Raw genomic sequence first — 54,018 nt, 5'->3', positions numbered from 1 at the left:
CGTCGATGATGGCCAGGGTCAGGGGGATGCGCAGCGACACCTCCGACCCCTCTCCGGGCCGGCTGGCGATGTCGATGGAGCCGCGCAGGCCCTCGATGGTGCGTTTGACCACATCCATGCCGACGCCGCGGCCCGACAGGTTGGTGACCGCCGCCGCCGTCGAGAAGCCGGGATGGAAGATCATCTGCAGCAGGTCATGGTCGCTGATCGCCGCGCCGGGCTCGATCAGCCCCTGGCTCTCGGCCTTGGCGCGGACGCGGTCGCGGTCGATGCCCCGGCCGTCGTCGCGGATGGTGATGACCACTTCGCCGCCCGACTGATGGGCCGACAGACGGATGCGGCCCGTCGCGGGCTTGCCGGCGGCGGCCCGGTCCTCGGCCGTCTCAAGACCGTGGTCGGCGGCGTTGCGGATCAGGTGGACCAGGGGGTCGGCCAGACGTTCGATGACGGTCTTGTCGATCTCGGTCGTCTCGCCGTCGGTCGACAGTTCGATGGCCTTGCCCGTCTCGCGCGCCAGGTCGTGGACCAGGCGGCGGAAACGGCCGAACAGGGTCGAGACGGGCACCATCCGCAGCACCATCATGGTGTCGCGCAGTTCGCCGGACAGGCGCTCGATTTCTTCCGACACCGCGCGCAGGGCCACGTCGGTTCCGCCGTTGGAGATCTGGCTGAGGCGCGACTGGGCGATGACCAGTTCGCCGACCCGGTCCATCAGCTCGTCCAGGCGGTCGGCCGGGACGCGCACGCTCTCGGCGGCCTTGGCGGCCTTGGCGCCGCCTGCTTCAGCCGGTTCGGCGGCGGGCGCAGCAGGGGCGACGGCGGCGGGCTTGGCCGCCGAAACCGGAGCCTGAGCCGGCTCGGCGGCGGCCTGGACCTGGGCGTCTTGGGGGGCGGCTTGGGGGGCGGCTTGGGGGGCGGCTTGGGGAGCCTCTTGCGGGGCGGCGGCTTCGGCGTCCACCGCTTCGATGCTCAGGGTCATCTCGTCCATGACGAAGATGAAGACGTCCTCGATCGCCGAGCGGCCGTGCTCGGTCGTCAGGGTGACGGTCCAGCCCAGATGGAGGTCGGTCGGCTCCATCCGGCTGAGCGGCGGCACCCGCGAGGTATCGACCACCACATGGGCCTCGCCCAGGTCGCGCAGCTCGTTCAGCAGGGCCAGGGGGTTGGCGCCGTTGCGGAAGGCGTCGGCGGGCAGTTCGAACTTCACGCGCCAGGTCGTCGCGCCGGCCTTCGGTGTTTCCGGCGCGGCGGCGCCGTCAGCCTCGCGCACTGCGCGCTCCAGATCGGCCAGCAGGGCGTCGCCTGCGGCGCCGTGATCGCCCGACGGATCCTCCAGCAGCTGTCGCATGTGGTCGCGGGCGGCCAGAACCGCAGAGACCAGATCCGTGGTCGCCGCCACCTCGCCCTTGCGGACCCGGTCGAAGGCGGTTTCGCAATGGTGGGTGAAGCCGGCCAGGGCGTCGAAGCCGAACATGGCCCCCGACCCCTTCAGCGTGTGCAGGCCGCGGAACACGGCGTCGACCAGATCCCGGTCTTCGGGACGATCCAGCAGGTCCAGCAGGCCCTGTTCGATCAGTTCCAGGTTCTCGCGCGCCTCAACCTGGAAGATGGCGATGGCTTCGTTCATCGGCCCAGCACCTTCTTAGCGATCCGCACCAGCTGATCGGGATCGAACGGCTTGGTCAGCCAGCCCGTGGCGCCTGCGGCCTTGGCCCGCGCCTTCATGCCCTCGTCGGACTCGGTGGTCAGGAAGACGATCGGCACGCCCATCTGTTCGGGCATGCGGCGCATCTCTTCGATCATGGTCAGGCCGTCCATGACCGGCATGTTCAGATCGGTGATGATCAGGTCGAAGGCGCTGGCCTTGGCCTTGGCGATGCCCTCGGCGCCGTCGCCGGCCTCGGCGACCGAATAGCCGGCGCCGGTCAGGGCGATCTTCAAGGCCATGCGGATGCTGGGCGAGTCGTCAACGGTCAGGATGGAAGCCGTCATTGAACCGATCCTTCATGAAACCAGAACCGCAGGTCGTCCTCGGACGCCTCGGTCAGAAAACCCGCCGCTTCCAGCACCGGGCGAAACGCCTCGCCCGGATGCGCCAGGCTCAAGGTCTTGCCGACGGCTTGGGCCTGCCGACGCGCCGCCTCGATCAGCTGGACGCCGCACAGATCGACGGCCTGATCCTCGACCAGGTCCAGGGTGACGGCGTCGTCCTCTTCGAAGGCGTCCAGAATGGACTGGCGCAGACCCGCGACATTGCGAACCACCAGGGCCGCATCCACCAACACTCGTCTCATCCATCCCCCGCACGGCTATGGCGCTACAACTGGAAGCATCATTGACGTGGATGGTTAAATGCCGCTCAAGCTTGCCATACGCAGATGTACCTAGACTTGCGCGGGCAATATTTCACCGGCCCGATTTACTCCGACTTCATCTCCGTGCGGCATACTGAGGAGCTGAATCGTGTTGAGTGTTTAGGAGTTCAATGTTGAACAGGTTCGCTCCTCAAGCCGAGACGGCTTACGAAGGCGATGCTTTTCACGCCCAACTCGCAGAAGCTTGTCCAGCGAATGTATGGCTGCTTAACCCCTCCGGTCGAATAGTCTACGTCAACAGCGCGGCGCGGCGACTTCGAACTTCCGCTCCGAACGACCCCGCCCAGGATTGGCGCGACATATGGCCGTCCGCCTGCCGCGCCTCGGTGGATCTTGCGGTCAGGGAGGCGCGGGCCGGTCGCGCCTTCTCCTTCCGCGCCCGGCTTTCCAGGTCCGAAGGCGCTGAGGACGGCGCGGGCCTCTATCTGAACACCCTGGTCAGCGCGGTCCGCGACGATCAAGGCCGGATCGTGCGGCTGTTGGCCAAGTCGGAGGACGTGACGGCCGAGACGGAATCGAGCGCCTTTCTGAATACGGTCATCGATGTCCTGCCCCTGGCCCTGACGGTCAAGGACGCCCGGACCGGACGCTTCATCCTGGCCAACAGGGCCGCAGAGACCCTGTTCGACCGGGTGGGGGGCCTGGCGGGGCTGAAGCCCGCCGAGGTCCTGCCTTCGAGCCTGGCCGAATGGACGGCCGCCGCCATGACCAGAGGCCGAGAGACCGCCGTGCATGAGGATCACGGCCGCGGCGGCGTCCGCTATCTGGAGGCGACCAAGGTCGCCACCTATGACGACGACGGTCTGCGCCATCTGATCGGCCTGGCGGAAGACGTGACCCAGAGACAGCGAGACGCAGACGCCCTGCGATCCGCCCTGGAGCAGGCCGAACGCGCCAATCACGCCCGCAGCGCCTTCATATCGAACATCACCCACGAGATCCGCACCCCGCTGAACGGGGTGATCGCCGGCGCCGACCTTCTGGACAGTCGCGCCGACACCGTCGACATCCGCGAGATCGCCGCCATGATTCGGGCCTCGGCGACGTCGCTTCAGCACCGTTTCGAGGATCTGATGGCCGTGTCGCGCATGGGCGCTGCGCCCAGCGCGCCCAAGGCCGAGCCGTTCGAGCCGACCGCCTTCGCCGAACAGCTTGTCGCGCCCCACCGCGCGGCGGCGGAGGCCAAGGGTCTGGCCCTGCATCTCGAGATTTCGCCCGACCTCCCGGCCCGGCTGTTGGGCGACGCGGAGGCCCTGGGGCGCATCCTGACGCCCCTGTTGCAGAATGGACTGAAGTTCACCGACCGGGGCGAGATCCGCCTGAGGATCGAAGGCCGCGAGAACGGCGTGATCCGTTTCGCCTGTCTGGATACGGGCGTCGGCTTCGCGCCTGAAAAGAAGGACGCCCTGTTCACCCCCTTCCATCAGAGCGACGACGCCCTGACGCGGCGCTTCGGCGGCATGGGGCTGGGTCTGGCTCTGGCGCGCGAGCAGGCAAGGGCTATGGGCGGCGAGGTGGACGGCGAACCGCGCGAGGGCGGGGGCTCGGTCTTCTGGCTGGACATCCCCCTCGCCGCCGTCTGCGACGACCCGGGGGCTGCGGCGGCGCAAGGGCGAATGAACGTCCTGGTCGTCGACGATCACCCCACCAACCGGCGGATCGTCGAGATGATGCTGGACGGCGTCGCCGACGTGGTCATGGCGGAGGACGGGGTGGAGGCGGTGGAGGCCGTGGAGCGCGAACGGTTCGACCTGATCCTGATGGACATCCAGATGCCTCGGATGGACGGAATCACGGCGGTCGCTCGCATTCGCGACCGGGAACAGGCTGCGGGTCGGCCGCCGGCGCCCATCATCATGCTGACGGCCAACACCCAGGCGGAGCATGTGGCCGCCTGTCGGGAGGCCGGGGCGAACCGTCACCTGGGCAAGCCCTTCACCTCCGCCGGGCTGTTCGGCGAAATCCAGGCCGTCATGGGTCACTGACGGAAACGCGCGTCATCGCGGGCGGAACCTTGGCCTTTCGCCGCGCGCTTGAGGCGGATGGTCTCTACGATCGAGAAGCTGAACCTGGAGGCGATCGAACAGTCGCCGGTCCTGCGGATCGCCGGGGCCAGCCTGACCGTCGGCGGTCTGGTCGGCGCAGGCGTGATCCTGATCGGCGCCTTCTGCGTCAACTGGCTGATCACCCGCGCCCTGCGGCGCGTGCGCGAACGGGCCGAACGCAGCCGTCAGGCCCTGTATCTGCTGGAGCGGCTGTCCGGCTATGCGGTCATCATACTGGGCGTCATGGCGGCCCTGTCGACGGCGGGGCTGAACCTGTCGTCCCTGGCGGTCTTCGCCGGCGCCCTGGGCATAGGCGTGGGTCTGGGCCTGCAAGGGGTGGTCAAGGAGTTCGTCTCGGGCCTGTTCCTGATCTTCGACCGGATGGTCTCTGTCGGCGACTATATCGAGATCGAGGACATCGGCATTCGCGGCGCCATCATGGAGATCGGGCCGCGCGCGACGCGGGTCAGGACCAATGACAACGTCAATGTCCTGGTGCCCAATTCGCGGCTGATCGAACAGCCGGTCACCAACTGGACGCTGAAGGGCGACACCCGGCGGATCCATGTCCCCTTCGCCGTCGCCTATGGATCGGATCGGGGCAGGGTGCGCGAGGCGGTGCTGGCCTGCGCCCGGTCCAGCCCCTTCACCCTGCCCGAGACCGAGGCGCGCAAGAGCCAGGTCTGGCTGGTGGGGTTCGGCGACAAGGGGCTGGAGTTCGAGCTGCTGGTCTGGCCGACGCGCGAGGCGGTCAAGCGACCGGCGGCCATGCACGCCGCCTATACTTGGCTGATCGCCGACGCCCTGGACGGCGCCGGCATCGAAGTCCCCTTTCCCCAGACCGACCTGCGGATTCGCAGCGCCTTCGGCCTGGAGGGCGACGAGGCCCTGGGCCGGTTCGGCTACGGCGATCGTGCGTGGTCGGCGACGAACCGCCCCGCCCCGCCGCCCGGTCCGGCCCAGGGTCAGACCTCCGGCGCCAACAATGACGCCGCCGAGGACCTGATGCTGGCCGAAGACGAGGACGGGCCGCTGGAGCGCGCGCCCGACCTCCCACCGGGGCGAACGGGGGGCTGAAGGCTTTTCCGTCCCGACACCCGGCGCTCACCCCGAGGGCGACGGACGCTGATTGGCGTCAGTGTGCGGCCTTCGCCTTAAGTCGATAGGCGTGAAGCAGGGGCTCGGTATAGCCGTTCGGCTGCTCCACCCCTTGGAACACCAGGGCGCGGGCCGCCTGATAGGCCAGGTTTGTATCGGGGCTGGCGTCCGGATCGGGCGCCATGGGACGATACAGCGGGTCGCCGGCGTTCTGGGCGTCCACCTTGGCGGCCATTCTCAGAAGGGCCGCGTCCACCTGTTCGGCCGTGCAGACGCCGTGCAACAGCCAGTTGGCGATATGCTGGGAGCTGATCCGCAGGGTGGCGCGGTCCTCCATCAGGCCGATGTCGTGGATGTCGGGCACCTTGGAGCAGCCGACCCCCTGGTCGATCCAGCGGACGACATAGCCGAGAATGCCCTGGGCGTTATTGTCCAGCTCGGCCTTCACCTCGTCCTCGGACCAGTTGACGCCGTTCGCCAGGGGCGGGGTCAGCAGATCGTCCAGCCCCGGCGTCGGCCGCGTCGCCACCTCGGCCTGGACGGCGAAGACGTCGACCGCGTGATAGTGGAGCGCATGCAGGGTGGCGGCGGTCGGCGACGGGGTCCAGGCGGTGTTGGCGCCGGTCCGCGGATGGGCGATCTTCTGCTCCAGCATGTCGGCCATCCGGTCGGGCGCGGCCCACATGCCCTTGCCGATCTGGGCCTTGCCCGACAGGCCGCATTTCAGGCCAATGGCGACGTTGCGCGCCTCATAGGCGGCGATCCAGGCGCTGGACTTGACGTCGCCCTTTCGCACCACCGGGCCGGCCCGCATGGCGGTGTGGATCTCGTCTCCGGTGCGGTCGAGGAAGCCGGTGTTGATGAAGACGATCCGGTCCCTCACCGCATGGATGCAGGCGGCCAGATTGGCCGAGGTGCGACGCTCCTCGTCCATGACCCCGACCTTGATCGTGTGGCGCGGCAGGGCCAGCAGATCCTCGACCGCGTCGAACAGACGGTTGGTGAAGCCGCACTCGTCCGGCCCGTGCATCTTGGGCTTGACGATATAGACCGAGCCGGTCGCGCTGTTGGACAGCCCGCCCAGCCCCTTGATGTCGTAGAGCGCGATCAGGGTGGTTACGACGGCGTCCAAAATCCCTTCCGGCGCCTCGGACCCGTCCGGCAGCCGGACGGCGGGGGTGGTCATCAGATGGCCGACGTTGCGCACGAACAGCAGCGAACGCCCCTTCAGCGTCAGGGTCGAACCGTCCGGCGCGATGAAGGCCCGGTCCGGGTTCAGGCGGCGGGTCAGGGTCTTGCCGCCCTTGTCGAAGGTCTCGACCAGGTCGCCCTTCATCAGACCCAGCCAGTTGCGATAGGCGCAGACCTTGTCCGCCGCATCGACGGCGGCCACCGAATCCTCCAGGTCGCAGATGGTGGTCAGGGCCGATTCCAGCACCACATCGGCGATTCCGGCCGGATCGGTGCGCCCGACCGGATGGGCGCGGTCGAAGATCACCTCGATATGCAGCCCGTTGTGGCGGAACAGGCGCGAGCCTTCCGTCCGTCCCACGAACTGGGCTGCATCCTTCAGCACGACGGCGTCCGCCTCGGTCAGATCGGACCATGAGCCTTGGGCCAGAGGGACGGCCTCGTCCAGGAACGTCTTGGCGCGGGCCACGACCCGGGCGCCGCGTTCAGGGTCGTAGCCGCCGCCTTTCGGCAGGTCGCCCAGGGCGTCCGTCCCGTAAAGGGCGTCATACAGACTGCCCCAGCGGGCGTTGGCCGCGTTCAGCAGGAAACGGGCGTTTAGAATCGGGACCACCAGCTGCGGCCCCGCCATCCGGGCGATCTCGGCGTCCACCCCGGTCGTGCCGATGGTGAAGGGCTCAGGCTCTTCAACCAGATAGCCGATCTCGCGCAGGAAGGTCTGGGAGGCGGCGACGTCATAGGGCCGGCCTCGACGCCCGTCGTGCCAGTCGTCGATCCGGGCCTGAAGGGCGTCGCGATGGGCCAGAAGGGCGCGGTTTTCCGGGGCGAACCGGGCGAAGACGGCCGCCGTTCCCGACCAGAAGCCCGCCGGGTCCAGACCCAGGCCCGGCAAGACCTCCTGTTCGATCAGGCCCGCGAGTTCGGCCGCGACCTGCAATCCAGCGCGATCTTCATAAACGGTCATGGGGAACCCTTTCCGGCGGCGGCCAGGCTGTAACAATGCGTGATCACGTAAGCCGACCACGCCGGGCTTCGCAAGGGTCACGTCGCGTCAGCCCCTTCGCTTTTCGTCTAGGGGCGCGCGGGGGCTCGGTGGCCCCTTGCCGAGGGCGCGTCGGGCGTCATGATCGGCGGTCATGAGCCTGTTTCGCCCCCTTCGCCTCTACGGCGTCCTCCTCGCCAGCCTGGGGGTGGTGATCGCCGTCGCCCTCTTCACCCCTGTGGCCGACGACGCCTTGACCCGGACGGCCTATGGCTGGATCGCCGGGGTCGCGGTCTTCATCGCCGCCACCCTGGCGCGGATGGCACGGGCCCAGGACGCCGATGCGATCCGCCGGCGCGCCGCCGCCCTGGATCAGACCGGCGCGGCCGTCCTGCCGCTCAGCCTTCTGGCGGCGGCGGCCAGCGTCGTCGTGGTGGTCGGCGAGGCCCGGAGCCACGGCTCTCCCCTGACGGGCGGCCTGCTGGCCCTCGGGACGGTCGCCCTGTCCTGGACCTTCATCCATCTGATGTTCGCCCTGCACTACGCCCACGCCTTCTATCAGCGGGACCACGAGGGCGGGGACCGCGGCGGCCTGATGTTTCCCGGCGAGACCCAGCCCGACTATTGGGATTTTCTGCATTTCGCCCTGATCATCGGCGTAGCCTGCCAGACGGCTGATGTGCAGATCAGCGACCGGGGGGTCCGTCGGCTGTCCAGCGTCCACAGCCTGACCGCCTTCGTCTTCAACACCGTGATCGTGGCCCTGGCGGTCAATCTGGCGGTGGGCGCCCTGGGTGCGGGGTGATGGGGCGGGGTGACGGGCGCGGACTGAGCCCGCCGGTCACAAAGGCTTAACCGCGTCCGTGAACGGGACTGCAAGCCAAGGCGGCTAGAAGGGGGATCACGGACGACATCGCGTCCGGATCGCCGAAGGCGTCGCGCCCATGCTGTTTCTTCTGAACGACGTCGTGTTCGACCTGGACGAGGCCTGCCCGGTCACGCCCGCCGACGCGCGCCGGTTCGAGAAGCTGGGCTTCGACTATGTGCTGGAGCTGGGTTGCGAACTGTTCGCCGAGGATCCGCTGCTGCACCGCAACGATCCCGCACGGGCGCGCCGTCTGGCCTGGCTGATCGCCGAGCGCAGCCCGGACGTCAACGCCGCCCTGTTCGCCGCGCCCGAGGCCGGGTGCAATCCCGATCTGGTCGAGCCGCGCTTCTGCACCCTGCCCGACGCCGTCATGGGACAGCTGCGCGACAAGGGCCGTCGCCTCGACGCGATCGCCGCCGATCGCGCCGTCTGGAACCGTCTCGCCGCCTGAAGCGGCGGCCTTCAAACCCGCGTCAGAGCGCCGTGAACAGGATGTGCACGACGGCGGCCACGGCGAAGATGAAGCCGAAGCCCATCGCCAGCCCTATGGCCGGGTGCATCTTGTGCGGGCGCTCGTAGGACGAGCGATCGAGGCCGGAAACGCGGTCTTCTGGATGGATCACAGCCATCGTCTTTTCCTTTCCCTATGAACCCGGATCGCTCCGGGAGAGGAACGCCCGGCTCTGACGGCCTGATCGCTTCCTCAAAGCCGAGCATGACTCCAATAGCCCCTGATGGCGAGGGGTTATTTGATGTGGCGCAAAGGCGCAGCGCTCCGGCGAGTGACTTTCTGCGCCGGGCGCGCTAGTCGCGCGCCATGTCCTCACTGACCCTGCCTGAAGAAGCCGCGCGCCGGCGCACCTTCGCCATCATCGCCCACCCGGACGCCGGCAAGACGACCTTGACCGAGCATATCCTGCTGGCCGGGGGCGCCATTCGCGCGGCCGGCGCCGTGCGGGCGCGGGGCGAGAACCGGCGGACCCGGTCCGACTGGATGAAGATCGAGAAGGAGCGCGGCATTTCCGTCAGCGCCTCGGTCATGACGTTCGAGCACGACGGCAAGATGTTCAACCTGCTCGATACGCCCGGGCACGAGGACTTCTCGGAAGACACCTATCGCACCCTGACCGCCGCCGACTGCGCCATCATGGTGCTGGACGCCGCCAAGGGGATCGAGCCGCAGACGCTGAAACTGTTCGAGGTCTGTCGTCTTCGGGACATTCCGATCATCACCTTCATCAACAAGCTGGACCGCGAGGCCCAGGATCCGATGGCCCTGCTGGACGACATCGCCTCGCGGCTGCAACTGGACCCGGCGCCCATCTGGTGGCCGGCCGAGAGCGGCAATCGTCTGCGCGGCATGGTCGAGGTCGGGACCGGCCGGTTCCAGCCCTATGCCCGCAAGGCCGCCGGCGCCGCCGAGGACCCCGACCATCCCCCCGCCCTGCCCCTGGACCAGGCGGCCCAGTATTTCGAGGCGGGCGAGCAGGCGGCCCTGAGCGAGGCGGTGGAGCTGGTCGAAGGCGGCTATCCGGCCTTTGACCGCCAGGCCTTCCTGGAGGGCCATCTGACGCCGGTCCTGTGGGGCTCGGCCCTGCGCCATTTCGGCATAGACGAACTGCTGAAGGCCATCGGCGACTGGGCGCCGGCGCCCAAGGTGATGAAGGCCCGGAAGGAAGCCCCGCCTGAGACCCGCAACGCCCCGGCGCCCGTAGAGACGACGGTGGAGCCCGGCGCCGAAGAAGTCACCGGCTTCGTCTTCAAGGTCCAGGCCAATATGGACCCCAACCATCGCGACCGGATCGCCATGTTCCGCATGGCCTCGGGCGCCTTCAAGCGCGGCATGAAGCTGAAGGTCCAGAACACCGGCAAGTCCCTGTCGGTCAATGCGCCCATCATGTTCTTCGCCTCGGACCGCGAACTGGCCGAGGACGCCTTCGCCGGCGACGTGATCGGCATTCCCAACCACGGCGTGCTGCGGGTCGGCGACAGCCTGTCGGAAAGCGGGGTGGTGCGCTTCGCCGGCCTGCCGAACTTCGCGCCTGAAATCCTGCAACGGGTCCGGGTCAAGGATCCGCTGAAGGCCAAACACCTGAAGAAGGCGCTGGAGGGTCTGGCCGAGGAAGGCGTGACCCAGCTGTTCCGCCCGGAGATCGGGGCGGACTTCATCGTCGGCGCCGTGGGCCAGCTGCAGTTCGAGGTCATGGCCGACCGGCTGGGCGAGGAATACGGCCTGGACGTCGTCTTCGAACCCAGCCCCTATGCCGAGGCCCGCTGGATCGCCCCGACCTCCGACGCGTCCGACGCCGATCTGGAGGACTTCATGGGCAAATACCGCCCCCAGATGGCCCGCGACATCGACCAGGCCCCCGTCTTCCTGGCCAAGTCCAGCTGGGAGACCGGCTATGTCGGCGAACGCTTCCCCAAGGTGGCCTTCACCAAGACGAAGGAGCGGGGTTAGTTGAACGAAACATCGTCAGAGGCGGCTTCAGCAGCCCTCTCCGAAATGGAGCCTGCCCTTCGGACTTTGGCTCGCGAATGGGCCTTTTCGCCTCGACGACCCCGCCCCTCTGCCGAAGCGCTCAAGCGTTGGGATCTTGTGATCGAAGCTTGGGCTGAATCAGATTTGCCCCTGCTATGCCGCACGCCCAATTGGGGGCGCGGCGCTGAGGATGTCCATGATTCAGGTCGGCTCCTTACATGCGCCGATAACACTCCGGCGCACTGGGCCTTCGCCATGGCGCTGAAAGGCCAAACCCCCACGCTTGAGGAAATCTCAACGCTGTTCGACCGCGGGGAAATGCCTTTGGCTTTCGCGATCAAGGCCGCAGAGAAGCCTCGCCTGAAGTACGCGCGTGGAGGGCTTTCTTCCAAACTGAGGCTCAACAAGGACGGCTGGAAGGTCTGCCACGTTTCGCAAGCAGGTCTTCGCCTTCCCGGCCATCCGACCACTCACCCGTTGCCGATTATTAAGGCCCACTTCAAACGGTTCATGTCGCCCAGAAACATGTTTCTGGTGCCGCTCGCCCTTGGCGGTCTAGGAGAGACGCCGCAGATGATCGACGCGATCAGGGACGCCGACCAAACGCCGATCTACCTGTGAGGGCTCAGCCCCGCGCCATGGCGTCTTCGATGATCTTGGTCGCCTTGTCCGGGCCGAGGCCATAGGCGACGGCGGTGCGGAACTTGCCGTCCGGTCCCATCAGATAGACGGTCAGGGAGTGGTTCATCGTATAGCCCTCCCCCTCGCCGACCTTTTCGTAATAGGCGCGGTAGGCCTTGGCCGCCTGGGCCACCTGGTCCGGCGTTCCGGTCAGGCCGATGGTCCCCTTGGGGAAGCCGTCTGAGGACAGATAGTCCTTCAGCTGCTGAGGCGTGTCGCGTTCGGGGTCGATGCTGACGAAGACGATCTGGAGATCGTCGGCCTTGTCGCCCAGCCGCTGCTGCACCGCGGCCAGCTCGGCCAGGGTGGTGGGGCAGAACTCGGGGCAGTAGGTGAAGCCGAAGAAGACCAGGCTCCATTTGCCGTTCAGCAGGGTCTGATCCACCGGACGCCCGTCCTGGTTCACCAGTTGGAAGTCGCCGCCGACCAGGGGCTGGCCGGTCGCGCCGATCTCGCCCCGGGTCGCGCTGGGCCGATTGCCGACCACCACCACGGTGACGATGGCCAGGGCGGCGGCGATGGCGAGACAGGCGCCGGCGAACAGCAGGATGGAACGACGCGGCATGACGACCTCTGACGAAAACCTCGGCCCCGGTCTATAGAAGGCCGGTGACCTCGACAGAAGACCACATCGCGCCGCACGGGCGGCCGTCCCTTTCAGAGGGGGCGGCCGTGGACAGCGCCCTGTCGCAGCCCGGCCCCGCCGACGGCGCCCGTAGGGGACGCGGCTTTTCCCTGCGGACTTTGATCGTCCTGCGCTGGCTGACCATACTGGGGCAGAGCGCGGCGATCCTGACGGCGTCTCAGGGGCTGCATTTCCCCCTGCCGCTGTGGCCCTGTCTGATCGTCATCGCCGTCAGCGCTGCGGTGAACGTGGGCGCCATGGCGCGGGTGCGGCGGCTGGAGGCCAGCCTGCCGGACGGACGCACCACGGCCCTGCACCTGGGGTTCGACATTTTTCAGCTCAGCCTTCTGCTGGGCCTGACCGGCGGGCTGGAGAACCCCTTCTGTCTGCTGCTGGTGGCGCCGGTGACGATCGCCGCCGCCGCCCTGCCCGCGCGCCAGGCCGTGGCGCTGGGCCTTCTGGCCCTGATCGCCGTGGGGGTGCTGTTCTTCTGGTCTGAGCCCCTGCCCTGGCGTCCGGGAGAGAATTTTCACCTGCCCCTGCTCTATCGGCTGGGCATGGCCATGGCCCTGGTGACCGGTGTGGTCTTCACCGCCGGCTACGCCTGGCGGGTGGCGGCCGACGCCGAGAAGCTGGAGCTGGCCCTGGCCACGACCCAGGACGTGCTGCAGCGCGAACAGAGACTGGCGGCCCTGGGCGGTCTGGCGGCGGCCGCGGCCCATGAGTTGGGCACGCCGCTGGCCACCATCCAGGTCGTAGCCAAGGAACTTCAGCGCGCCTCGGCGCCCGACAGCGACGCCGCCGAGGACGCGGCCCTGATCCTGCAACAGGCCGAACGGTGCCGGGGCATATTGGCCCAGCTGTCGCGCCGGCCGGAGGGGGACGACGCCCTGTACGCCGACGTGGCTCTGAAGGCCCTGCTGGAGGAGGTGGTCGAGCCGCACCGGGGCTTCGACCTGGCCTTTGAGGTCCTGGTCAAGACCCCGCCCGGCCAGCCGGCCCCGCGCGTGCGCCGCCTGCCCGAGGTGGTGCACGGCCTGTCGACCCTGGTCGAGAACGCCGCCGACTTCGCCGCCTCCACCGTGCGGGTCCAGGCCCAGGTCGACGCCGGCTGGATCGAGATCGCCATTCTGGACGACGGGCCGGGCTTTCCCAGCGACATCCTGCCCCGGCTGGGCGAGCCCTATGTGACCAGCCGGCCCCACGGCAAGGCGCGTCAGGCCCTGGCGGCCCAGATCGCCGCTGCGGCCTCCGGCGCCGGGCGCGGCGGGCCGGAGACCACGGTCGCCCCCAGCCAGGGCGGCATGGGCCTGGGCTTCTTCATCGCCCGCACCCTGCTGGAGCGGACCGGCGGGGTGGTCAGCGTGGGCCAGGGCCTGCCGCGGCCGGACGCCGCCCCCGACGGCCGCGCCCCCCTGCGCGGCGCCCGTGTGGCGGTGAGATGGGCCCGTCCGGCGCTGGAGGTGGCGGCCTGAGCGCGTCCAAACCCCGTCCCCGCCCGTATTGGGTCGAAGCGTCGCAGGCGGCCGCTCGCCCTTGACCGAACGACTTCCGGCCCCGACTTGATTCAGCAGGAGAACAGAATGCCCGAGCTTGAGACCCGCATCGCCGCCCTGCCCGACAAGTCCCTGCTGCTGCTGGACGACGACCAGGCCCTGCGCACCCGGATGGGGCGGGCGCTGGAGGCGCGCGGCTTCGAGGTGACCACCGCCGCCTCGGTCGCCGAGGCCCAGCAGCTGCTGCGTGAAAAGGCCCCGGCCTTCGCCGTCCTGGACATGCGGCTGGAGGACGGCAACGGGTTGAAGATCGTCGAGGCGGTGCGCGAACGGCGCGAGGACGCCCGGATCGTAATGCTGACCGGCTACGGCGCCATCGCCACCGCCGTGGCGGCGGTCAAGGCCGGGGCGGTCGACTATCTGTCAAAACCGGCCGACGCCGACGACGTGGTCAAGGCCCTGCTGGCCACGGCCGACGAGGCGCCCGAGCCGCCGGACAATCCGATGAGCGCCGACCGGGTGCGCTGGGAGCATATCCAGCGGGTCTATGAGCTGTGCGACCACAATGTCTCGGAAACCGCCCGCCGCCTGGGCATGCACCGCCGCACCCTGCAACGAATCCTGGCCAAGCGCGCGCCGCGGTAAGGGGCGAGGCGAGGCCGTGGGCTGAGAGCGGTCGTGCTCGCTTCCTTGTCGATCGTTGGCGAACCTCCGGGCCGCCATCTGTGGCTGATGTCGCGCACGCCCCAACCTTCGCCTCAGGTCCGCGACGCCCTGATGAACCGCGCCCGCGACCTGGGCTACGACCTGACCCTGCTGCGACCGACACAACAGCCACAGCCCTGAACGGCGCATGCGCTGGGCTCGACAAGTCTTCGATTGTCTTGAGGAGAAATGGTGGACGCGACAGGGATTGAACCTGTGACCCCTACGATGTCAACGTAGTGCTCTCCCGCTGAGCTACGCGTCCGCCGTGGCGGCTCTCGATCGGTTCGAGAGCGGGAAGGGCGGTCGTATAGCGGCACGACCGGCCCGCATCAAGCGGCTTTGACCGCCGCAACGAGATTTCTGGAAAACCGTAGCGATTTCAACGCTCAGGCCGCCACCATCCGTTCGACCTCATTGACCAGGTCGCGCAGATGGACGGGTTTGGACAGGACCTTGGCCTGGGGCGAGGCCTGGGCGGCGGTCAGGGCGACGGCGGCGAAGCCGGTGATGAACATGATGCGCAGGCCGGGCTGGCGGGCGGCGGCGACGCGGGCCACCTCGATCCCGTCGGCGCCGGGCATGACGATGTCGGTCAGCAGCAGGTCGTAGGGGCCGTGCTCCAGGGCGTCGATGGCGTCGTCGCCGTTTTCGCAGTCGATGACCTGATGGCCCGCCCGCTCCAGGGCGCGGGTCAGGAACCCGCGCAGCGAACTGTCGTCTTCGGCCAGGAGGATGCGCGCCATTCGAAAAGGCCCCTTGAATTCAGAGGAGCGACGCTAGGCTCACAACGGTAAACCGGCGATGAAATTCGCCGGTCGCACGACTTCCTTCCACAGCGAAACGCGCTATGCGGTGGACATGACCCCGGCCGGCGCCAATTTCGCGATCACGACGCCGCCTGCGGACGCGCCCCAGACGGCCCTGGTCTTCGCCTCACCCCATTCCGGCGACCTCTATCCGGCGGACATGGCGCCCGCCCCCGGCCTGGCGGACGCCAGTCTGAAGAGCGCGGAGGACGCCCGGGTCAACGCCCTGGTGCAGGCCGGGCCGGCGTGCGGCGCGCCCCTGATCGAGGGCCGGATCGGTCGCGCCTATGTGGATCTGAACCGCGACCCCGCCGAACTGGACCCCGAACTGATCGAAGGGGCTGACGGTGCGGTCGGGGCCAAGACCCGAGCCGGATACGGCGTCATCCCCCGCCGCAGCGGCGACGGCCTGCCGCTTTATGACCGGCGCCTGTCGAGGGCCGAGGCGGAGGCCCGGATCGCGGCGGTCCACCGGCCCTATCATCAGGCGCTGGAGGGCCTGATGCGTCAGACCCAGGCCCGCCAGGGGCACGCCCTGCTGATCGACTGGCATTCGATGCCGGCGCGGGCCGCAGGCGTGGAGGTGGTGCTGGGCGACCGACACGGCGCCGCCTGCGATCCGCGGCTGACGCGGCGGCTGCGCGACCTGTTCCAGGGGCTGGGCTGGCGGGTGGGCCTGAACCACCCCTACGCCGGGGGCTGGTCCACCCAGGTCTGGGGCCGGCCGCAGGAGGGGTTTCACGCCGTCCAGATCGAACTGAACCGCCGTCTGTATCTGGACGAGGGCCGCCAGGCGCCCAACGCCGCCTATGAGAAGACGCGCAAGGCCCTGACCCGCGTGATCGCCGACCTGTGCTCTGAGCCCTGGGGCGTTTAGGCCGGCGCGACTTATCGGCGACCAGCCAAAAAAAAGCCGCGCCCGGAGGCGCGGCATGAAAGTCTATAGGGAGGAAACGCCCAGGAAGGGCAAGACGCCCGGAGGCGTCAGAGGAGAACTTAGGTTGCAACGCACAAACGGTCAAGGGCTCTGCGCGTCCTGACGGTCACAGGATGTTACGCAATTACGGCGGTTACGGTCCTAATTCGCCTCATAGGCGCCACACCGCGCGGGAAGCCCGTTGTGCGCCTGCACAATGATCAGCCTTCTCCCAGCAGACGGCGGGCGTTGCGAATGGCGCGCGCGGCCGGCGACGCCTCCTGGCGATAGATCAGAAGGCCGAAGGCCGAAGCCACGCCCAGGGCCAGCCACATCGGGCCGAACAGCCAGGCCGCCGCCGCCAGGGCGAAATAATAGCCCCTAACCCCCTGGCTGAAGGCGCTGAGCGCGGGGTTCAGCAACTCCCCCGCCGCCTGGCCATAGGCCTTGCGGTCCGTTTCGGACTGGATCTCGGGCGCCGCCCCGATCAGGGCCAGGGCGTAGTTCATCTGACGCAGGGCCCAGATGAAGTCCAAAAAGCCGCGCGCCAGGCACATCAGCACCAGGGCCAGCTTGGCCTCCAGAATGCGGATCGGCACGTTTTCGGCCCCCACGGCGGCGAAGCCTTCCAGCTTGCTCTCCCCGCCGAACAGAATCCCCCCCACCGCCGCGATCAGCAGCAGATTGGTCGAGGCGAAAAACGAGGCCGAATTGATCGAATGGCCCATCAGCTGGCTGTCCACCAGCCGGATCTCGCGGTGGGTCATGGCCGCCATCCACCGATTGCGGACATGGACCATGTCCTCGTTCAGGGCGCCGCCGTGCCGGGCGATGAATCTCAGGATCGGCCCATAGCCCAGCCAGCAGACGAAAAAGAGGGTCAGGGCGGTCCAGTCGATCCAGGTCATGGCGCCTAGTGAACCCGCTCCGACGCCGGGCGCAAGGGTCTGAACGCACGTCGCCCTTGCCCAGGCGGCCCGCCCGTCCTATCACCCCTCGCTTTCAAGATTTTCGCAGTCGCAGCAAAGACCCGCCATGAACCTCGACGCCATTCCGGTCGGCCCGAACGCTCCCTGGGACATCAATGTCATCATCGAGATCCCGCAAGGCGGTCTGCCGGTGAAGTATGAGATGGACAAGGAGTCCGGCGCCCTGTTCGTCGACCGCTTCCTGCACACGGCCATGTACTATCCCGGCAACTACGGCTTCGTTCCCCATACCCTGTCGGACGACGGCGACCCCTGCGACGTGATCGTGCTGAACCCGACGCCGGTGGTGCCGGGCTGCGTCATCCGCTCGCGCCCGATCGGCGTGCTGAAGATGGTGGACGAGGCCGGCGGCGACGAGAAGATCCTGGCCGTGCCGGTCGACAAGCTGAACCCCTATTACACCGAGATCGCCAGCTATCGTCAGCTGCCGGCCATCCTGATCGAACAGATCGAACACTTCTTCACCCGCTACAAGGACCTGGAGAAGGGCAAGTCGGTCACGGTCAAGGGCTGGGGCGACGCCGGCGAGGCCGCCGAACTGATCTCGGCCGGCATGAAGGCCCACCAGGACAAGCTGGCCGCCAAGAAGGCCGGCAAGGCCGCCTGAACCGGCGACGACGTCTGGCGCATTGAGACGTCCTCCGGTCCGGGGGACGTCTTTTTGCTATCCGCCGACCCGGCGGCCGTCGGCGTCGATCACCACCTCGCCGTCCGCCTTGGTGAAGGGTTTCAGCCCCTCCGTCGGCAGCAGGTCCAGCACCGCCTCGGACGGCCGGCACAGTTTCACGCCGCGGGGCGAGACCACGATCGGCCGGTTCATCAGGATCGGATGGGCCTCGATCGCCTCCAGCAGCTGATCGTCCGACAGGCCGGGGTCGCCCAGGCCCAGTTCGGCATAGGGGGTGCCCTTCTCGCGCAGGATGTCGCGCACCGATCCGCCTGTGCGTTCGACCATCTGCGCCACCAGGGCCCGGCTGGGCGGGGTCTTCAGGTATTCGACCACATGGGGCTCGATCCCGACGTGGCGGATCAGGGCCAGGGTGTTGCGGGACGTCCCGCAGGCGGGATTGTGATAGATGACGATGTCCATAGGGGCCTCAGTCGCAGCAGGGGGCCAGTTCGGCCAGCAGGGGTTGGCAAAGTTCGGCGCGTCCCTGGCAGCAGTCCTTCAGCAGGAACAGCACCAGGTCGCCCAGCCGATCCAGATCGGCGCGATAGACGATCGAGCGGCTGCGTCTCTGGGCGCGGATCAGCCCCGCCCGCGACAGCACGCCCAGATGGGCCGACATCGTATTGGCCGGCACCGCCAGCCGATCCGCCACCGCGCCGGCCGCCAGGCCCTCCGGCTCGCTGCGAACCAGCAGGCGAAAGGCCTCCAGCCGCGTGGGCTGGGCCAGGGCCGCGAGGGCGAGAATGGCGGGTTCGAATTCCATTATTCCAAGATACTAGAAATATGACGCGGCGCAAGCTACAGGTTCGCTGCGGACGCCGGTCCGCGCTAGGATCCGCCCCATGATCGTCGCCCTTCTGATCTTCGCCGTCACCATCGTCCTGGTGCTGTGGCAGCCGAAGGGCCTGCAGATCGGCTGGAGCGCCCTGGGCGGGGCGGCGGCGGCCCTGCTGCTGGGGGTGGTGGCCCTGAACGACATCCCCGTGGTCTGGGGCATTGTCTGGAATGCGACGGCGGCCTTCGTCGCCATCATCGTCATCAGCCTGCTGCTGGACGAGGCCGGCTTCTTCGAATGGGCCGCCCTTCATATCGGTCGCTGGGGCGCAGGGCGCGGGCGGCGGTTGTTCGTGTTCGTGGTCCTGCTGGGCGCGGCCGTCTCGGCCCTGTTCGCCAATGACGGGGCGGCCCTGATCCTGACGCCCATCGTCATCGCCATGCTGCTGGCGCTCGGCTACGGCCCGAAGGCGACCCTGGCCTTCGTCATGGCGGCGGGCTTCATCGCCGACACGGCCAGCCTGCCGCTGGTCGTCTCCAACCTGGTCAATATCGTCTCGGCCGACTTCTTCGACATCGGCTTTGATCGCTATGCGGCGGTCATGGTTCCGGTGAACCTGGCCTCGGTCGCCGCCACCCTGGCCGTCCTGTTCGCCGTCTTCGGACGCGACATCCCCAGGGCCTATGAGGTGGACCGCCTGCCCCGGCCGGAGACCGCGATCAAGGACCGGGCGACCTTCATCGCCGGCTGGCTGGTGCTGGGTCTGCTGCTGCTGGGCTTCTTCGTTCTGGAGCCCCGAGGCCTTCCCGTCTCGGCCATCGCCGCGGTCGGCGCCGTCGTGCTGCTGATCGTCGCCGGGCGCGGCTCGAAGATCAGCACGACCAAGGTCCTGCGCGAGGCGCCGTGGCAGGTCGTGATCTTCTCGCTGGGCATGTATCTGGTGGTCTATGGACTGGGCAACGCCGGGCTGACGCGCCATCTGGCCCAATTGATGGACGGCTTCGCCGAAGGCGGCGTCTGGGGCGCGACCTTCGGAACCGGCGTCCTGACCGCCGCCCTGTCGGCCGTCGCCAACAACCTGCCCACGGTCCTGATCGCCGCCCTGTCCATCGACGCCTCGGCCGCGACCGGTCCGGTGCGCGAGGCCATGATCTACGCCAATGTCATCGGCAGCGACCTGGGCCCCAAGATGACCCCCATCGGCTCCCTGGCCACCCTGCTGTGGCTGCACGTCCTGGCCCGAAAGGGCGTCCGCATCGGCTGGGTCTATTACATCAAGATCGGCCTGATCCTGACCCTCCCCGTCCTCGCCGTCACCCTGGCCGCCCTGGCGTTGAGGCTGACGGTGTAGCGAAACAGCGCCGCGACGCCCTGCCCTCTCCCGCAACGGTTCTCGGCCTCCTATGTGAGCGCCATGACTGACCTTTCTCCCCGCGAAATCGTCTCCGAACTGGATCGCTACATCGTCGGCCAGGACGACGCCAAGCGCGCCGTGGCCGTGGCCCTGCGTAATCGCTGGCGTCGCAAGCGCGTGCCCGAGGATCTGCGCGACGAGGTGACGCCCAAGAATATTCTGATGATCGGCCCGACCGGCGTGGGCAAGACCGAGATCGCCCGGCGGCTGGCGCGGCTGGCGGGGTCGCCCTTTCTGAAGGTCGAGGCGACCAAGTTCACCGAGGTCGGCTATGTCGGCCGCGACGTCGATCAGATCATGCGCGACCTGGTCGAGAGCGCCCTGGTCATGGTGCGCGACCGTCGCCGCGGCGAGGTGCGGGCGCGGGCGGAAGGGGCGGCCGAGGACCGGATTCTGGACGCCCTGGTCGGCCCCGGCGCGGGGCCGACGACGCGCGACAGCTTCAGGAAGAAGCTGCGGGCCGGCGAGCTGGACGACAAGGAGATCGAGATCGCCCTGGCCGACACGGGGTCGCCGATCCAGGGGCTGGACATCCCCGGCGGCGGGGCCGTGGGCCTGCTGAACCTGTCGGAGATGCTGGGCAAGATGGGCGGCGGCCGGACCAAGACGGTCAAGCTGACGGTCCGCGACGCCGTCGCCCCCCTGATCGCCGAGGAGGGCGACAAGCTCTTGGATCAGGACAGCCTGACCAAGGAGGCCCTGATCCTGGCCGAGAACGAGGGCATCGTCTTCCTGGACGAGATCGACAAGGTGGCGGCGCGTCAGGGGGCCTCCGGCGCCGACGTGTCGCGCGAGGGGGTGCAGCGCGACCTCCTGCCCCTGATCGAGGGGACCACCGTCTCGACCAAATACGGGCCGGTGAAGACCGACCATGTGCTGTTCATCGCCTCGGGCGCCTTCCATGTGGCCAAGCCGTCGGACCTGCTGCCCGAACTTCAGGGGCGGCTGCCGATCCGGGTCGAGCTGAAGGCTCTGACGCGCGACGACTTCAAGCGGATCCTGACCGAGCCCGAGGCCAATCTGATCCGTCAGAACCAGGCCCTGCTGGCGACCGAGGACGTGACCCTGACCTTCACCGAGGACGCGATCGAGGCCCTGGCCGATGCGGCGGTGGCGGCCAATTCGGCGGTGGAGAACATCGGCGCCCGGCGGCTTCAGACCGTGCTGGAGCGAGTGCTGGAGGAGACCAGTTTCAAGGCCTCTGACCTGGCGGGCCAGACGGTGACTTTCGACGGGGCGGCGGTGCGCGACAAGCTGAGTCTGCTGACCAAGGACGTCGATCTGAGCCGCTTCATTCTGTAGCGGTCGCGTCCCGTTCGCGGCGGCTGCGGCGGCGCGTCAGCCGGTCGGCCATGGCCTCGGCGTGGCGCTGGGTGAAGGCCAGGGCGGCCGGATTGCCCCGGCGCGCCCCCACCGTATCGGCGACCTTGGCGCCCCGGTCCCCGATCGGCTGAGGCTTTCCGGTCGTGGTGTCCATGGCCGTCTGGTGCTCGATCTCGGCGTTCAGCTCCGCCCCCATCAGGATCACCTGCACCGACAGCCAGGTCCACAGCAGAAAGCCCATAATGGCCGCCAGGGGGCCGTAGGAGTCGGTGCGGACGAAGTTGGTCAGATACCAGCTGAAGAGGAAGGAGACGGTCAGGCTGAGCAAGGCGGCGAAGAGGGCGCCCGGCGTCAACCAGCGCCAGCGCGCCTTCTGCCGACACGGGCCGAACCGATAGATCAGAGTCAGGGCCGTGACATAGCCGACCAGCAGCAGGGGCCAGCGCAACAGGGCCAAGAGCCCCCATTCCTCCTGAAGGCCGAACAGCCGGATCACCACCGGCGCCCCGACCACCAGGGCCGAGGTCAGGAGCAGGGCCACGACGCCCCCGACGGTGAAGCCCATACAGAGGAGGTTGTAGCGGACGATGTTGCGCCGCTCGACCTCGTGATAGGCGACGTTCAGCCCGTAGAACAGCACCTTGACCGCCCCGTTGGCGGTCCACAGCGACAGGGCCAGGGTCCAGATCAGGGTGAAGGTCAGCTGGCCGTTGGAGTTGGCGGCCAGCCGCTCCATCTCTCCGCCCAGGAACTGGGCGATGCTGTCGGGCATGACGGCGTAGAGGAACCGCAACCGGCTCCAGGCGTCGGCCGGATCGGCGAACAGGCCGTAAAGGGTGACGAAACTCCCCAGCAGCGGAAACAGGGACAAGAGGGTGAAGAAGGTCACGCCCCCCGCGACGAAGCCGACCCGGTCGCCGAAATAGGAGCCGCCGGTCCGCCACAGTATGTCGATCCAGCCCTTGTGCGGAATCTGTTCCGGCCGTCTGGCCAGCCGGCCACGGCCCGGCTCCCTGGCCTCATAGTCTTCGGGCGTCGGCGGCTTGGGCGGCAGGGGCTCGGGGCGTTTCGGGCGCAGCTCCACCCCCACCTTATGCCCCTGGGTATAGAGCAGATGGGCCGCGCCCGCCCCGGCGGTCAGGCCGCCCAGGGCGGCGGCGACGAACCTCCACCAGGGACGGCGACGGGGTTGCGGCGAAGATTTGAACCTGAACATCAGCAGGCGAACGGGAAAGCCGCCCCCGCGTTCCCAGGCCACGGCGCCCGGTCGCGCTTGAAATCCCCTGTGCGAAGGGCCAATCAGCCGTCATGACCCTCGAGCCCCTCTCCCCCAAGCCCGCCGACGGCGCCGCGACCCTGTTGACCGTGTGGAAGGCCGCCCAGGCCCGACTGAAGGACGGCCGCATCGACAGCCCGGCCATCGACGCCCGCCTGCTGCTGGAGGCCGCCGCCGGCGCCAGCCGCACCGACATACTGACCGACCCCTATCGGATCGTCACCCCCGAACAGCAGGCCGCCTATACGGCCATGATCGACCGCCGCCTGCGCCGCGAGCCGGTCTCGCGCATCGTCGGCAAGAAGGGCTTCTGGAAGATCATGCTGAACGTCACCCCCGACGTCCTCAGCCCCCGGCCCGACACCGAGACCCTGTTGGACGTCGCCCTCCTGGCCTTCGCCCGGCACGAGGCCTTCACCGCCGTCGACCTGGGCACGGGCTCGGGCGCCATTCTGCTGGCCCTGCTGGCCGAGCGGACGGCGGCCAAGGGGGTGGGCACCGACATCTCAACCGAGGCCCTGGCGGTCGCCAAGGAGAACGCCGCCAATCTGGATCTGAACGAGCGCGCCACCTTCCTGCGCACGGAATGGGCGGCCGGTTTCGGCGACGCGAGCTTTGACCTGGTGCTGTCCAACCCGCCCTATATTCCGACCGACCATATCCCCGGCCTGGACCCGGAGGTGCGCGATCACGACCCTCACCTGGCCCTGGACGGCGGCCCCGATGGCTTGCAGGCCTATCGCGACCTAGCCCCCGAGATCCGGCGCATCCTGAAGCCCGGCGGCGTCTTCGCGGTCGAGATCGGCTGGGACCAGGGCCCGCAGGTCAAGGCCCTGTTCGAGGCGGAGGGCTTCGAGGACGTCAAGATCGTCAAGGATCTGGGCGACCGCGACCGCGTCGTCACCAACGGTCCGGACCCCCGCACCAACCCCATTCCCCAGGAATAGGGTCGGGCCTCAACAGGTTCAGAAGGGCAGAAGATTGCGCTGGCGGCTGTAGCTCATGGTGCCGACATTGGCGCCCAGGCGCAGGCCCACGCCGGTGCGGATCGGGGCCAGGGTGATGCCGTCGGCCCGCTGATAGTTTACGCCCAGGCCCGCGATCAGATAGGCCGAGCCTTCGACGCCCGGATAGCGGCGATAGATCATGTCCGGGTGGTACAGGCCATAGACCAGGGTAAAGACGCGGCTGGCGTTGCCGCCCCAGTCCCAACCCACAGACGCCCCCTGCCAGAACACTTCCTGAGACGCCGACAGATCCTTCATGTGCAGGGCGCCGCGGCCGTAGCGGGCGCCGACGACCACGGCGCCGGAGCCTTCCTCACCCGCGATATAGGCGGTGGGGCGATCGCCCTGATCCGCAAAGACCCGCTCGATCGCCCCGCCCACCACCTCGGCGGCGATGCCCAGCTCCTTGGACCCGGCCGCGACCAGTTCGTCGAAGGTGTAGGCGGGCGCCGTATTGTCGGAGCTGATCGGATAGTTGGGATTGGCCGGCGCCGAGGCGCAGGCGCCCAGAGACGAGGCCCCTGCGGCGGTGGCGAGGCCGGACAGGATCATTTGGCGGCGATGCATGGGGGGCTCCGAGAACGGCGAAAAGACGGTCGGCGGGTCCGCCGAGGTTCGCGGCACCGTCCCCGACCTTTACGGCAGACTTGCGGCTTCAAGGTTAACGCGGGCTTACGTCTGGCCCCCGTCCGCCTCCGGCAGATCCTTCAGAAAGGCCAGCAGCAGGGCGTTCACCGCCTCGGCCTTTTCCTGCTGAATCCAGTGACCGGCACCGGGCACGACCACCGACCGGCTCAGGTTCGGAACCCAGTCCTTCAGCCCCGCCTCGGCCGATCCGGCGTAGTGGCGCACCGGGTCGTTCTCGCCGACGATGAACAGGGCCGGCTGGAGGATTCGCTGTTCCTGCGCAAAGGCCGTCAGCGACCAATTCAGGTCGATGGCGCGGTACCAGTTCAGCGGGGCGTCAAAGCCGCCGGCCGAAAAGGCCTCCACATATTCGGCGAAATGGGCCGGGCTCATCCACGGCGGCAGGTCGGCGCCGTCATCGATACTGTCCAGCAGGCCGACGCCCCGCGCCATGAAGCCGGTAGCCCGTTTCGACGCCGGAGTGGCCCCGTCATAGGCCCAGAACAGCTTCCTCAGCGTCGTCGCCGGATCGGCCTCCAGCGCCAGATGGGCGTCGGCCGCCTGGAACCGGTTGATATAGACGTCGCCCATACCGGCCCGTTCGGACAGAACCGCCATGACGGTCGTCGGCGGTCCCTGGGGCCGGCGCGGCTGGAAGGGCACGGACAGGCCGGCCACAGCCGTGAACAGATCGGGCCGCAGCAGGGCGCAGCACCAGGCGACCGGCGCGCCCCAATCGTGGCCCACCACAATGGCGCTCTGTTCGCCCAGGGCCCGCACCAGGTCGACCATGTCCCCGACCAGATGCAGGATCGAAAAGGCGGCGGCGCCCTGGGGCTTGTCCGTGCCGCCGTAACCGCGCATGTCCGGCGCCACGACATGATATCCCGCCAGGGACAGGGCCTCGACCTGGGCGCGCCAGCTGACGCCCAGTTCGGGGAAGCCGTGGATCAGCAGGACCAGGGGCGCGTTAGGCTGTTCATACCCCGCCTCCAGCACCTGTTGGACAAGGCCGTCGGTCTTGATAAGCCGGGTACGCATCTCAACCTCTCCATACCCAAGCCAAGGCGGCCTTTCGCCGCGAATGGAACAGGACCGACATGACCCGCCTCGTCACCTTTGCAGACGGTACGACCGTTCCCGCCCTGGGCCAAGGGACGTGGGAGATCGGCGACCATCCCGCCCGGCGCGACGCCGAACAGCAGGCCCTGGCGCGGGGGATCGACCTGGGCCTGACCCTGATCGACACGGCCGAACTGTACGGCGACGGCCGCTCGGAACGTCTGGTGGGCGAGGTGATCGCCGGCCGCCGCGACGAGGTCTTTCTGGTCTCCAAGGTCCGGCCCGAGAACGCCTCCGAACTGAAGATGATGCTGGCCTGCGAAAAGTCGCTGGAGCGGCTGGGGACGGACCGTCTGGACCTCTATCTGCTGCACTGGGAGGGCCGCGTCCCCCTGGAGGAGACGGTCGCCGCCTTCCAGGAACTGGTCGATGAAGGGATGATCGTCCGCTGGGGCGTGTCCAACCTGGACCTGCGCGCCATGAAGCGGCTGATGGAGATCGAGGGAGGCGAGGACTGCGCGGCCAATCAGCTGCTCTATCATCTGGGGTCGCGCGGGGTGGAGTTCGGTCTGTTGCCCTGGATGCAGGCGCGCGACATGCCGATGATAGCCTATTCGCCCCTGGGGCGCGGCGGCCTGCTGGACCACCCGCTGATCCGCGACATCGCCGACCGCCACGACGCCGATCCGGCTCAGGTGGCGCTGGCCGCCGTCCTGCGCCAGGACGGGGTGATCGCCATTCCCAAGGCGAGCTCGGTCGAGCACGTGGAGGCCAACGCCGACGCCCTGGAGATCCAGTTCGACGCCGAGGACCTGCACCGCCTGGACGAGGCCTTTCCCCCGCCGACGCGGGAGACGCCGCTGGACATCATCTGAGGGCGCGCGGCGGCTCACCCGCCCGCGATCAAATCCAACAGCCGCGCCCGCGCCTCCCCCGCATACGGGACCGCCGGTCCTCGTCCCCAGACGGGATCGGGCCACAGGCCGTCGTCGCGGCGGCGCCCCACCACATGGACGTGCAACTGGGCCGTCACATTGCCGATGGCCCCGACGTTCAGCTTATCGACCGGCCCCAGTCTCCGCACCAGCGCCCCCGCCCGCACCGTCTCCTCCATCAGCACGGCCCGCCGTTCGACGCTGAGGTCCTCCAGCTCCACCGCGCCTTCGACGCGCGGGATCAGGATCAGCCAGGGGAAGCGGGCGTCGTCCTGAAGCCGCACATGACACAGCGGCCATTCGGCGGCGGCGATGGAGCCGGCGGCGAAGGCGGGGTCTGGACGAAAGTCGGTCATTGGGGCTCCTGATCGAACGTCGGCCAGCCTTGCAGCGCCGCCCTTGCGGGTCTAGACCGCCCGCACGATTAATCCCCTTTCGCACACGCAATAACCGGAGACATCCATGGCTCGCGCGAAGATCGCCCTTATCGGCGCCGGCATGATCGGCGGCACCCTGGCCCACGTGGCCGCCCGCGAAGCGCTGGGCGACGTGATCCTGTTCGACATCGCCGAAGGCACCCCCCAGGGCAAGGCGCTGGACATCGCCGAAGCCACCGCCGTCTTCGGCTCGGACGTGGCCCTGAAGGGCGCCAACGACTATGCCGACATCGCGGGCGCCGACGTCTGCATCGTCACCGCCGGCGTGCCGCGCAAGCCGGGCATGAGCCGCGACGACCTGATCGGCATCAATCTGAAGGTCATGAAGGCCGTCGGCGAGGGCATCAAGGCCCACGCCCCCAACGCCTTCGTCATCTGCATCACCAACCCGCTGGACGCCATGGTCTGGGCCCTGCAAAAGTTCTCGGGCCTGCCCAAGGAGAAGGTCGTCGGCATGGCCGGCGTGCTCGACTCGGCCCGTTTCGCCTACTTCCTGGCTGAAAAGACCGGCGTGTCGGTTCAGGACATCCACGCCTGGACCCTGGGCGGCCACGGCGACGACATGGTGCCGATGGTGCGCCACTCGACCGTCGGCGGCCTGCCCCTGCCCGACGCCGTCGCGGCCGGCTTCCTGTCGCAGGACGAGCTGGACGCCATCGTCGAGCGCACCCGCAAGGGCGGCGGCGAGATCGTGGCCCTCTTGAAGACCGGTTCGGCCTTCTACGCCCCGGCTGAATCGGCCATCGCCATGGCCAAGTCCTATCTGAAGGACGAAAAGCGCGTCCTGCCCTGCGCCGTCTGGCTGTCGGGCGAATACGGCCTGTCCGACCTCTACGTCGGCGTCCCGGCCCTGATCGGCGCCGCAGGCGTCGAGAAGGTGGTCGAGTTCACCACCAATGACGACGAAAAGGCGATGCTGGCCAAGTCGGTCGCCTCGGTCCAGGGCCTGATCCAGGCGTGCAAGGACATCGATTCCTCGCTGGCGTAAGCCACATCTTGATTTCGATGACGAAGGGCCGCAGAGCGATCTGCGGCCCTTTTCTTTGGGATGCTCAGACCTTCCCCCGCTTGCGGGGGAAGTGTCAGGTCGTGGCGCGCAGCGACACGCCTGACGATGGGGGAAGGCGTCTTTCAGCCAAGCAAGACTCCCCTCTCCGAGCCTGGTCCGCTGCGCGGACGCCGGCCCACCTCTCCCGCAAGCGGGAGAGGGTCTTCTGTCACTCCCGCACGTGGGCCAGCCAGTCCCTGCTCTGCATCTCGTTGAACCGCGACACGGTGCGTTCGAACTCGAACGCCCCCACGCCTTCGGTATAGAGGGCCTCGGGCCGGGCGGCGGCCAGCACGATCAGCTTGGTCTTGGCCTCATAGAGGGCGTCCACCAGGGTCACCAGACGGCGCGCCTCATGGTGGTTGGCGGGCCCCAGGATCGGCACATCCTCCAGGAACAGGGTGTGGAACCGCTCGGCGATCGCCAGATAGTCCTGCGGCCCCAGCGGCCGGCCGCACAGGTCCGCAAAGCTGGCCCGGGCCATGGCCCCCACGGTCCGCTCCACCACGACATCCCGCCCCAGGACGGTCAGGTGCGCCGGTTCTTCCGGCTCGCCCCCCTTCAGTTCGCGCCACAGGGCTTCGAACCCGGCGCGGTCGTCCGGCGTGTGCCAGACCTGGGCCGAACTGAGCCGGTCCAGCCGCCAGTCGCGCGCCCCCGCCGTCTGCACCACTTCGCAGCGGTCGCGGATGATGTCGATGAAGGGGGTGAAGAGCTGGCGGTTGATCCCGTTCTTGTAGAGGTCCTCGGGCGCCCGGTTCGAGGTGACGGCCAGCACCACCTTGTCCTCGAACAGGGCCTCGAACAGCCGGCCCAGGATCATGGCGTCTGCGATGTCGGTCACCTGAAGCTCGTCGAAACACAGCAGCCGGGCTTCCGAGGCGATCAGCCGGGCGACGGGCGGGATGGGGTCGTCGCCCCCCTTGCGGGAGTGCTGGGTTCCAAACACGGCCTTTCGGGCCTTGGCGTCCCCCTCGCGCCACTGGCGCACCAGGTCGTGGATCCGGGCCATGAAGGCGTGGAAATGGGCGCGCTTTTTCCGCGGCTCGGGCGTGGCCGAATAGAAGAGGTCCATCAGCATGGACTTGCCCCGTCCCGGCGGGCCGTAGAGGTAGATCCCCTTCACCTCGGGCGGGCGGCCGAACAGGCCGCGCCGGGCCAGATCCCGCTCCAGCCGCTCCAGGGCGAGCAGGACTTCGGCCTGAGCCGGATCGGGCGACAGAACGCCCTCGTCCACGCGGATGTCGTAGGCGTTTCGGATGCGGGAGGTCATGGCGGCGTTCTTAAAGCCCCATCCGCCGAAAAGCGATTGCTTCGCGGCTGCGAACGCCTAAATGCAGGACGCTTCTCCCCTCTATTTCGCGCTGAAGCAGCAGGGCCCCGCAGGCCGAGCGTCAGCGCGTCCGAAGGACCAAACATCATGGGTTATCGCGTCGCGATCGTCGGGGCCACGGGCAATGTGGGCCGCGAAATGCTGAACATCCTCGAGGAGCTGAACTTCCCCGTCGATGAAATCCACGCCATCGCCTCGCGCAAGTCCAAGGGGGTCGAGGTCTCGTTCGGCGACCGGACCGTCAAATGCCAGGACATCGAACAGTTCGACTTCGCATCCGTCGACATCGTCCTGATGTCGGCCGGCGGCGCTGTGTCGCGGGAGTGGTCCGAAAGGATCGGCAAGGCCGGCCCCATCGTGATCGACAACTCCTCGGCCTTCCGCAAGGACCCGGACGTGCCGCTGATCGTGCCCGAGGTGAACCCCGACGCGGTCAAGGACGCCAAGAAGAAGAACATCATCGCCAACCCCAACTGCTCGACCGCCCAGCTGGTCGTGGCCCTGAAGCCCCTGCACGACGCGGCCAAAATCAAGCGGGTGGTGGTCTCGACCTATCAGTCGGTGTCCGGCGCCGGCAAGGAAGGCATGGACGAGCTGTGGAACCAGACCAAGGCCATCTACGGCCTGGGCGACGCCACGCCCAAGAAGTTCCCCAAACAGATCGCCTTCAACGTCATCCCCTTCATCGGCGCCTTCAACGAGGACGGCTATACCGACGAAGAGCAGAAGATGTGGGACGAGACCCACAAGATGCTGGATCCGAACATCAAGCTGACGGTCACCTGCGTGCGGGTGCCGGTCTTCGTCGGCCATTCGGAAGCGGTGACGGTCGAGTTCGATCGCCCCATCGCGCCGGACGAGGCCCGCGCCATCCTACGCGAGGCGCCGGGCGTACTGGTCGTCGATAAGCAGGAGCATGACGGCTACATCACCCCGGTCGACGCCGCCGGCGAGTTCGCCGTCTACGTCAGCCGCATCCGCAAGGACCCGACGGTCGAGAACGGCCTGAGCTTCTGGGTGGTGTCCGACAATCTGCGCAAGGGCGCGGCCCTGAACGCCGTCCAGATCGCCCAGCTGCTGGACGAGACGGGCACGATCAAGCCGTCGTCGGGGTATCGTTCGATCACCGTCTAAACCGCTCCGCTTAGCTTTCGTCATCCTCCGGCAAGCCGCGTCTTCGCGGCGCAGACCGGGGGACCCAGCGGCGCCGAAGGCGAAATCCATCCGCCGCTGGGTACGAAAGACCTCTTCTGCGACAGGTTCGCGCTCGCGCGCGCCGCTGGGTCCCCCGGTTCCGCTTCGCGGCCCGGAGGATGACGAAAGTAAAATCACGTGCGCTCCCCCATGACCGCCTCCCCCTCCCCCAACGATCCCCGCGCGGTCGGCACGGCCATCGCCTGCTACACCCTGTGGGGTCTTCTGCCCCTGCTGTTCATGGCCCTGGCGGCCCACGGCTTCAGCGCGCCCGAGATCCTGGCTCACCGGGCGGTCTGGTCGGTCTTCGTGGCGGGTCTGGTCCTGCTGCTGGCGGGACAGTGGAACGAGGCGAAACAGGCGCTGGCGACGCCGCGCGTCTTCGGCTGGCTGGCCCTGTCGGCGGCGATGATCGCGGTCAACTGGAGCCTCTATGTCTTCGCCACCACCCATCATGCGACGCTGGAGGCCAGCCTCGGCTATTACATCAACCCGCTCTTGAACATGGCCGCAGGGGCCCTGCTGTTCCGCGAGAAGATCGACCGCTGGAGCGGCGTCGCCATCGCCCTGGCCGCCGTGGGGGTGGCCGTCCAGACCGTCGCCCTGGGCCATGTGCCGATCATCGGACTGACGCTCGCCGTCACCTTCTGCGCCTATGCGGTGATCAGAAAGCGCGTGCCCGCCTCGGCCCAGACCGGCCTGTTCGTCGAATGTCTGGTGCTGATGCCGTTCGGCGCCCTGTTCCTGGCCTGGCTGGCGGCCCATGGGCAGGCGACCGGCTTTTCCTCGCCCGCCGGACTGGCCTGGGCCCTGGTCAACGGACCGGCGACGGTCATTCCTCTGGTGCTGTTCGCCTGGTCGGCGCGGCGTCTGCCCCTGTCCACCGTCGGCTTCATCCAGTTTCTGGCGCCGACGCTGCAGTTCGCCTGCGGCGTCTGGGCGGGCGAGCCCCTGACCCCGCTGCGGATCGTCTCCTTCGGCTTCATCTGGGCCGGAGCGGGCGTCTTCGCCCTGGGCGCGGCGCAGCGGTCGCGCGCCGCCCGACGCGCGGTCGTCCTGTCGGAAACCGTCTAGACCGCGGCGTAGAGGGCGTCCAGCAGGCGCCGGGGGCGCGGGTCGCCGATCAGGTGCGGCGACTGGCGCGTCATCACATAGGCGGCCGACAGGCGACGCGACGGATCGGCCATGGCCATGGACCCGCCCCAGCCGTAGTGACCGAAGGACTCGCCCGGTCCGAAGACGTTCAGCCCGTCGTTGCGCATCAGGCCCGCCGCCCAGCTGATCACATAGGGCAGCACCTTGTCCTGGCCGTGGATCCGCTCGCGCGTCAGGTCGCGCAGCACGCCCTTCGAAAGCAGCCGCCGCCCGTCCAGCATCCCGTCATTGGCCACGACGCCCAGCATCCGCGCCAGACCCGCCGCCGTGGCGTGCATATTGGCCGAGGGGATCTCCATCTTGCGCCATTCGGCCGAGCCGCGCCCGCCCGGCGCCGAGCCCCGGTCCAGGAAGGCCGCCTGTTTGATCGGATCTATGGTCCCCAGGCTGGGCGCGGCCGAGGGTTTGCGCATCTGGGCCACCCGCCCGTGCTGGTCCTCCGGCAGGCCGATCCACAGGTCCAGGTCGGCGAAGTCGGCACGCAGGGCCTGGCCCATGGTCCGGCCCGTCGTCAGGCGGAACACCTCATTGGCCAGATAGCCGACCGTGACCGGATGATAGCCCGAGGCCGTCCCCGGTTCCCACATGGGCGCCTGGGCCGCCAGCCGGGCGTTGACCGCCGCCGGATCGAACCACAGCGACGGCTCCACCGGCTCCGAGAAGCCGGGCAGGCCCGACTGGTGGCTCATCAGCTGGGCGACGGTGACCTTGTCCTTGCCGGCCTGGCCGAAGGCGGGCCAGATATGGGAGACCTTCTCGTCATAGGCCACCTTGCCCGCCTCGACCGCCGTGGCCATCAGCAGGGCCATCACCGCCTTGCCGGTCGAGAAGACCGGGGTCAGGGTGTCCTCGGCGAAGGGCGTCGTCTTGGCCGTATCGGCGTGCCCCGCCCACAGATCGACGACCGGCGCCCCCTCGATCATCACGCAGAACCGCGCCCCCGCCTCGTTCAGCCCCTCGGGCGCGTCAGTGAAGTTGGCGGCGAAAACGTCCTTCACCGCCGCGAAACGCGGATCGCAGACGCCGTGGATATCGAGAGCTTCGGTCATGGAGGCGTTCTAGCCCTTCCCCCGCTTGCGGGGGAAGTGTCAGCTCGTCGAGCGGAGCGAGACGGCTGACGATGGGGGAAGTCTTCTTCCGGAGTGAAACCTCCCCCTCCGTCGCTGGATCGCTTCGCGATCGACGCGACACCTCCCCCGCAAGCGGGAGAGGGCAAAGAAAAAGGCCCCCCGCCGAAACGGGAGGCCTCACTCTTTACGAGCCTGAGAAAGGATCAGGCCGCGACGACCTCAGTCGCCTGTTCGGCCAGGATGGTCAGGCCTTCGCCGTTGACGTCGGCGAAGCCGCCCTTGACGTCGTACTGGGTCCTGGTCCCGCCGACATAGACGGTCACCAGGCCCTCGCGCAGGGCGGTCATGAAGGGGGCGTGGGCCGGCAGGACGCCGAAGTCGCCCTCGACGCCCGGCGCGTCCACCTGGTCCACGAGGCCGGAGAAGACCTCGCGTTCCGGCGAGACGAGGGAGAAGTTGAGTTTGCCAGCCATCAGTCCGATGTTCCGATTTGATAGGAGGCGATGGAAACCGGGTAAGCCGCACCCGTACCCCAAATCGCCAGATAGATCACGGCCCCGCCAGCGTTCCTCTCAAACAGGACGCCCTTTCCGTTGCCGTCGTTTGACTCGCTGTTGAACGCCCAGTCTGCCTGAGCGCGCGTCTTGGCGATGAATTCGTCCCCCGCTTCCGGCCCATTCAGGTCCAAAATAGAGCAGGTCTCCCTACCCGTTTCGGCCGGACGCCCGACCATGATCCGAACGGGATCGATCGGCGTGCCGGAACGGGTGTAGGTGCGGGAGACTTCATCGGCCTTGACGGTAGAAGCCGCGCCTTTGAAACCTCTCTGTTCAAAGAACGCGCCTTCATCGATCAAGGCCGGGAATCGACCATCAGCCAGAAAGGCAGCACAAGCTCCCGCCATAGCTTCAAAATCTCCATCAGCCTGTGCCCGCGCCGAAACGGGCGAGGCCAGACAAAAGAGAATGAGGCTGGCGAGAGCCTTGCGCATGTTCAGGCTTCCGCCGCCATCTTCTCGGCCTTGGCGACGGCCTCTTCGATCGGGCCGACCATGTAGAAGGCCGCTTCCGGCAGGTGGTCGTACTCGCCGGCCACGATGCCCTTGAACGAGCGGATCGTGTCCTTCAGGTCGACGAAGGCGCCGGGGGTGTTGGTGAACTGTTCAGCCACGTGGAAGGGCTGGGACAGGAAGCGCTGGATCTTGCGGGCGCGGGCCACGATCAGCTTGTCCTCTTCCGACAGCTCGTCCATGCCCAGGATGGCGATGATGTCCTTCAGGCCCTTGTACTGCTGCAGGACTTCCTGAACCGAACGGGCGACCTGATAGTGCTCCTCGCCGATCACCAGCGGGTCCATGATCCGCGAGGTGGAGTCCAGCGGGTCCACGGCCGGGAAGATGGCCTGGGCGGCGATGTCACGGCTCAGAACGGTCGTCGCGTCCAGGTGGGCGAAGGAGGCGGCGGGCGCCGGGTCGGTCAGGTCGTCGGCGGGGACGTAGATGGCCTGGACCGAGGTGATCGAACCCTTCTTGGTCGAGGTGATCCGCTCTTGCAGGTTGCCCATCTCGGTCGCCAGCGTCGGCTGATAGCCCACGGCCGAGGGGATGCGGCCCAGCAGAGCCGACACTTCGGAGCCGGCCTGGGTGAAGCGGAAGATGTTGTCGACGAACAGCAGGACGTCCTTGCCTTCCTCGTCACGGAAGTATTCCGCGATCGACAGGCCGGTCAGGGCGACGCGGGCGCGGGCGCCGGGGGGCTCGTTCATCTGGCCGTAGACCAGGGCGCATTTGGAGCCCTCGGTCGAACCGCCGTTCTTGGCCGGGTCCACGTTCACGTTGGACTCGATCATCTCGTGATACAGGTCGTTGCCTTCGCGGGTGCGCTCACCCACGCCGGCCAGAACCGAATAACCGCCGTAAGCCTTGGCGATATTGTTGATCAGTTCCTGCATGGTCACGGTCTTGCCCACGCCGGCGCCGCCGAACAGGCCGATCTTGCCGCCCTTGGTGTAGGGGCACATCAGGTCGATGACCTTGATGCCGGTGACCAGGATCTCGGCCGAGGTCGACTGCTCGTCGAAGCTCGGGGCTTCCTTGTGGATCGGACGGTAAAGCTCGGTCTTGATCGGGCCGGCTTCGTCGATCGGCTGGCCGACGACGTTCATGATGCGGCCCAGGGTGCCGGGGCCGACCGGCGCCTGGATCGAGGAGCCTGTGTCGGTGACGGGCTGGCCGCGGGTCAGGCCCTCGGTCGTGTCCATGGCGATGGCGCGGACCATGTTCTCACCCAGGTGCTGGGCGACTTCCAGAACCAGGGTGAAGGGCTCGCCCGTCTTCTGATCGACGTTCTGGGTGTGCAGGGCGCTGAGGATGGCCGGCAGATGGCCGTCAAACTCGACGTCGACGACGGCGCCGATGACCTGGGCGATGCGGCCCGTGGCGGCGGCGGAGACGGGGGCCGCTGCGGGAGCGACCTTCTTGGCGGCCGGCTTGCGGGCGGCGGGCTTTTTGGGGGCGACGGTGTCGGTCATGGCTGGGGTCCGTATCGGAATGTCTGTTCGGTCGGGATCAGAGGGCTTCGGCGCCGGCGATGATCTCGATCAGCTCGGTGGTGATCTGGGCTTGGCGCTTGCGGTTGTACTGCAGCGTCAGGGCGTTGATGAGGTCGCCGGCGTTGCGCGTCGCATTGTCCATCGCCGCCATCTGCGATCCGAAGAAGCCCGCCTGGTTCTCATAGAGGGCGGCCAGGATCTGGGTCGTCAGGTTGCGCGGCAGCAGGGTCTCGAGGATTTCCTCTTCCGAGGGCTCGTACTCATAGACCGCGCCGTTCAGGTCGACCGGGGCCGCGTCGCCCTCGACCACAGCCGGGATCAGCTGTTTGGCGGTCGGAACCTGGGAGATGACAGACCTGAACTGGCTGTAGAACAGGGTGACCACATCGGCCTGACCGTCCTCGAAGGCCGTGGCGATCATTTCGGCGATGGGCTGGGCCGAGGGCAGGCCCACCGTCTTGTGCTCGCTCAGTTCGAAGGTGCGGACCAGCTTGTCGCCGTACAGGCGCGACAGCTGATCGCGCGACTTGCGGCCGACCGCGATGATCCGGACGTCCTTGCCGTTCGCGATCAGGCTGTTGATCCGTTCGCGCGCGGCGCGGATGACATTGGTCGAGAAACCGCCCGCCAGGCCCTTGTCCGCCGTCGCCACCACGATCAGGTGACGCTGGTCCTGACCCGTGCCGGCCAGCAAGCGCGGCGCATCGGCGCCCGAGACGCCGGCGGCCAGGTTGGCGATGACCGAGGCCATCTTCTTCGCATAGGGCCGGGCGCTTTCGGCCTGGTCCTGGGCGCGTTTCAGCTTGGCCGCGGCGACCATCTGCATGGCTTTCGTGATCTTCTGCGTGGCTTTCACGCTTCCGATCCGATTGCGCATTTCCTTGAGGCTGGCCATCCGGCGCTACTCTCTCAGCTTATCCGGTTGAACTCAGGCGAAGGTCTTGACGAAGGCGGCCAGGATGTCCTTCAGCTCGGCCTCGAGGTCGGCGGTCAGGTCCTTCTTGGTGCGAATGCCGTCCAGCAGCGAGGCGTGGTTGGCGTGGATGCGCGCCAGCAGCTCCTTCTCGAACCGGCCGACGTCGCCGACCGCGATGCCGTCGATATAGCCGCGCGTGCCGGCGTAGACCGAGACGACCTGTTCTTCCATCGACAGGGGCGAATACTGGGGCTGCTTCAGCAGCTCGGTCAGTCGGGCGCCGCGGGCCAACAGCTTCTGGGTCGAGGCGTCCAGGTCCGAGCCGAACTTGGCGAAGGCGGCCATCTCGCGATACTGGGCCAGTTCGCCCTTGATGGTGCCGGCGACCTTCTTCATCGCCTTGGTCTGGGCCGAGGAGCCCACGCGCGACACCGAGATGCCGACGTTCACGGCCGGACGGATGCCCTGATAGAAGAGGTCCGATTCCAGGAAGATTTGGCCGTCGGTGATCGAGATGACGTTGGTCGGAATATAGGCCGAAACGTCGTTGGCCTGGGTTTCGATGATCGGCAGGGCGGTCATGGAGCCCGAACCATAGTCCTCGTTCAGCTTGGCCGAACGCTCCAAGAGGCGGCTGTGCAGGTAGAAGACGTCGCCCGGATAGGCTTCGCGGCCCGGCGGGCGGCGCAGCAGCAGCGACATCTGGCGATAAGCCACAGCCTGTTTCGACAGGTCGTCATAGACGATCAGGGCGTGCATGCCGTTGTCGCGGAAGAACTCGCCCATGGCGGTGCCGGCGAAGGGCGCCAGGAACTGCAGCGGGGCGGGCTCGGACGCCGTGGCGGCGACGACGATGGTGTATTCCAGAGCGCCCGACTCTTCGAGGGTCTTGACGATCTGGGCGACGGTCGAACGCTTCTGACCGATGGCGACGTAGATGCAGTAGAGCTTGGCGCTCTCGTCGTCGGTCTTGTTGACGTTCTTCTGGTTCAGGATGGTGTCGACGGCGACGGCGGTCTTGCCGACCTGACGGTCGCCGATGATCAGCTCGCGCTGGCCGCGGCCGACGGGGATCAGGGTGTCGATGGCCTTCAGGCCGGTCTGCATCGGCTCGTGGACCGACTTGCGGGGGATGATGCCCGGCGCCTTGACGTCGACGCGGCGGCGCTCGGTGAACTGGATCGGACCCTTGCCGTCGATCGGCTCGCCCAGCGGGTTGACGACGCGGCCCAGGAGGCCCTTGCCGACCGGCACGTCCACGATCTCGCCCAGGCGGCGCACGTCGTCGCCCTCGGCGATGGCGGCGTCGGCGCCGAAGATCACGGCGCCCACATTGTCGCGCTCCAGGTTCAGGGCCATGCCCTTCACGCCGGCCTTGGTGAACTCGACCATTTCGCCGGCCTGGACATTGTCCAGACCGTGGATGCGGGCGATGCCGTCGCCGACCGACAGCACGCTGCCGACGTCGGAAACGTCGGCTTCGACGCCGAAGTTGGCGATCTGCGACTTGAGGATGGCCGAGATTTCAGCGGCGCGGATGTCCATGACGGGCTCTCTGTTCTTCAGTCTTTTTGCGGTTGCGCCGTTCAGGCGCCGACAATCGGGTGGACGGGGGCGGCGCTTACGCGCGCTTTAGGGCGAACTTCATCTGGTCGAGCTTGGTCTTCAGCGAGGCGTCGAACAGTTTCGAGCCGACCTTGACCTTCAGGCCGCCCAGGATGGCCGGATCGACCCGCGTGGTCAGTTCCGGCGCCTTGCCCAGGCTCTTGTTCAGGGCGGTCTTGATCGCGGTCAGCTGCTTGTCGTCCAGCGGCTGGGCCGAGATCACCTCGGCGGCGACGACGCCGGCGTGTTTGGCGTACAGGCGCTCGAAACCGGCGATCACGGCGGCCAGATCACGGGCGCGGCCGTTCTGGGCCAGCAGCCCCAGGAAGTTGACGGTGTTCGGCTCGAACCTGGCCTTGGCGGCGACGGCGGTCAGGCCCTTGACCTGATCATCGGCCGAAATGACCGGCGAGGTCGCCAGGCGGCGCAGATCGGCGCTCTCGATCCAGGCGGTCTTCAGCGAGACGACGTCGGCGCGAACGGCGTCGAGGCGGCCGGTTTCCAGCGCCAGATCAAACAGCGCCTGTGCGTAGCGATCGCCGACTTCCGTCGTTCTGAAATCATCAGCCACTGATTAGGGTCCGAGGTCGTTGTGTCAGGGTCGCGACCGACTGCGAGGGTCGCAACGGTCAAAAGCTTGAAATGCTTGCGGAAAGCACGATAGAGGCCGTATTCGTGAATACGCCCCCTTCAAGCCGGGCGCCTGATAGCACGGGGTTTTGCCGCTCGCAACATTGCGTGAAGGGTGAAGAAGCCGCACCCAGCGTCGCACCTCGGTCATAGCCCCGTGCGACATTCGTCTTTCTCCGGCTGCAGCAAAGATCCGCCATGAAGTTCCGCGCCCTGATGATCGCCGTCGTCGCCGCCCTGACGGGATCGCACGCCGCCCGCGCCGAGCCCTTCGCGGCCCCCGAACCGCAGCCGATCCGGCTGATGAGCTACAACATCCGTTATGACGCCCCTGACGATCGGCCGAACTGGCCCGAACGGCGCCCGCACATGGCGCGTCAGATCGCCTTCTTCGCCCCGGACGTGCTGGGCGTTCAGGAGGCCCTGATTCCCATGGTCGCCTATCTGGCCGAACAAGCGCCGGACTACGACCACTACGGCCTGGGTCGCGACGACGGGGCCGAGGGGGGCGAGACCACCACCCTGTTCTGGCGACGCGACCGATTCGAGGTCGTCCGCAAACAGACTCTCTGGTGTTCGCCGACCCCGGATCGCCCTTCGAAGGGCTGGGACGCGGCCCTGCCCCGCACCCTGACGCGGGTGGTGCTGCGCGACCGTTCCGACGGCCGGATGCTGGACGTCCGCAACGCCCATTTCGACCATGTCGGCGTGGTCGCCCGTGAACAGTGCGCCGCCCTGGCGGCCGACCTGCCGCCTGCGACCGCCCGGGGCGAAACGGCGGCCGTGGTCTTGCTGGGCGACTTCAACACCGGACCCGACAGCGCCCCCTATCGCCGGATCGTGTCGGCCGGCCTGCGTGACGCCCGCACCGTCAGCCCCGTCGTCTTCGGCCCTTCGACCACCTATAACGGCTTCGACCTCGCCAAGGCCGCGGACGGGGCGCCCATCGACCATGTCTTCGTCGATCCCCGCCTGGCGGTGGAAAGGTTCGGCGTCCTGACGGACTCCTTTTCGGGCCAGGTGATCTCGGACCACTTCCCCCTGGTGGTCGATGTGACCTTCGCCGCGCGGTGAGCCAGGGTGCGACCATTGCACCGCACCCCCGCGCTTGATCGGAACCTGAGCCGGGCCTAGCTGTTCCCGCCGACGCCTTTCCCCTCCTGGACATTCCATGCTCGACAGCATCCTGCCCCTTCTCTCCGACCCGGCCGCCTGGGCGGCCCTGGTGACCCTGGTGGTGATGGAGGTCGTGCTCGGCATCGACAATCTGATCTTCATCTCGATCCTGTCGAACAAACTGCCCGAGCATCAGCGCCAGAAGGTGCGGCGCATCGGCATCGGCCTGGCCCTGGTCATGCGCCTGGCCCTGCTGTCGATCATCGCCTGGCTGGTGGGCCTGGTTCAGCCGGTCTTCACCGTCGCGGGCAACGAATTCTCGTGGAAGGATCTGATCCTGATCGCGGGCGGCCTGTTCCTGGTCTGGAAAGCCACCAAGGAGATCCACCACACGGTCGATCCCACGCCCACCCATGACGTCATGGACAAGAAGGACGTGATGATCACCAACGCCGGGGCGGCCATCTTCCAGATCATCCTGCTGGACCTGGTCTTCTCGATCGACTCCATCCTGACCGCCGTGGGCATGACCGAGCACCTGCCCATCATGGTCGTCGCCGTCCTGGTCGCCGTGACGGTGATGCTGCTGGCCGCCGACCCGCTGGCGAACTTCATCAACGACAACCCCAGCGTCGTCATGCTGGCCCTGGGCTTCCTGCTGATGATCGGCATGGTGCTGATCGCCGACGGCTTCGGCTATCATGTGCCCAAGGGCTATATCTACGCCGCCATGGCCTTCTCGGCCGGGGTCGAGGCCCTGAACATGCTGGGCCGTCGCTCCGCCTCCAAGAAGGAAAAGGCCGAGGCCGCCCGCGCCGAGGCCGAACGCGCCGAGGCCCGCGCCCGCAAGGCCGAGGCGGAAGCCGCCGCCGAAGGCGCCTGACCATGCCGCGCCCGCCCCTGCGCTTCGCCGGCCTGATCGTCGGCCTGCTGCTGGCGGTGGGCGCGACCCTGCCCGTTCGGGCCGAGGTTCCGACCCAGGCCTATCAGGTGGTGCACGCCTATCCGCATGACCGGACGGCCTTCACCGAGGGCCTCTTCTTCCACGACGGCGCCCTTTACGAGAGCACGGGCCTCTATCCGTCGTCGGTGCGCCAGGTGCGGTTGGAGGACGGCGAAATCCTGCGTCGGCGCGACCTGCCCACCGTCTATTTCGGCGAGGGTTTGGCCGCCCTGAACGGCAAGCTCTACAATCTGACCTGGCGCAACCACATCGGCTTCATCTTCAAGCTGGAGGACTTCTCGCCCCTGGGCGGCTTCTCCTATCCGGGCGAGGGTTGGGGGCTGACCACCGACGGACGCCGACTGATCATGAGCGACGGCACCGATCAGATCCGCTTCCTCGATCCCGACACCCTGGCCGAGACCGGCCGGATCTCCGTCACCGCCGACGGCCGGCCGCTGGACCAGATCAATGAGCTGGAATGGATCCATGGCGAAGTCTTCGCCAATCTGTGGCAGGACAACCGCATCGCCCGCATCGACCCGGAGACTGGGGTGGTGAAGGCCTTCATCGACCTGACGGACCTGGTCCCCAAGGACGCGGGCCTGGACCCGAACGACGACGTCCTGAACGGCATCGCCTGGGACGCCGCGGGCAAGCGGCTGTTCGTCACCGGCAAGCGCTGGCCCCAGCTGTACGAGATCAGGCTGCGCTGACCGGGGCGAGGTGTTCCGCGCCGAAAAGGCTGAGATAGGCGTCCAGCTCGGCGCTTTTCAGACCCAGCGAGTCCAGCACCGCCCCCATGAAGCTGACCGGCGCCGTGCCCGCCGCCGTGACGACCCGATCGGCCAGAACGGCGCGAGGCTGGTCGCGGTAATGGGCCGCCCCGCCGTAGCCGGTGATGGAGAGGCTGTCGGGCCCGTTGGCGGTATGGGGCCTCTGGTCCAGAAGCCCAGCGCGCGCCAGGGCCAGGGTTCCGTCGCAGATGCCGCCCACCGTCTTGCCCGCCCCATGCGCCCAACGCAGCAGGTCCGAGACGTCCGGCGCGCCGGGCTGGCGCCAGATGGAGCCGCCGTTCACCAGGACGGCGTCGATCTCGTCCACCTCGATGTCTTCGATCGAAAGATGGGGAACGACCAACAGGCCGCCGGCCGACACCACCTCCTCCCCATCGGGTGAGGCGAACAGGGTCTCAAACCCATAATGGCTGCGCGCCCCCGCCATGATCAGGGCGGTCTCCCAATCCGCATAGTCCGGCGTCAGAAGCGTTACGAGGGTGGTCATGGCGTCCTCCTTTTATCGCCCAGTCTAGAGGCGCCGCGTGACAGTTCATCGAACAGGGAAAAGGGCGGACGTCTTGCGACGCCCGCCCCCTTCGCCTCTGCTTCTGCGCCCGATCAGGCTTGCAGGTCGAACCGGTCCAGCTCCATGACCTTGGTCCAGGCCGCCACGAAATCCTCGACGAACTTCTTCTGGGCGTCTGCGGCGGCGTAGACCTCGGCTAAGGCGCGCAGCACGGCGTTCGAGCCGAACACCAGATCCACGCGCGTCCCGGTCCAGCGCAGGGCGCCGGTCTGGCGGTCGCGGCCTTCGAAGACGTCGCGCGCCGGGCTGGTCGGGGTCCACTTCACCCCCATGTCCAGCAGATTGACGAAGACGTCGTTGGTCAGGACGCCGGGCCGTTCGGTCAGCACCCCGTGGGTCGAGCCGCGCACATTGATGTTGATGGCGCGCAAGCCCCCGATCAGCACCGTCATCTCCGGCGCCGTCAGGGTCAGCCGCTGGGCCTGGTCGATCAGCAGGGCCTCGGCCGGGACGCTGTAGCGGGCCTTCTGATAGTTGCGGAAGCCGTCGGCGACCGGCTCCAGATAGGCGAAGGATTCGACGTCCGTCTGGTCCTGGCCGGCGTCGGTCCGACCGGGATTGAAGGGCACGGTCGTCTCATGGCCGGCCGCCCTGGCCGCCGCCTCGATCCCGGCGTTTCCGGCCAGGACGATCAGATCGGCCAACGAGACCTTCTTTCCGCCGATCTGGGCCTGGTTGAAGGCGGACTGGACGCCCTCCAGGGTCTTCAGGACGCGGTCGAGCTGTTCAGGCTGGTTGACGTCCCAGTCCTTCTGCGGGGCCAGGCGGATGCGGGCGCCGTTGGCGCCGCCGCGCTTGTCCCCGCCGCGGAAGGTCGAGGCCGAGGCCCAGGCGACGCCGACCAGTTCGGACACGCTCAGACCCGTGGCGAGGATCTGGGCCTTCAGGACGGCCGCGTCGGCGGCGTCGATCAGCGGATGGTCGACGGCCGGCACGGGATCCTGCCAGACCAGCTCCTCCTTGGGGACTTCCGGCCCGATGTAGCGCGAGCGCGGGCCCAGATCGCGGTGGGTCAGCTTGAACCAGGCCCGGGCGAAGGCGTCGGCGAAGGCCTGGGGGTTGTTCAGGAAGCGGCGCGAGATCTTCTCGTATTCCGGGTCGAACCGCAGCGACAGGTCGGTGGTCAGCATGGTCGGCCGCCGCTTCTTGGACGGATCATGGGCGTCGGGAATGATCTCGCCGGCGTCCTTGGCCACCCACTGGTGGGCGCCGGCCGGTGACTTCTCCAGCTCCCATTCGAAGCCGAACAGGTTCTCGAAGAAGAAGTTGCTCCACTGGGCCGGGGTCTGGGTCCAGGTGACCTCCAGGCCGCTGGTGATGGCGTCGCCGGCCTTGCCGCTGCCGAAGCTGGAGGTCCAGCCTAACCCTTGCGCCTCCAGTTCGTCGGCCTCGGGTTCGGGGCCGACATGGTCGGCCGGGCCGGCGCCGTGGGTCTTGCCGAAGGTGTGGCCCCCGGCGATCAGGGCCACCGTCTCCTCGTCGTTCATCGCCATTCGGGCGAAGGTGTCGCGGATGTCGCGCGCGGCGGCGACCGGATCGGGATTGCCGTCCGGTCCTTCTGGATTGACGTAGATCAGCCCCATCTGGACCGCCGCCAGCGGGTTCTCCAGGTCGCGCGTATGCTGGACCCCGTCGGCCGTGTCGTCGGCGACCAGAACCGCTTCGTCGGCCGGCTTGTCCACCCCGTGCGAGCCGCGCGCATAGCGTTCGTCGCCGCCCAGCCAGGTGGTCTCGCGCCCCCAGTAGACGTCCTGATCCGGCTCCCAGGTGTCCTCGCGCCCGCCCGAGAAGCCGAAGGTGCGAAAGCCCATGGTCTCCAAAGCGACATTGCCGGTCAGGATGAACAGGTCGGCCCAGGAAATCGCCTGGCCGTACTTCTGCTTGATCGGCCACAGCAGACGGCGCGACTTGTCGATATTGACGTTGTCCGGCCAGGAGTTCAGCGGGGCGAACCTCTGCTGGCCGCGTCCGCCGCCGCCCCGGCCGTCGCCGACGCGATAGGTGCCGGCGCTGTGCCAGGCCATGCGGATGAACTGCGGCCCGTAATGGCCGAAGTCGGCCGGCCACCAGTTCTGAGAGTCCGTCATCAGGGCGCGCAGATCGGCCTTCAGCGCCTCATAGTCCAGCTTGGCGAAGGCCTCGCGATAGTTGAACGTCTCGCCCAGGGGATTGGAGCGCGACGAATGCTGGTTCAGCAGATCGACGCGCAGCTGGCCCGGCCACCAGTCGTGATTCTGGGTCCCGCCCCCGGCGACAGACTCGGTGGTCGCGCCTGAGAATGGGCATTTGGCTTCGGTGGTCATGGCGATCTTCCCTGTGATGGCGCGATGCGGCGGGCGTTTTGCGGATAGCCCTTCGGCTGACGTGGCTATTCAACACGGCCCAACTTCATAAGGCCAATCGATTATCTTTGCATTTTGTATAGGCGCGCCCTATTTCGTCGCCATGCTCCCCACCCTGCGTCAACTCCAGTACCTGAAGCTCCTCGCCGAACACGGCAGCTTCTCCCGCGCCGCCGAGGCCGCCCACGTCAGCCAGCCCGCCCTCAGCGCCGGGGTTCAGGAGCTGGAGCGGATCCTGGGCGCACCCGTGGTCGAGCGGGCGCGCGGCGCCGTCATCATGACCGCCGTCGGCGCCGAGGCCGTGCGCCGGGCCGAGGACGTCCTGGCCCGGACCGAGGATCTGGTCGAGGCGGCCCAGAACGCCGGCCGTCCGCTGTCGGGACGGTTCCGGCTGGGCGTCATTCCGACCGTCGCCCCCTTCCTGCTGCCCGCCAAATTACCGTCGCTGAAGACGGCCTATCCGAACCTGAAGCTCTTCATCCGCGAGGATCTGACGCCGCGTCTGATCGCCGCGCTCAAGGCGGGTCAGATCGACGCCGCCGTCATCGCCCTGCCCTATGAGGCGCCGGGGATCGAACACGCCCGGATCGGCGACGACGAGATCCTGGCCGCCGCCCCGGCCGACCACGCCCTGGCGGCCCCCGGCCCGATCCGTCCCGGTTCGCTGAAATCCCAGGACCTGATCCTGCTGGAGGACGGCCATTGCCTGCGCGACCACGCCCTGGCGGCCCTGGACATAGAGGCGCCGCGCGGCGACGACGTCTTCGCCGCCACCAGCCTGCACACCCTGATCCAGATGGTCGGCTCAGGGCTCGGCGTCTCCTTCCTGCCCAGGATGGCGGTCCAAGCCGGCCTGGCCGACACCCCGTCCGTCGTCATCCGCCCCTTCGAGAACCAGGCCGACGGCGTCCCGCCCCACCGCGAAATCGTCGTCGCCTGGCGCTCCGGCTCCAGCCGCGCGGCCGAGGCCCGGCTGCTGGCGGAGGCGCTGAAGCTGGATCGAGACCGGTAGCGCGCCATTCGCGCTTGAGCTACAACATCTTCATGGTGAGGTTGCACACGGAGACAGCGATGGCGGCCTATCGGGTTGCGCTGATGTTTGGGCTAGCTATCGGCGCCGCAGGCTGCGCCGCCACGCCGAAAGCGATTTCCGGCGGCGCTGAATTCGCTCTTTCTTCCGACCTCGCCGCCCAGGCGCGCGTACGCAACATGAACATAACCTCGGCCAGCCTTTACAACATGCCCCTGCCCCATTTCAGCGAGGATTTGCGAGCGGCGTTGAACCATTGCGCCACCGGGGATCGCGAACTCGACCTCAGAGCGCATATCGAACAGCCGGATCGCGCCCATCTCGTCACCACGTTCGAGTTGACCGATCCAGCAGACAATGATCGCGTGGTGGGCCGCTATCGCATTGGGATCGACGAGATTGCGCCGCTGGTGCTTGACACAGGAGCTCCGAACCAAAGCGACGCAGGCGCCCGTACCGGGCATGGCCTGTGTGCTCAAATCTTCGGATCGACCGTCCGGTAAGGCGAGGTCCGTTCGCGTGACCTCAAGGCAGAACCGGCGCGGCATGGCGCCCAACGAAAAGGGCCGGCGGATCGCTCCGCCGGCCCTCTTTGTATCTCGGCGAACCGCTGCCTATTCGGCCGCGATCGGCGCCTCGGTTTCCGGGCCGCGCGCGAGGTTGCGCAGGACGTAGGGCATGACGCCGCCGGCCAGCAGATAGTCCATCTCGGTCTGGTTATCGATGCGGCAGCGGACCGGGAAGCGGGCCATCTTGCCGTCCGACGGGCGGAACAGCTCGACCCACAGGTCCTGGCGCGGGCGCAGCTTGCCGACATTGGCGTCGGACAGGCCGCGGATGGTGACGATCTCCTCGCCGGTCAGGCCCAGCTTCTGCCAGCCGTCCTGTTTGAACTGCAGCGGCACCACGCCCATGCCGACCAGGTTCGAACGGTGGATGCGTTCGAAGCTTTCGGCGATGACGGCGCGAACGCCCAAGAGGCGCGTGCCCTTGGCCGCCCAGTCGCGCGACGAGCCGGTGCCGTACTCCTTGCCGGCGAAGACGACCAAGGGCCGGCCTTCCGACTGATACCGCATGGCGGCGTCATAGATCGACATGGTGTCGCCCGACGGGAAGTGCTTCGTCACGCCGCCCTCGATCTCGGGCGTGATCCGGTTCTTGATGCGGATATTGGCGAAGGTGCCGCGCATCATGACTTCGTGGTTGCCGCGGCGGGCGCCGTAGCTGTTGAACTCGGCCGCCTCGACGCCGTGGTTCGTCAGATAGACGCCGGCGGGCGAGGTCTTCTTGATCGAACCGGCCGGGGAGATGTGGTCGGTGGTGATCGAGTCGCCGAAGATGGCCAGGACGCGGGCTTCGACCACGTCCTGCACCGGGGTCAGCTCCATCGACAGGCCGTCGAAATAGGGCGGGTTGGCCACATAGGTGGAGGCGTCGTCCCACTCATAGGTCTGGCCGCCCGCGACCTTGATCGCCTGCCAGTGCTTGTCGCCCTTGAACACGTCCTTGTAGCGTTTGGCGAACATGGCCGGGGTGACCGACTTGCGCTGAATGTCGGCGATTTCCTGGGTGGTGGGCCAGATGTCCTTCAGGAAGACGTCATTGCCGTTCTTGTCCTGACCGATCGGATCCTTGGTGATGTCGATCCGCATCGAGCCGGCGATGGCGTAGGCGACGACCAGAGGCGGCGAGGCCAGATAGTTGGCCTGGACGTCGGGGTTCACCCGACCTTCGAAGTTGCGGTTGCCCGACAGGACCGAGGTGGCGACCAGGGCGTTGTCGTTGATCGCCTTGGAGATCGCCGGGTCCAGCGGGCCCGAGTTGCCGATGCAGGTGGTGCAGCCGTAGCCGACCAGGTTGAAGCCCAGGGCGTCCAGATCCTTTTGCAGGCCGGCGTCGGTCAGATAGTCGGTGACGACCTGCGAGCCGGGGGCCAGCGAGGTCTTGACCCAGGGCTTGGCCTTCAGGCCCAGGGCGTTGGCCTTGCGCGCCACCAGGCCGGCGGCGATCAGGACCGAGGGGTTGGAGGTGTTGGTGCAGGAGGTGATGGCGGCGATCACCACATCGCCGTCGCCGACGGTGAAGCCTTCACCCTCGACGGCCGCGCGCGGAGCGTCGGCGGGACGGTTGAAGACCTCGGTCAGGGCGGTCTCGAAGGCCGGGGCGGCCGCGGTCAGTTCGACGCGGTCCTGGGGACGCTTGGGGCCGGCCAGCGACGGCACGACCGTGGCCAGGTCCAGCTCCAGCACGTCGGTGAAGACCGGGTCTTCCGAGGTCTCGTCGATCCACAGGCCTTGCGCCTTGGCATAGGCTTCGACCAGGGCGACGCGCGCCTTGTCGCGGCCCGTGGCGGTCAGATAGCCGATGGTGGCGGCCGAGACGGGGAAGAAGCCGCAGGTGGCGCCGTATTCCGGGGCCATGTTGGCGATGGTCGCCTGGTCTTCGATCGTCATGTTCGGCAGGGCGTCGCCGAAGAATTCGACGAACTTGCCGACCACGCCCTTCTTGCGCAGCATCTGGGTGACGGTCAGCACCAGGTCGGTGGCGGTCGTGCCTTCCGGCAGACGGCCGGTCAGTTTGAAGCCGATGACTTCCGGGATCAGCATCGGGATCGGCTGGCCCAGCATGGCCGCCTCGGCCTCGATGCCGCCGACGCCCCAGCCCAGAACGGCCAGGCCGTTGATCATGGTGGTGTGGCTGTCGGTGCCGACGACGGTGTCGGGATAGGCGACGGTCTTCTTGCCCTCGTCCAGGGTCCAGACGGTCTGGGCCAGGTTCTCCAGGTTTACCTGGTGGCAGATGCCGGTGCCGGGGGGCACGACGCGGAAGTTGTTGAAGGCCGACGAACCCCAGCGCAGGAAGTTGTAGCGCTCGATGTTGCGCTCATATTCGCGCTCGACGTTCTGGCCGAAGGCCTTGGGCGTGCCGAAGTGGTCGACCATGACCGAGTGGTCGATGACCAGATCGACGGGCACCAGCGGGTTGATCTTGGCGGCGTCGGCGCCCAGGGCGCTCATGGCGTCGCGCATGGCGGCCAGATCGACCACGGCGGGCACGCCGGTGAAGTCCTGCATCAGGACGCGGGCGGGGCGGAAGGCGATCTCGTGTTCGACCGAGCCCTTGTTCTCGACCCAGGCGGCGACGGCCTTGAGGTCTTCCTGGGTGACGGAGACGCCGTCCTCGTTGCGAAGCAGGTTCTCCAGCAGCACCTTCATCGAGCGCGGCAGGCGGGAAATCCCGGCCAGACCCGCTTCCTCAGCGGCCGGAAGGCTGTAATAGGCGTATTTCTTGCGCCCGACGGAAAGGTCCTGGCGGGTGTTGAAGCTGTCGATCGACGGCATGGAGAGTTTTCCTCTGGTCAGCGCCGCCCGACAATCCGGTTGCGCCTTCGCGCGGCAGACGCAGCGGCTCACAGGGCCCCTGCGCGCGCGGCGAAAGCCTGCTGCGGCAAGCGTGCCTATAGACCCGCCGGATCGCACCGTCCATGTGTCCACACCCCCGACGTGGACATTGAGAAAGGTTCTCAAAACAGCGACCTGGCTCTCCTGCCCCCTGCGGGGGAGGTAGAACGTCGCCACCATGATCCACGCCCTCTCCCTCTCCCACCTGACCGTCTCGCGCGGCGAACGGCGGCTGTTCACCGGCCTGGACCTGCGCCTGCAGGCCGGAGAGGCCGTGGCGCTGACCGGCGCCAATGGCGCGGGCAAGACCAGTCTGCTGCGGACCGTCGCCGGCCTGCTGCGTCCCGACGCCGGAGACATCGCCTTCCATGACGGCGACGGCAATCGGCTGGACGAGCGGCTGGCGCGCGGCCGCGAAACCCATTTCCTCGGCCACCAGGACGGATTGAAGACCAGCCGGACGGCGCGCCAGGAGCTGGGCTTCCAATGCGACTGGCTGGGCCACGTCCAGTGCGGCGTGGACGATGCCGTCAACGCCTTCGGCCTCGCCCCCCTGCTGGAGCTCGAAGTCCGCCGCCTGTCGGCCGGCCAGCGCCGTCGTCTGGCCATGGGCCGGCTGATCGGATCGCCCCGCGCCCTGTGGCTGCTGGACGAGCCCATGGCCCCGCTGGACGCCCGCTGGCGCGCCGTCTTCGCCGAGCGGATGCGCCGTCATCTCGACGCCGACGGCCTGATCCTCGCCGCCGTCCACGACCCCCTGCCGATCCCGACCCGCACCCTGGACCTGGGAGGTCTGGCGTGAGCCGGCCGGTGGACGCCGAACCCCGCCCGCCGGGCCTGCGGGGCGCGACGCGCGTCTTGCTGGAACGGGAGCTGGACCTGGCCTGGAGCGGCGGGGGCGGCCCGCTTCTGGCCTGCGGCTTCTTCGCCTGCCTGACCGCCGTCCTGCCCCTGGCGGCGGGGGGCGATCCTCGCACGCTTTCGCCGGTGGCGGGCGGGATCGCCTGGCTGGCCCTGGCGCTAGCCTCGCTGCTGTCGCTGGAGCGGCTGTTCGAACGGGACCTGGAGGACGGGGCGCTGGACCTGTTGGCGATCGGCCATCTGCCGCTGGAATCGGTGGTTCTGATCAAGGCCCTGGCCCAGTGGATCGCCGTCGGCCTGCCCCTGGCCCTGACCGCGCCGGTCGCCGCCCTGGCCCTGGGCCTGCCGGTTTCGCTGGCGCCCCTGGCCGCCCTGTCGGCCCTGATCGGCGGGGCGGGCTTCGCCTTGACCGGCGCCCTGGGCGCCGCCCTGGCCCTGGGCGCCAAGCGGGGCGGCCTGCTGATCGCCGTCGTGGTGCTGCCCCTGTTCATCCCGCCCGTGGTGTTCGGCGCCGGCGCGCTGGAGCGGGCGGCGTCCGGCCAGTCGCCCGCCCCGGCCCTGGCCTTCCTCACCGCCTACGTCCTGTTCGCCGGGGTCGTCGCCGCCTTCGCCGGGGCGGCGGCGGTCAGGAACGCCCAAGGCTAGGGGACGCCGTGACACGCCGCTTGCCCGCCGCCGTCCCGCCGCGTAATCGCTGACACCATGTTCGGCCTGTCCAATCCGCAGCGGTTCATGCGCTTCACCGGCCCGCTGACGCCGGTGCTGTGGACGGCCGCCGCCGTCCTGCTGGCGGTTGGAACCTGGCTCAGCTTCACCGTGCCCGCCGACTATCAGCAGGGCGACACGGTGCGGATCATGTTCGTCCATGTGCCCGCCGCCAGCCTGGGCCTGGGGGCCTATGCGGCGCTCGGGGTCTCCAGCTTCTTCGCCCTGGTCTTCCGCCACGCCTTGGCCGACGCCGCCGCCCGGGCCGCCGCCCTGCCCGGCGCCGCCTTCACGGCCCTGGCCCTGTTCACCGGCTCGCTGTGGGGCCAGCCCATGTGGGGAACCTGGTGGGTCTGGGACGCGCGCCTGACCAGCGTCCTGGTGCTGTTTCTCTTCTACCTCGGCTATATGGCGCTTCGGGCCTCGATCGACGACGAGCAGAAGGGCGCCCGCGCCGCCGCCGTCCTGGGCCTGGTCGGGCTGATCAACTTGCCGATCGTCAAATTCTCGGTCGACTGGTGGAACACCCTGCATCAGCCGGCCAGCTTCCTGACGCCGGGCGCCTCGGGCCTAGACCCCGTCTATCTGCCCGCCTTCCTGACCATGCTGGCGGCCTATGGGGTGTCGTTCGCGGCCCTGTGGCTGACGGCGGTCCGCACCGAAATCCGCCGCCGCCGCGTCCTGTCCCTGCGCGCGCGAAAGGCGCTGGAGGCCTAAGATGCTCGACCTCGACATGAGCCCCTACGCCGCCTTCGTCTGGCCCGCCTGGGGCGTCAGCGCCCTGGTGCTGGCCGCCCTGACGGCCCGCGCCGTCGTCGCCTCGCGCAAATGGAAGCGCGAACTCGAGCGTCTGGAAAAAGACCAGAGCGCGACATCAGACGCGGCAGTCTCCCCGCGCCCTCAAGCAGCGCAAAGCGCGATAGGGCCCTTAAAATGAACCGCTGGCTGGCCCTGCTGCCGCTCGTCGTGGCGGTCGCCCTGTTCGCCCTGTTCGCCGGCTGGTCGCTGAAGCGCGACCCGGCCTTCAAGCCCGACGCCATGGTCGGCCAGCCCATCCCCGAGACCGTCCTGCCCATGCTGGAGGGCGACACGGCCGGGCCGGGCAATCTGGACCTGAAGACCGCCGGGGTGGGACGGCCCATGCTGGTCAATGTCTTCGCCTCCTGGTGCGCCCCCTGCCGGATCGAACACCCCAAGCTTCTGGCCCTGAAGGCGCGCGGGATCGCCGTCGTCGGCGTGGCCTATAAGGACGAGCCGGTCGCCACCCGCGCCTTCCTGGACGAGCTGGGCGATCCCTATGCGATGGTCCTGGTCGACGGCGAGGGGCGGGCCGGGCTGGACCTGGGCATATCCGGCGTGCCCGAGACCTTCGCCGTGGACGCCATGGGCCGGATCACCGCCAAACAGTCCGGCCCCCTGCTGAACGACGCCGACATCGAGCGGCTGGTCGCCTCGATGCAGGCACCAGGCCGGTCCCCGCCTTCGAAAAACAGCCGTTAGGCCGGGATTAACCTTCTTTCCTGAGATCTTGTTAACGATTGTCGCCCCGCGATGCGTTAACGGTTGGCTATGAGCGCGATTCGCCCAGGTTTGCCCCAGACCCTTCCGCCGTCCGGCGGCGAGACCTCGTCGGCGCGCAACGCCCAGGCCGCCTTCTTCCGTGCGGCCCTGAACCAGGTCCAGGCCAGCCCGATCCAGGCCGCTCCGGTCCAGCCCCAGACGCCCGCCGCAAGCCCGACGCGGCCGACCCCGCCCTCGCCGTCGACCGACGGAGAGCCGCCCCGGATCATGCGTCCGGGGACCTATCTCGACATCAAGGTCTGATCAGCTCCAGCCCTTGCCGGCGATATATTGCTGCAGCAGGTCGATCCGGGTCGCGTCCGACGGGTGGGTCGAGGCGAACTGCGGGATGCTGGCCTGACGCTGGGCCGCCATCAGCCGCCACAGGGCCACGGCCTGGGACGGGCGGAAACCGGCGGCCTGCATATAGTCCACGCCCAGCCGGTCGGCCTCCAGCTCGTCGCGCCGTGAATAGGGCAGCAGCAGACCGTACTGGGCCGCCAGACCGCCATAGGCGTTGACCGCGTCGCCGTAACGCCCCGCCGCCCCGCCGACGGCCGCCAGGCCGATGGAGGTCGCCGCCTGGCTCGACGCCCGCTCGGCGGCGTGGTTGGCGACGACATGGCCGATCTCATGGCCGATCACGGTCGCCAACTGGTCGTCGTTCTGGACCAGGGCCAGCAGGCTGTCGGTCACGCCGATCTGGCCGGACGGCAGGACGAAGGCGTTCGGGCTCTTCTCGCTGAAGACCGCATAGTCCCAGGTCCGGTCGCCGAGGCCCGCCGCCTGGACCAGACGGTTGCCGACGCGACGGATGCGATCGACCTGGGCGCCCGAGGTCTGGACGCCCGGCTTGCTGATCGCCTCGCGCCAGGCGGCGTTCGATTGCTGAGCCAGAGCGGCGTTGTCGACCAGAAGCAGCTGGTTGCGACCGAGCGCCTCATTATAGGCGCAGGCCGACAGGGCCGAGGCCGCGACGGCGGCGGCCAGCAGACGGACAGGAAGACGGGAGGCGGGGCGGCGAAGGGCGATCATGGAGGCGACCTCTCTGGCTCGAACGGGGAAACAGCCAAGCAAATCCCGCAGCTCCCGTCGAGGTTCCCGCCAAGCTGCCCCTCAGTCCCTGGGCGTCGCGCCCAGCAGGGTGCGACACGCCTCGGCTTCCGCCGCCAGGGCCGCCCGCCTCGCCTCCCCAAAACCGTCCAGGGTCCGATAGGGCATGGCCAGGCGCGGATTGTCCCTGAGCCGGCCCCGATTCCGCTCCAGAAAGCCCCAGTACAGCCGGTTGAACGGGCAGGCGGCGTCGCCGCTCTTGCTCTTCACATCATAGCGACAGCCGCCGCAGTAGTCGCTCATCCGGTCGATATAGGCGCCGGACGCCGCATAGGGCTTCGACCCCACGATCCCGCCGTCGGCGAACAGAGCCATGCCCCGTGTATTGGGCATCTCCACCCACTCATAGGCGTCGGCGTAGACGGCCATATACCAGTCATCGACCACATCCGGATGCACGCCCAGCAGCAGGGCCAGATTGCCCGTCACCATCAGCCGCTGGATATGATGGGCGTAGGCGTTCTCCCGCGTCGTCCTCACCACATCGGCCACGCAGGCCATGTCGGTTTCGCCCGACCAGTAGAACCAGGGCAGATGCCGGTCCGCGTCCAGGAAGTTCCTTGCCCGATATTCGGGCGCCTTCAGCCAGTAGATTCCGCGCACGAACTCCCGCCAGCCCAGGATCTGGCGGATGAAGCCCTCGACCGCGTTCAACGGCGCCCGTCCGGCGCGATAGACCGCCTCGGCCCGGCGGCAGACGTCCACCGGATCAAGCAGGCCCAGGTTCAACGACGTCGAGATCAGCCCGTGCCACATCCACGGCTGATCCTCCGCCATGGCGTCCTGCCAGTCGCCGAAGCCGGGCAGGATGTTCGCCAGGAAATCCTCCAGAACCGTCTCGGCCTCCTCGGCCGTCGTCGGCCAGCCGAAATCGTGCAGGGCGCCGAAATGATCGGGAAACAGGCAGGCGACGTCCGCCATGGCCCCCTGGGCTATGGCGTTGGGCGTGATGCGCAGCCGTTGGGGCGGCTTCACCCCGCGCGGCGCCTTCTTGCGGTTCTCGGCGTCATAGTTCCAGCGCCCGCCCTCCGGCTGATCGCCGTCCATCAGCAGACCGGTCGCGCGCCGCATCTCGCGATAGAAGAACTCCATCCGCAGCTGCGACTTGCCCGAGGCCCAGCGTCGGAACCGGTCGTGGGAACAGATGAACCGCCGGTCCTCGCGGATCTCAACCGGCAGGCCCGCCCCTTCGGCGAAGGCCGCCAGATGTTCGGCCAGGCGCCATTCCCCGCATTCGGTCAGGACGACCCGGCCATAGGGACCCGCATCCAGGGCCCGCGCCAGTTCGCCGGT

At 68.1% G+C, this 54,018-nt stretch carries 56 protein-coding genes and 1 tRNA gene (2 of these 57 running past the window's edge); 29 read left to right on the top strand and 28 right to left on the bottom strand.

Annotated elements, in window-relative coordinates:
• The 3 genes in view from AC1RKE_RS12430 to AC1RKE_RS12420 are tightly spaced (each overlapping or abutting the next) and all read right to left on the bottom strand, a layout consistent with a single transcriptional unit that may run on beyond the window.
• Positions 1-1,627 carry the 5' portion of a chemotaxis protein CheA gene (locus tag AC1RKE_RS12430; protein ID WP_395941892.1) on the bottom strand. 419 nt of this gene lie to the left of the window's left edge, so the window shows 1,627 of its 2,046 coding nt (coding positions 1-1,627); the start codon lies at positions 1,625-1,627; the stop codon falls past the left edge of the window.
• The gene (locus AC1RKE_RS12425) at positions 1,624-1,992 is read right to left on the bottom strand and encodes a response regulator (protein WP_054764668.1); all 369 of its coding nucleotides are present in this window, start codon (positions 1,990-1,992) and stop codon (positions 1,624-1,626) included. The genes AC1RKE_RS12430 and AC1RKE_RS12425 overlap by 4 nt, the downstream gene beginning before the upstream one ends.
• Positions 1,989-2,294, bottom strand: a complete 306-nt coding sequence (locus AC1RKE_RS12420; RefSeq protein ID WP_082382600.1) for an STAS domain-containing protein — start codon at positions 2,292-2,294, stop codon at positions 1,989-1,991. The genes AC1RKE_RS12425 and AC1RKE_RS12420 overlap by 4 nt, the downstream gene beginning before the upstream one ends.
• Before the next feature lie 191 nt (positions 2,295-2,485).
• On the opposite strand from AC1RKE_RS12420, the gene AC1RKE_RS12415 reads away from it, so the two are divergent.
• Complete coding sequence (locus AC1RKE_RS12415; protein ID WP_224761170.1) at positions 2,486-4,360, top strand: PAS domain-containing hybrid sensor histidine kinase/response regulator; 1,875 nt, start codon at positions 2,486-2,488, stop codon at positions 4,358-4,360.
• 57 nt (positions 4,361-4,417) lie between these two features.
• Positions 4,418-5,497 carry a mechanosensitive ion channel family protein gene (locus AC1RKE_RS12410; protein ID WP_348684335.1) on the top strand — a complete coding sequence of 360 codons (1,080 nt, stop codon included), beginning with the start codon at positions 4,418-4,420 and terminating at the stop codon, positions 5,495-5,497.
• A 58-nt stretch (positions 5,498-5,555) separates the two neighbouring features.
• On the opposite strand, the gene AC1RKE_RS12405 is transcribed toward AC1RKE_RS12410, so the two are convergent.
• The gene (locus AC1RKE_RS12405; protein WP_348684336.1) at positions 5,556-7,673 is read right to left on the bottom strand and encodes a malate synthase G; all 2,118 of its coding nucleotides are present in this window, start codon (positions 7,671-7,673) and stop codon (positions 5,556-5,558) included.
• A 172-nt stretch (positions 7,674-7,845) separates the two neighbouring features.
• Here AC1RKE_RS12405 and AC1RKE_RS12400 point away from each other — a divergent pair, with 172 nt between their 5' ends.
• Positions 7,846-8,496 carry a DUF1345 domain-containing protein gene (locus tag AC1RKE_RS12400; RefSeq protein WP_152949446.1) on the top strand — a complete coding sequence of 217 codons (651 nt, stop codon included), beginning with the start codon at positions 7,846-7,848 and terminating at the stop codon, positions 8,494-8,496.
• A 139-nt stretch (positions 8,497-8,635) separates the two neighbouring features.
• Entirely contained in the window at positions 8,636-9,010 is a 375-nt protein-coding gene (locus AC1RKE_RS12395; protein WP_228185080.1) for a hypothetical protein, read from the top strand.
• A 22-nt stretch (positions 9,011-9,032) separates the two neighbouring features.
• Here the strand turns inward: AC1RKE_RS12395 and AC1RKE_RS12390 are convergent, their stop codons facing one another.
• Positions 9,033-9,188, bottom strand: coding sequence for a hypothetical protein (locus tag AC1RKE_RS12390; RefSeq protein ID WP_191554957.1), 156 nt, complete (start codon positions 9,186-9,188; stop codon positions 9,033-9,035).
• 188 nt (positions 9,189-9,376) lie between these two features.
• On the opposite strand from AC1RKE_RS12390, the gene AC1RKE_RS12385 reads away from it, so the two are divergent.
• Together AC1RKE_RS12385 and AC1RKE_RS12380 are read left to right on the top strand one after the other, a co-directional pair.
• Positions 9,377-11,020, top strand: coding sequence for a peptide chain release factor 3 (locus AC1RKE_RS12385; protein ID WP_395941893.1), 1,644 nt, complete (start codon positions 9,377-9,379; stop codon positions 11,018-11,020).
• Entirely contained in the window at positions 11,021-11,662 is a 642-nt protein-coding gene (locus AC1RKE_RS12380) for a hypothetical protein (protein WP_228185078.1), read from the top strand. It abuts the gene before it with no gap.
• Positions 11,663-11,666: 4 nt separating this feature from the next.
• On the opposite strand, the gene AC1RKE_RS12375 is transcribed toward AC1RKE_RS12380, so the two are convergent.
• On the bottom strand, positions 11,667-12,287 hold the full coding sequence (locus tag AC1RKE_RS12375) for an SCO family protein (RefSeq protein WP_228185077.1): 621 nt from the start codon (positions 12,285-12,287) through the stop codon (positions 11,667-11,669).
• Between the two features lie 44 nt (positions 12,288-12,331).
• Here AC1RKE_RS12375 and AC1RKE_RS12370 point away from each other — a divergent pair, with 44 nt between their 5' ends.
• The 3 genes from AC1RKE_RS12370 (at position 12,332) to AC1RKE_RS12360 (ending at position 14,689) form a co-directional block, all read left to right on the top strand.
• Complete coding sequence (locus tag AC1RKE_RS12370) at positions 12,332-13,822, top strand: ActS/PrrB/RegB family redox-sensitive histidine kinase (RefSeq protein WP_348683468.1); 1,491 nt, start codon at positions 12,332-12,334, stop codon at positions 13,820-13,822.
• A gap of 108 nt (positions 13,823-13,930) precedes the next feature.
• The gene (locus AC1RKE_RS12365) at positions 13,931-14,488 is read left to right on the top strand and encodes an ActR/PrrA/RegA family redox response regulator transcription factor (RefSeq protein WP_348683469.1); all 558 of its coding nucleotides are present in this window, start codon (positions 13,931-13,933) and stop codon (positions 14,486-14,488) included.
• A 33-nt stretch (positions 14,489-14,521) separates the two neighbouring features.
• Positions 14,522-14,689, top strand: coding sequence for a lipocalin family protein (locus AC1RKE_RS12360; RefSeq protein WP_348683470.1), 168 nt, complete (start codon positions 14,522-14,524; stop codon positions 14,687-14,689).
• Positions 14,690-14,738: 49 nt separating this feature from the next.
• Here AC1RKE_RS12360 and AC1RKE_RS12355 read toward each other — a convergent pair.
• Positions 14,739-14,813: transfer RNA gene (locus AC1RKE_RS12355), tRNA-Val, on the bottom strand.
• A gap of 124 nt (positions 14,814-14,937) precedes the next feature.
• Positions 14,938-15,294, bottom strand: coding sequence for a cell cycle two-component system response regulator CpdR (cpdR, locus tag AC1RKE_RS12350; RefSeq protein WP_054764657.1), 357 nt, complete (start codon positions 15,292-15,294; stop codon positions 14,938-14,940).
• A gap of 58 nt (positions 15,295-15,352) precedes the next feature.
• Here cpdR and AC1RKE_RS12345 point away from each other — a divergent pair, with 58 nt between their 5' ends.
• Positions 15,353-16,234 carry an N-formylglutamate amidohydrolase gene (locus AC1RKE_RS12345; RefSeq protein WP_348683472.1) on the top strand — a complete coding sequence of 294 codons (882 nt, stop codon included), beginning with the start codon at positions 15,353-15,355 and terminating at the stop codon, positions 16,232-16,234.
• A gap of 260 nt (positions 16,235-16,494) precedes the next feature.
• Here AC1RKE_RS12345 and AC1RKE_RS12340 read toward each other — a convergent pair whose 3' ends face one another.
• Positions 16,495-17,181 (bottom strand): DUF599 domain-containing protein, encoded by a 687-nt coding sequence (locus AC1RKE_RS12340; protein WP_054764656.1) that lies wholly within the window; start codon positions 17,179-17,181, stop codon positions 16,495-16,497.
• A gap of 127 nt (positions 17,182-17,308) precedes the next feature.
• Here AC1RKE_RS12340 and ppa point away from each other — a divergent pair, with 127 nt between their 5' ends.
• Entirely contained in the window at positions 17,309-17,869 is a 561-nt protein-coding gene (gene ppa, locus AC1RKE_RS12335; RefSeq protein ID WP_054764655.1) for an inorganic diphosphatase, read from the top strand.
• A 57-nt stretch (positions 17,870-17,926) separates the two neighbouring features.
• On the opposite strand, the gene arsC is transcribed toward ppa, so the two are convergent.
• Entirely contained in the window at positions 17,927-18,352 is a 426-nt protein-coding gene (gene arsC / locus AC1RKE_RS12330) for an arsenate reductase (glutaredoxin) (RefSeq protein WP_348683473.1), read from the bottom strand.
• Positions 18,353-18,359: 7 nt separating this feature from the next.
• Positions 18,360-18,695, bottom strand: a complete 336-nt coding sequence (locus AC1RKE_RS12325) for an ArsR/SmtB family transcription factor (RefSeq protein WP_191554948.1) — start codon at positions 18,693-18,695, stop codon at positions 18,360-18,362.
• A 79-nt stretch (positions 18,696-18,774) separates the two neighbouring features.
• On the opposite strand from AC1RKE_RS12325, the gene AC1RKE_RS12320 reads away from it, so the two are divergent.
• Positions 18,775-20,058: an arsenic transporter gene (locus AC1RKE_RS12320; protein ID WP_348683476.1), complete on the top strand. Its 1,284-nt coding sequence runs from the start codon at positions 18,775-18,777 to the stop codon at positions 20,056-20,058.
• A 63-nt stretch (positions 20,059-20,121) separates the two neighbouring features.
• Positions 20,122-21,423, top strand: a complete 1,302-nt coding sequence (gene hslU / locus AC1RKE_RS12315; RefSeq protein WP_152949438.1) for an ATP-dependent protease ATPase subunit HslU — start codon at positions 20,122-20,124, stop codon at positions 21,421-21,423.
• Here the strand turns inward: hslU and AC1RKE_RS12310 are convergent.
• Entirely contained in the window at positions 21,413-22,702 is a 1,290-nt protein-coding gene (locus tag AC1RKE_RS12310; RefSeq protein WP_348683478.1) for a YihY/virulence factor BrkB family protein, read from the bottom strand. The two genes, hslU and AC1RKE_RS12310, sit on opposite strands and share 11 nt — an antisense overlap.
• Before the next feature lie 50 nt (positions 22,703-22,752).
• Between AC1RKE_RS12310 and prmC the strand changes: the two genes are divergently transcribed.
• Complete coding sequence (gene prmC / locus AC1RKE_RS12305; protein ID WP_183217576.1) at positions 22,753-23,667, top strand: peptide chain release factor N(5)-glutamine methyltransferase; 915 nt, start codon at positions 22,753-22,755, stop codon at positions 23,665-23,667.
• An 18-nt stretch (positions 23,668-23,685) separates the two neighbouring features.
• Here prmC and AC1RKE_RS12300 read toward each other — a convergent pair whose 3' ends face one another.
• Positions 23,686-24,294, bottom strand: coding sequence for a DUF1134 domain-containing protein (locus tag AC1RKE_RS12300; protein WP_183217575.1), 609 nt, complete (start codon positions 24,292-24,294; stop codon positions 23,686-23,688).
• Between the two features lie 105 nt (positions 24,295-24,399).
• Entirely contained in the window at positions 24,400-25,395 is a 996-nt protein-coding gene (locus AC1RKE_RS12295) for an alpha/beta fold hydrolase (protein ID WP_348683479.1), read from the bottom strand.
• A 59-nt stretch (positions 25,396-25,454) separates the two neighbouring features.
• On the opposite strand from AC1RKE_RS12295, the gene AC1RKE_RS12290 reads away from it, so the two are divergent.
• The gene (locus AC1RKE_RS12290) at positions 25,455-26,291 is read left to right on the top strand and encodes an aldo/keto reductase (RefSeq protein WP_395941894.1); all 837 of its coding nucleotides are present in this window, start codon (positions 25,455-25,457) and stop codon (positions 26,289-26,291) included.
• Between the two features lie 14 nt (positions 26,292-26,305).
• Here AC1RKE_RS12290 and AC1RKE_RS12285 read toward each other — a convergent pair whose 3' ends face one another.
• Positions 26,306-26,707, bottom strand: coding sequence for an HIT domain-containing protein (locus AC1RKE_RS12285; protein ID WP_054764646.1), 402 nt, complete (start codon positions 26,705-26,707; stop codon positions 26,306-26,308).
• A 106-nt stretch (positions 26,708-26,813) separates the two neighbouring features.
• On the opposite strand from AC1RKE_RS12285, the gene mdh reads away from it, so the two are divergent.
• Positions 26,814-27,776 carry a malate dehydrogenase gene (gene mdh / locus AC1RKE_RS12280; protein WP_333896956.1) on the top strand — a complete coding sequence of 321 codons (963 nt, stop codon included), beginning with the start codon at positions 26,814-26,816 and terminating at the stop codon, positions 27,774-27,776.
• Between the two features lie 229 nt (positions 27,777-28,005).
• Here mdh and zapE read toward each other — a convergent pair whose 3' ends face one another.
• On the bottom strand, positions 28,006-29,109 hold the full coding sequence (zapE, locus tag AC1RKE_RS12275; protein WP_395941895.1) for a cell division protein ZapE: 1,104 nt from the start codon (positions 29,107-29,109) through the stop codon (positions 28,006-28,008).
• A 147-nt stretch (positions 29,110-29,256) separates the two neighbouring features.
• On the opposite strand from zapE, the gene AC1RKE_RS12270 reads away from it, so the two are divergent.
• Together AC1RKE_RS12270 and rarD are read left to right on the top strand one after the other, a co-directional pair.
• A complete protein-coding gene (locus AC1RKE_RS12270; RefSeq protein ID WP_348683623.1) occupies positions 29,257-30,303 on the top strand; it encodes an aspartate-semialdehyde dehydrogenase in 1,047 nt (348 codons plus the stop codon).
• A 210-nt stretch (positions 30,304-30,513) separates the two neighbouring features.
• Positions 30,514-31,437: an EamA family transporter RarD gene (gene rarD / locus AC1RKE_RS12265; protein ID WP_182713412.1), complete on the top strand. Its 924-nt coding sequence runs from the start codon at positions 30,514-30,516 to the stop codon at positions 31,435-31,437.
• On the opposite strand, the gene AC1RKE_RS12260 is transcribed toward rarD, so the two are convergent.
• The 7 genes from AC1RKE_RS12260 to AC1RKE_RS12230 form a co-directional block, all read right to left on the bottom strand.
• On the bottom strand, positions 31,434-32,567 hold the full coding sequence (locus AC1RKE_RS12260) for a serine hydrolase domain-containing protein (RefSeq protein WP_348683620.1): 1,134 nt from the start codon (positions 32,565-32,567) through the stop codon (positions 31,434-31,436). The two genes, rarD and AC1RKE_RS12260, sit on opposite strands and share 4 nt — an antisense overlap.
• A gap of 224 nt (positions 32,568-32,791) precedes the next feature.
• Positions 32,792-33,061 (bottom strand): ATP synthase F1 subunit epsilon, encoded by a 270-nt coding sequence (locus AC1RKE_RS12255; protein ID WP_054764641.1) that lies wholly within the window; start codon positions 33,059-33,061, stop codon positions 32,792-32,794.
• A complete protein-coding gene (locus tag AC1RKE_RS12250) occupies positions 33,061-33,579 on the bottom strand; it encodes a hypothetical protein (RefSeq protein ID WP_182713410.1) in 519 nt (172 codons plus the stop codon). The genes AC1RKE_RS12255 and AC1RKE_RS12250 overlap by 1 nt, the downstream gene beginning before the upstream one ends.
• A 2-nt stretch (positions 33,580-33,581) precedes the next feature.
• The gene (gene atpD / locus AC1RKE_RS12245) at positions 33,582-35,117 is read right to left on the bottom strand and encodes a F0F1 ATP synthase subunit beta (protein WP_182713409.1); all 1,536 of its coding nucleotides are present in this window, start codon (positions 35,115-35,117) and stop codon (positions 33,582-33,584) included.
• 37 nt (positions 35,118-35,154) lie between these two features.
• A complete protein-coding gene (locus AC1RKE_RS12240; protein ID WP_152949429.1) occupies positions 35,155-36,033 on the bottom strand; it encodes a F0F1 ATP synthase subunit gamma in 879 nt (292 codons plus the stop codon).
• Between the two features lie 33 nt (positions 36,034-36,066).
• Positions 36,067-37,599, bottom strand: coding sequence for a F0F1 ATP synthase subunit alpha (gene atpA, locus AC1RKE_RS12235; protein WP_191554934.1), 1,533 nt, complete (start codon positions 37,597-37,599; stop codon positions 36,067-36,069).
• 76 nt (positions 37,600-37,675) lie between these two features.
• Entirely contained in the window at positions 37,676-38,230 is a 555-nt protein-coding gene (locus AC1RKE_RS12230; protein ID WP_191554933.1) for a F0F1 ATP synthase subunit delta, read from the bottom strand.
• A 257-nt stretch (positions 38,231-38,487) separates the two neighbouring features.
• Between AC1RKE_RS12230 and AC1RKE_RS12225 the strand changes: the two genes are divergently transcribed.
• The 3 genes from AC1RKE_RS12225 to AC1RKE_RS12215 all read left to right on the top strand — a co-directional run bounded on the left by AC1RKE_RS12225 (position 38,488) and on the right by AC1RKE_RS12215 (position 41,064).
• Positions 38,488-39,363 carry an endonuclease/exonuclease/phosphatase family protein gene (locus AC1RKE_RS12225; protein ID WP_348683617.1) on the top strand — a complete coding sequence of 292 codons (876 nt, stop codon included), beginning with the start codon at positions 38,488-38,490 and terminating at the stop codon, positions 39,361-39,363.
• A 97-nt stretch (positions 39,364-39,460) separates the two neighbouring features.
• Positions 39,461-40,288: a TerC family protein gene (locus AC1RKE_RS12220; RefSeq protein ID WP_082382597.1), complete on the top strand. Its 828-nt coding sequence runs from the start codon at positions 39,461-39,463 to the stop codon at positions 40,286-40,288.
• 2 nt (positions 40,289-40,290) lie between these two features.
• Positions 40,291-41,064 carry a glutaminyl-peptide cyclotransferase gene (locus AC1RKE_RS12215; protein WP_228185050.1) on the top strand — a complete coding sequence of 258 codons (774 nt, stop codon included), beginning with the start codon at positions 40,291-40,293 and terminating at the stop codon, positions 41,062-41,064.
• On the opposite strand, the gene AC1RKE_RS12210 is transcribed toward AC1RKE_RS12215, so the two are convergent.
• Both AC1RKE_RS12210 and katG read right to left on the bottom strand, forming a co-directional pair.
• Positions 41,051-41,632 (bottom strand): DJ-1/PfpI family protein, encoded by a 582-nt coding sequence (locus AC1RKE_RS12210; RefSeq protein ID WP_348683614.1) that lies wholly within the window; start codon positions 41,630-41,632, stop codon positions 41,051-41,053. The two genes, AC1RKE_RS12215 and AC1RKE_RS12210, sit on opposite strands and share 14 nt — an antisense overlap.
• 113 nt (positions 41,633-41,745) lie before the next feature.
• Complete coding sequence (gene katG / locus AC1RKE_RS12205) at positions 41,746-44,016, bottom strand: catalase/peroxidase HPI (RefSeq protein WP_395941896.1); 2,271 nt, start codon at positions 44,014-44,016, stop codon at positions 41,746-41,748.
• 142 nt (positions 44,017-44,158) lie between these two features.
• Between katG and AC1RKE_RS12200 the strand changes: the two genes are divergently transcribed.
• Positions 44,159-45,067: a hydrogen peroxide-inducible genes activator gene (locus tag AC1RKE_RS12200; protein ID WP_348683815.1), complete on the top strand. Its 909-nt coding sequence runs from the start codon at positions 44,159-44,161 to the stop codon at positions 45,065-45,067.
• Between the two features lie 59 nt (positions 45,068-45,126).
• Positions 45,127-45,588, top strand: a complete 462-nt coding sequence (locus AC1RKE_RS12195) for a hypothetical protein (protein ID WP_348683813.1) — start codon at positions 45,127-45,129, stop codon at positions 45,586-45,588.
• A 111-nt stretch (positions 45,589-45,699) separates the two neighbouring features.
• Here the strand turns inward: AC1RKE_RS12195 and acnA are convergent, their stop codons facing one another.
• Entirely contained in the window at positions 45,700-48,426 is a 2,727-nt protein-coding gene (gene acnA, locus AC1RKE_RS12190) for an aconitate hydratase AcnA (RefSeq protein WP_492897147.1), read from the bottom strand.
• A 238-nt stretch (positions 48,427-48,664) separates the two neighbouring features.
• Between acnA and ccmA the strand changes: the two genes are divergently transcribed.
• From ccmA to AC1RKE_RS12160, 6 genes are all read left to right on the top strand, one after another.
• Positions 48,665-49,288, top strand: a complete 624-nt coding sequence (gene ccmA, locus AC1RKE_RS12185; protein WP_348683809.1) for a heme ABC exporter ATP-binding protein CcmA — start codon at positions 48,665-48,667, stop codon at positions 49,286-49,288.
• Positions 49,285-49,992: a heme exporter protein CcmB gene (gene ccmB / locus AC1RKE_RS12180; RefSeq protein ID WP_191557908.1), complete on the top strand. Its 708-nt coding sequence runs from the start codon at positions 49,285-49,287 to the stop codon at positions 49,990-49,992. The genes ccmA and ccmB overlap by 4 nt, the downstream gene beginning before the upstream one ends.
• Before the next feature lie 57 nt (positions 49,993-50,049).
• Positions 50,050-50,769, top strand: coding sequence for a heme ABC transporter permease (locus AC1RKE_RS12175; RefSeq protein WP_348683807.1), 720 nt, complete (start codon positions 50,050-50,052; stop codon positions 50,767-50,769).
• Position 50,770: 1 nt separating this feature from the next.
• A complete protein-coding gene (ccmD, locus tag AC1RKE_RS12170; protein ID WP_287397401.1) occupies positions 50,771-50,989 on the top strand; it encodes a heme exporter protein CcmD in 219 nt (72 codons plus the stop codon).
• Positions 50,986-51,552: a DsbE family thiol:disulfide interchange protein gene (locus AC1RKE_RS12165; protein WP_287397400.1), complete on the top strand. Its 567-nt coding sequence runs from the start codon at positions 50,986-50,988 to the stop codon at positions 51,550-51,552. Before ccmD ends, AC1RKE_RS12165 begins: the two co-directional genes overlap by 4 nt.
• Positions 51,553-51,621: 69 nt before the next feature.
• Positions 51,622-51,876, top strand: a complete 255-nt coding sequence (locus AC1RKE_RS12160) for a hypothetical protein (RefSeq protein WP_287397398.1) — start codon at positions 51,622-51,624, stop codon at positions 51,874-51,876.
• Here AC1RKE_RS12160 and AC1RKE_RS12155 read toward each other — a convergent pair whose 3' ends face one another.
• Positions 51,877-52,647 carry a M48 family metallopeptidase gene (locus AC1RKE_RS12155; RefSeq protein ID WP_054764624.1) on the bottom strand — a complete coding sequence of 257 codons (771 nt, stop codon included), beginning with the start codon at positions 52,645-52,647 and terminating at the stop codon, positions 51,877-51,879.
• An 81-nt stretch (positions 52,648-52,728) separates the two neighbouring features.
• Positions 52,729-54,018: the 3' portion of a cryptochrome/photolyase family protein gene (locus AC1RKE_RS12150; protein ID WP_333897356.1), read on the bottom strand. The gene runs 249 nt beyond the window's last position; 1,290 of the gene's 1,539 nt are visible here — the last part of the coding sequence; its start codon lies off the right edge, out of view; its stop codon occupies positions 52,729-52,731.

This window comes from Brevundimonas sp. GW822-FHT03E11, from assembly GCF_058801445.1.
Note: the sequence above shows the minus strand (reverse complement) of the source record. Positions and strands in the feature narration are given on the sequence as shown.

What these genes read in the sequence shown, in the direction of transcription:
- AC1RKE_RS12195 (WP_348683813.1), top strand. Translation starts at nt 45,127, where the DNA reads ATGGCGGCCTATCGGGTTGCGCTGATGTTTGGGCTAGCTATCGGCGCC.
- acnA (WP_492897147.1), bottom strand. Translation starts at nt 48,426, where the DNA reads ATGCCGTCGATCGACAGCTTCAACACCCGCCAGGACCTTTCCGTCGGG.
- AC1RKE_RS12385 (WP_395941893.1), top strand. Translation starts at nt 9,377, where the DNA reads ATGTCCTCACTGACCCTGCCTGAAGAAGCCGCGCGCCGGCGCACCTTC.
- atpD (WP_182713409.1), bottom strand. Translation starts at nt 35,117, where the DNA reads ATGACCGACACCGTCGCCCCCAAAAAGCCCGCCGCCCGCAAGCCGGCC.
- AC1RKE_RS12260 (WP_348683620.1), bottom strand. Translation starts at nt 32,567, where the DNA reads ATGACCGAAGCTCTCGATATCCACGGCGTCTGCGATCCGCGTTTCGCG.
- AC1RKE_RS12225 (WP_348683617.1), top strand. Translation starts at nt 38,488, where the DNA reads ATGAAGTTCCGCGCCCTGATGATCGCCGTCGTCGCCGCCCTGACGGGA.
- AC1RKE_RS12160 (WP_287397398.1), top strand. Translation starts at nt 51,622, where the DNA reads ATGAGCGCGATTCGCCCAGGTTTGCCCCAGACCCTTCCGCCGTCCGGC.
- katG (WP_395941896.1), bottom strand. Translation starts at nt 44,016, where the DNA reads ATGACCACCGAAGCCAAATGCCCATTCTCAGGCGCGACCACCGAGTCT.
- AC1RKE_RS12220 (WP_082382597.1), top strand. Translation starts at nt 39,461, where the DNA reads ATGCTCGACAGCATCCTGCCCCTTCTCTCCGACCCGGCCGCCTGGGCG.
- AC1RKE_RS12300 (WP_183217575.1), bottom strand. Translation starts at nt 24,294, where the DNA reads ATGCATCGCCGCCAAATGATCCTGTCCGGCCTCGCCACCGCCGCAGGG.
- AC1RKE_RS12420 (WP_082382600.1), bottom strand. Translation starts at nt 2,294, where the DNA reads ATGAGACGAGTGTTGGTGGATGCGGCCCTGGTGGTTCGCAATGTCGCG.
- atpA (WP_191554934.1), bottom strand. Translation starts at nt 37,599, where the DNA reads ATGGACATCCGCGCCGCTGAAATCTCGGCCATCCTCAAGTCGCAGATC.
- AC1RKE_RS12395 (WP_228185080.1), top strand. Translation starts at nt 8,636, where the DNA reads ATGCTGTTTCTTCTGAACGACGTCGTGTTCGACCTGGACGAGGCCTGC.
- prmC (WP_183217576.1), top strand. Translation starts at nt 22,753, where the DNA reads ATGACCCTCGAGCCCCTCTCCCCCAAGCCCGCCGACGGCGCCGCGACC.
- AC1RKE_RS12345 (WP_348683472.1), top strand. Translation starts at nt 15,353, where the DNA reads ATGAAATTCGCCGGTCGCACGACTTCCTTCCACAGCGAAACGCGCTAT.
- AC1RKE_RS12155 (WP_054764624.1), bottom strand. Translation starts at nt 52,647, where the DNA reads ATGATCGCCCTTCGCCGCCCCGCCTCCCGTCTTCCTGTCCGTCTGCTG.
- hslU (WP_152949438.1), top strand. Translation starts at nt 20,122, where the DNA reads ATGACTGACCTTTCTCCCCGCGAAATCGTCTCCGAACTGGATCGCTAC.
- AC1RKE_RS12240 (WP_152949429.1), bottom strand. Translation starts at nt 36,033, where the DNA reads ATGGCCAGCCTCAAGGAAATGCGCAATCGGATCGGAAGCGTGAAAGCC.
- AC1RKE_RS12255 (WP_054764641.1), bottom strand. Translation starts at nt 33,061, where the DNA reads ATGGCTGGCAAACTCAACTTCTCCCTCGTCTCGCCGGAACGCGAGGTC.
- AC1RKE_RS12175 (WP_348683807.1), top strand. Translation starts at nt 50,050, where the DNA reads ATGTTCGGCCTGTCCAATCCGCAGCGGTTCATGCGCTTCACCGGCCCG.
- arsC (WP_348683473.1), bottom strand. Translation starts at nt 18,352, where the DNA reads ATGGACATCGTCATCTATCACAATCCCGCCTGCGGGACGTCCCGCAAC.
- AC1RKE_RS12210 (WP_348683614.1), bottom strand. Translation starts at nt 41,632, where the DNA reads ATGACCACCCTCGTAACGCTTCTGACGCCGGACTATGCGGATTGGGAG.
- rarD (WP_182713412.1), top strand. Translation starts at nt 30,514, where the DNA reads ATGACCGCCTCCCCCTCCCCCAACGATCCCCGCGCGGTCGGCACGGCC.
- AC1RKE_RS12340 (WP_054764656.1), bottom strand. Translation starts at nt 17,181, where the DNA reads ATGACCTGGATCGACTGGACCGCCCTGACCCTCTTTTTCGTCTGCTGG.
- AC1RKE_RS12375 (WP_228185077.1), bottom strand. Translation starts at nt 12,287, where the DNA reads ATGCCGCGTCGTTCCATCCTGCTGTTCGCCGGCGCCTGTCTCGCCATC.
- AC1RKE_RS12270 (WP_348683623.1), top strand. Translation starts at nt 29,257, where the DNA reads ATGGGTTATCGCGTCGCGATCGTCGGGGCCACGGGCAATGTGGGCCGC.
- AC1RKE_RS12165 (WP_287397400.1), top strand. Translation starts at nt 50,986, where the DNA reads ATGAACCGCTGGCTGGCCCTGCTGCCGCTCGTCGTGGCGGTCGCCCTG.
- ppa (WP_054764655.1), top strand. Translation starts at nt 17,309, where the DNA reads ATGAACCTCGACGCCATTCCGGTCGGCCCGAACGCTCCCTGGGACATC.
- AC1RKE_RS12290 (WP_395941894.1), top strand. Translation starts at nt 25,455, where the DNA reads ATGACCCGCCTCGTCACCTTTGCAGACGGTACGACCGTTCCCGCCCTG.
- AC1RKE_RS12320 (WP_348683476.1), top strand. Translation starts at nt 18,775, where the DNA reads ATGATCGTCGCCCTTCTGATCTTCGCCGTCACCATCGTCCTGGTGCTG.
- AC1RKE_RS12365 (WP_348683469.1), top strand. Translation starts at nt 13,931, where the DNA reads ATGCCCGAGCTTGAGACCCGCATCGCCGCCCTGCCCGACAAGTCCCTG.
- AC1RKE_RS12285 (WP_054764646.1), bottom strand. Translation starts at nt 26,707, where the DNA reads ATGACCGACTTTCGTCCAGACCCCGCCTTCGCCGCCGGCTCCATCGCC.
- AC1RKE_RS12390 (WP_191554957.1), bottom strand. Translation starts at nt 9,188, where the DNA reads ATGGCTGTGATCCATCCAGAAGACCGCGTTTCCGGCCTCGATCGCTCG.
- AC1RKE_RS12400 (WP_152949446.1), top strand. Translation starts at nt 7,846, where the DNA reads ATGAGCCTGTTTCGCCCCCTTCGCCTCTACGGCGTCCTCCTCGCCAGC.
- mdh (WP_333896956.1), top strand. Translation starts at nt 26,814, where the DNA reads ATGGCTCGCGCGAAGATCGCCCTTATCGGCGCCGGCATGATCGGCGGC.
- AC1RKE_RS12215 (WP_228185050.1), top strand. Translation starts at nt 40,291, where the DNA reads ATGCCGCGCCCGCCCCTGCGCTTCGCCGGCCTGATCGTCGGCCTGCTG.
- AC1RKE_RS12200 (WP_348683815.1), top strand. Translation starts at nt 44,159, where the DNA reads ATGCTCCCCACCCTGCGTCAACTCCAGTACCTGAAGCTCCTCGCCGAA.
- AC1RKE_RS12425 (WP_054764668.1), bottom strand. Translation starts at nt 1,992, where the DNA reads ATGACGGCTTCCATCCTGACCGTTGACGACTCGCCCAGCATCCGCATG.
- zapE (WP_395941895.1), bottom strand. Translation starts at nt 29,109, where the DNA reads ATGACCTCCCGCATCCGAAACGCCTACGACATCCGCGTGGACGAGGGC.
- AC1RKE_RS12410 (WP_348684335.1), top strand. Translation starts at nt 4,418, where the DNA reads ATGGTCTCTACGATCGAGAAGCTGAACCTGGAGGCGATCGAACAGTCG.
- AC1RKE_RS12295 (WP_348683479.1), bottom strand. Translation starts at nt 25,395, where the DNA reads ATGCGTACCCGGCTTATCAAGACCGACGGCCTTGTCCAACAGGTGCTG.
- AC1RKE_RS12325 (WP_191554948.1), bottom strand. Translation starts at nt 18,695, where the DNA reads ATGGAATTCGAACCCGCCATTCTCGCCCTCGCGGCCCTGGCCCAGCCC.
- ccmD (WP_287397401.1), top strand. Translation starts at nt 50,771, where the DNA reads ATGCTCGACCTCGACATGAGCCCCTACGCCGCCTTCGTCTGGCCCGCC.
- cpdR (WP_054764657.1), bottom strand. Translation starts at nt 15,294, where the DNA reads ATGGCGCGCATCCTCCTGGCCGAAGACGACAGTTCGCTGCGCGGGTTC.
- AC1RKE_RS12250 (WP_182713410.1), bottom strand. Translation starts at nt 33,579, where the DNA reads ATGCGCAAGGCTCTCGCCAGCCTCATTCTCTTTTGTCTGGCCTCGCCC.
- AC1RKE_RS12405 (WP_348684336.1), bottom strand. Translation starts at nt 7,673, where the DNA reads ATGACCGTTTATGAAGATCGCGCTGGATTGCAGGTCGCGGCCGAACTC.
- ccmA (WP_348683809.1), top strand. Translation starts at nt 48,665, where the DNA reads ATGATCCACGCCCTCTCCCTCTCCCACCTGACCGTCTCGCGCGGCGAA.
- AC1RKE_RS12415 (WP_224761170.1), top strand. Translation starts at nt 2,486, where the DNA reads ATGTTGAACAGGTTCGCTCCTCAAGCCGAGACGGCTTACGAAGGCGAT.